This is a genomic window from Micromonospora sp. NPDC047812, assembly GCF_040704175.1.
In the GTDB taxonomy this organism is placed as follows: domain Bacteria; phylum Actinomycetota; class Actinomycetes; order Mycobacteriales; family Micromonosporaceae; genus Micromonospora.
Genome location: NZ_JBEYRY010000017.1, coordinates 1 through 55,572 on the forward strand (window position 1 = coordinate 1; position 55,572 = coordinate 55,572).

Here is a 55,572-nt window from a genome sequence, read left to right on the forward strand (position 1 = left end):
GCATTGGACGAAGGCATCCGCCTCGCCGGCCGCCACGGCGTACGACTGCGCGAAGGCTGGGTGTTCCTCGCCGGCGCCGCCACCGCCGCCGTCCCCCTCAAACCCGGCGCCCACGTCCGCGCCGTCGTCGAACACCTCGGCACCGCCACCCTGCGAGCATCGGCATGACCACAAGCCACGACACGACCGCGAACCACGGCACGACCGGCCAGGGCGGGAGAGCACAGGCGCACGTCGTCGCCGGCAAGGCCGTCCCCCGCGGCGCGTTCCCCCACGTCAAGGTCGCCGGCGGCTTCGTCTTCGTCTCCGGCACCTCCAGCCGACGGCCCGACAACACCTTCGCCGGCGTCGAAGTCGACGAGTTCGGCACCACCAACCTCGACATCCGCACACAGACCCGCGCCGTCATCGACAACATTCAAGATCTGCTGCGCACCGTCGGCGCCGACCTGAGCGACCTCGTCCAGGTCACCACCTACCTCGTCAACATGAACGACTTCGGCGGCTACAACCAGGTCTGGGCCGAATACTTCGACGCCACCGGACCCACCCGCACCACCGTCGCCGTGCACCAGCTACCCCACCCGCACCTGCTCATCGAGATCCAGGCCGTGGCCGTACTGCCCTGACCTGCCGGTGAGCAGGGCTTCCGGTGCCGCTGGCGGGCCTCAGGATGAGCCGAAGCTCCTTGAGGACGATGAGGCCTCGTAGACCGTCTCCAGACCGCGCTCCACGCGGACCAGCGAGGCCAGCCATTCCCGCGTCTCCGGGTCGGTCGAGTAGAGCAACGTGCCGCGCATGCCCCGCGTCATCAGCACCTTGTAGGTGTTGCGGATCAGACGGTCCGCCTCGGCGTCGCTGAGCGTCTTACGGCTGCGGAACGCCGGATCCTTCGACTCGGAGCGCCGGGTGACCAGCCGGCCGTCGCGGGCGACCAGATCCGGGCCGATGATGACCCCCGACCACTCGTACTCGAAGCCCTGAGCGGTGTAGACGCAGCCCACCTGGCCGAATCCGTTGGGGTCGGTGGCCCAGAACGCGCTGCCCGGCGCGTCGCCGACGCTGCGGTCGCTCCTGACGTTCCAGGGCCGGGACCAGTCGCCGACCTGTACGTCAGGAACCAGAGTGTCATCCGGGCGCGGTTCGCTCCACGGCCAGCAGTACCCCGCCGACATCCGTGCCGTCTCGCCGGCCGCCTGCTTCGTGGCGAGAAACGACTCCAATTGCTCCGGTGAGTCGGCGAGCCGCAAGTCGAAGCGGCCGTCGCCCATCCAGACCGCCGGCTCGCCGTCGTCGAGGCCGAGCAGGTCGAGGACCCACTGTTCGTACACCTCGCTGCCGCCGCAACGGAACTGGTCGTGCAGCGACACCACCTCAACCTCCAGGCCGAGTTTCTCGGCGTAGCGGGAGATGACGTCGACGCTGCCGAGCTCGCCGGGCTTGACCACCTGGTGCTCATCGAGCAGGAACACCGGCACCCGCGCGGCGGCGATCAGCTCGTCTATCTGCGGACGGGCCTTTTCCCGCTTGGCCTTCGGCGTGAACCGGTTGACCGAGGTCTCCCGGATCCGGTGCGCCTCGTCGCAGATCAGCACGTCGAACCCGTTGCGTTCCGCCGTCATGAAGCTGTTGAAGTAGGCGAACAGGTTCTTGATGCGCGTGGATCCCTTGCCGGCGTACCGGCGCAGAGTCTGTGTGAACGATCGTGAGCCGGTGGCGTGCATGACCGACCGGTTCTGCCGGGCCAACTCGCCGAGCACCGACAGGGCGATCACGCTCTTGCCGCTGCCCGGCCCGCCCGCGACCACCACGACCGACTTGCGGTCCGCCGACCGGGCCCGCTCCACCGAGTGGAGAACCAGCTCGTACGCCAGGCGCTGTTCGTCCAACAGCGTGAAGTGCGAGCGTTCCTTCAGTTCCTGGGCCGCGTACGACAGGAGGTGCCTGCTGGGCCGGACGGAGCTGGTGAGGAAGCGGTCCGCGGCGGGCGCGCCCGCCGCGGGTGCCAGGTGCGTGCGGAGGTAGTCGAGGAACTGGCCGCGTCGCTGCTTGGTGAAGATCCGGCTCTGCTCGGTGGGACGTCGCGCGAACAGGTCGTTGACGTCTCGGTCGACGGCGTTGTGCAGGTACGCGGCACCACGCACCGGACTGCGCCGGTCGGCGAGGACACCGAGGAAGTCCGTGAGGTACTCGCAGTAGTCTCCGACCTGCACGCCGGGGTGCAGCCGCGGACCCCGGGCATGTTCCACCAGGACGAGCCGGTCAGAGCCCTCGTACGACTCGGCCTGGGACCATTGCTTCAATTCCAGGACCACGTAGGAGTCCTCGGCGGTCCTCGGGTCCACGCCGGCCAGCACCACGTCGACCCGCTTGCTGGTCAGGGGAAGCTGGTACTCGACCAGAACCTCCACCTGCCCCAGCCCGGCATCGGCGAGATCCTGCCCGAGCACCAGGAGGCTGCGGGACCAGGACCGGCGCTCACTCTCGCTCACGTTCTGGCGGAGGTGTTCCGCGATCCGGTCGGCCAGAGTGCCGTTGGCGGCCAGCCGGAGCAGACCGTTGGCGGAGGTACGGAACGCTGACAACACTTGCCCCCGGGCAGCACGAAATGATCGTGCGCATGGGGGGCATGTCCGGCCACAGCCGGAAGCCCGTCGTTACGCGCCTGTATGAGGGGACTGTAGCGAAGAGATCAACTCAGCGCCACGATCAAGGCCGTGCCTTTGCGGCCGAGCCCTTCGCCCGGTCCACCGGATAGCGGACGGCCACCTCGTCGAGCTTGGTCATGGCGGCTTCGACGAGGTCGATGTCGAGCACGTCGGCGAGTCGCGTCAGATAGACCATCACGTCGCCGATCTCGGCCTTGACCCGGGGACCGGCCTCCGGGTCGGACATGACCTCGGCGGCCTGCTCGGGCGTGAGCCACTGGAACTCGGCAAGCAGTTCACCCACCTCGCCGGCTAGCGCCATGGCCAGGTTCTTGGGTGTGTGGAACTGTTGCCAGTCGCGCTCGTCCGCGAACGCGCGTAGGCGTGCCGTCAGGAGATCCATTCGCGCGATCTTCCCACGCGGGTCGTGACCCGTCATGCGCTGTGCCCGCGGGGTTGATCAGGTCTGCCGCGATGGCGACCGTGGAACGGTCAGGCCCCGTACTGCCGGACCTGACCGTTCTGTCTTAGATTGACGACAGCGTCCTCGACGAACGTGAGCGTCCTGCCCTCGGTGCCCCTCGCAGTTGTCGCTGACCGGCGTTCAGTCGTCGCAGCCGACACCGTCGCCGTCACGGTCGAGGTCGTAGATGTCGCTACCCACCACCCGAACCGGTCCATGGACGTAGGCGGGCCCGTTACCGCTGCCACCAGCGCAGTCCACGTCACTGGCGACGGGTACGCACGCTCCGCTGTAGTTCGGATCGCACTGTCGGGTCTGCTTGGTACCGACCCTCACCACCTGCGTGACCGGCGCCCTGGTGATCTCCGACTTGATCAGCTTCTTTGCCGTCTGCGCACCGTCGGTGAAAATGACCTGGTAGGTGAGGGTCTTGACGCCGGCAACGCCCCGGGTGGTCACCTTCCTGGTGCCCTTGAGGAGAGAGGGGTCGCGGACAGTCCTGCTCCGGTAGGCGATCCTCTGCGTCTCGGTGACCGTGCGCGTTTGCACCACCGGCGCTGCGGACTCCGACGGTTCCGGCGACTGGGTGGGCGCGGCCTGCTGGGTGGGCACCTGCTCGGTCACGGTCGGGGAGGCGACATCGGAAGGTTGGACGGTCGGGATGGACTCGGCGGCCGGCTGCTTCTGGCCCTGCGGCTCCGGCGGGGGAGAGACCATCGCCGAGATGACGGCTCCCCCGCAGCACAGGAGCGCCAGCGTGACGGCGCTGATCAGCACGATCTTCAGTGGGCTGCGGCGCTTCGGCGGCGACTGCACGGGCCAGACCTCGGACGCCGTCGGGAACTGGCTGGTCGGGTACGGCGGGGTAGGGCCGCCGCGGCCGGACGGCATGGGTGGAGGAGGCGGGGGCGGGGTCTGCCCGTGCCACGGATCCTGCGAAGGCTGGTGTGTCACGGCTGAAGTGTGCGGAACAGGACCATCGTCCAGCACCGGTCGGGCAGCCACGTTCGGCAGCAGTCTCGCCGATAGCGCGCCATTCAATCGTTTGGCCGGCTGGCGCCGTCAGGCGAAGATCCCCGTCGATCGTCGGTACTCGCAGCGCGCCGGACCGGAGACGCCCGGCCGTCCGGCCCGGGTCGCTGCTCCGGGAAGGCCGAAGCTCCCGACATGTCGGTGGTCGGCTGAAGGACCTGCCGACGACACCGTCTACGCTTGTTCGGTCAGGATGTCGGCTACGTCGTAGTGTTCCCACCACGATGGCCTGTGCTTGCGGAGAATCCCGTTAACCCGCGTCAGGAGCAGCCAGTTCCCGTCGAGCATCAGCGCCGCGTCCTCGCTTCGGCTGGCGAGAACTCGTGCCACGGCCGTCACCATGTTGCGAACCCCCGCCTCTGACGGCTGGTTCTTGCGCATGCGGAAACTGATGTTGACGTACTGGTCGGGCTCCCATTCCCACTGGGATCCGTCGTCGTCCTCCGCGTCGTAGTAGCCGTTGCTGCCCGAGTAGACGGCGACCGCGTATCCGTGCCGCTCGTCGAGGTCGGCGCGGAACAGTCGCGGACGGCCGGCGTCGGTCGGCTGCTCGGTGGCTTCGGGTGCGGCGAGGTTGGCTACCCGCTCGACCGGGACATCGCCCGCCAGCGTCAGCTGATACTCGATGGCCAATGGTTGCCGCCTCCTCGGTTCCGCCGCACGATCTCGATGAGCGTGCCGCTGCGTGTCACCGCCACCAGTTCTTCGAGGCGGGGTATCGGCCAGTCGTCGAACTGCCGCTGCAGGGCGGCGAGGTCTCCGCGCCAGTCGTGGAGGTTCAGCACCACGCGTTGAGTCTGTTGACTGGCCACCTTATCGGAGACTCCTGTCCAGATTCCTCGCACCGCTCTCGAGGGCCTGGGGGAGTAGCAGTCGAACACGAGGCCCTCGATCAGGTAGTCCGGATCCTTGGCTACTTCCCCGGTGTCGCCCGTACGGGATCGGGCCTCGGCGATTTCCTGCTTGGTGGGGTTCTGGTGCACCTGGTATCCCCTGTCGGCGACGATGTCGGCGCACTGGTTCTCGAACTCCAGTGAACGCCGCACGTTGTGGTCCTCCTTCGGGGGGATCCGGGTGCGTGGTCCGGTCGGTGCGCCGCCAAGGGTGCCCGTGGCGGGCCTGGTCCAAGGCTTCAGGTCGTGATCGGCGGCGTCGGCGTCGTCCGCCGAGGAGGCGGTGGGGTCGGGGTCTGCGGTGGTGGGGCTGGTCGGGGTGGGGCCGCCAGCCCCGGTCAGTTTCCCGCCGACCCCAGTTGCCGGGCCTCGGCGATCGCCGTCTCGACCGCCTGCCGGGCGGTGGCGGTGCGTTGTACGACCAGCGTCAGGACCTGCGTGATCTGTTCCAGGGACTGGAGGAGGGGTCCGGGTTGGCCGCCGTGCAGGACGGTGGTGACGAGTTGTCGTGTCTGGCCGACCTGGGCGATGGTGGCGGCGGCGGTGTCGCGGATGCCGTCGACGGCGTGGTGCACGGGTGTCAGGCCGGTGATCGTCTCGTGTGGGCTGGCTTCCTGTGGGACGGCCGCGGTGCTCTTCGTGGCCTCGCCGATCGTGGTCGCGAGGCTGCCCAGGCCGCTGCGGACGGTTGCGATGCCGTCGCGTACGCGGGTGAGGCCCGCCGCCACGGCGGCGAAGCCGGCGCCGGCGGCGCGCAGGGCCACCTCCTGGGCCTGGTTGTCGGCGGCGGATGCCAGTGCCTGCGCCCTGTCGACGCCGGTCGTCAGCGCGCGCAGTTCCCCGGTGATCTTCTCGATGTGTGACACGCGGCCGACTTCCCCCGATCGACGACGGTGCGGTACCCGAAGCTGAAACCTAGCAACACGCGCCCCGGTCAGCCACCGCAAGGAACAGCGATGTGACGCCATGTGTACGGCGCGGGTTACGGCGATCGCCCTGCATAGAGGAGGCCTCGGACCCGGGTCTTGAAATGATGTCGATCCCTCGATGCCGTTGGTAGGGTGCTGCGGTGCCTCCCCCTTCCACCGTCGGCGCGCCACCGGGCGACCGCTCCCTGACCTCCCAATCCACGCCCTCCACCGCCCGACAGGTGCGGCGCGCACGCTTCAGCGAGTCCGGTCTCGCGTGGCTGATGCTGCTGCCCTCGGTGGGGGTCTTCGCCCTGTTCGTGTTCTGGCCGCTCGGGCGGACGCTGTACCTGTCGGTGCACGGCAACGACATCTTCGGCGCCGCGTCGGAGTACGTCGGCGCGGCGCACTACCGGGACATGCTGTCCGGGGAGTTCGGCAAGGTGCTGGCCACGACGGCGCTGTTCACGCTCTTCTCGGTGGTGCCGGCCGTGCTGGGCGCGCTCTTCGTGGTGCTGCTGCTGGAGGCGCGCATCCGCGGCGTACGGGCGCTGCGCACCGCGTTCGCGCTGCCGTTCGCGTTCTCGGTGGCGACCGCGTCGGTCATCTTCGCCGTCATCTACAACCCGGCGATCGGGGTGGCGAACGGCCTGCTCGGCTCCCTCGGCTTCGACCGGGTCAACTGGCTCACCGATCCGTCGATCGCGCTGGCCGCGGTCTGCGCCGCGACGGTGTGGATGAACTTCGGCTACAACATCCTGGTGCTCTCCGCCGGGGTCTCGGCGATCTCGCCCGAGGTGGTCGAGGCGGCGCGGCTGGACGGCGCGACCGGCTGGCGGCTGGCGTCGCGGATCACCGTGCCGCTGCTCTCGCCGCAGCTGTTCTTCCTCGTCGTGGTGTCCACGATCCACGCCCTGCAGAGCTTCGGGCAGATCCACATCCTGACCAAGGGCGGGCCGGACCAGGCCACCACGACGCTGGTCTACTCGATCTACGAGAAGGCGTTCGCCTTCGGCTCCTCCGACTTCGGCGCGGCCAGCGCGCAGGCCGTCGTGCTGCTGGTCATCATGCTCGGCTGCACGGCCGTCCAATTCGGCGTCCTCGAACGGCGGGTCCACTACCGATGAAAAAGCTCAACCTCGGGCGGGTCGCCGTCTACGTCGTGCTCGGCTTCGCGGCGATCCCCGTGCTCTTCCCGGTCTACTACGGCTTCGTCGGCGCGGTGATGGGCCCCGGCGACCTGGCGACCTATCCGCCCGCGCTGGTGCCGAGCGCGCTGCACTGGCAGAACATCACCGACGTGTTCCGCTCGGTGCCGCTCGGCCGCTTCTACGCGAACTCCGCCGTGCAGGCCGGGATCATCACGGTGGCGCAGGTGGTCACCAGCATCTTCGCCGCGTACGCCTTCGCGTTCCTCCGCCTGCCGGCGAAGGCCGCGACGTTCAGCCTGTTCCTCGCCACCCTCATGGTGCCGTGGGAAGCGATCATCATCCCCAACTACCTGGCCATCTCCGACTGGGGCCTGACGCGGGGCGGGCTGACGTACCTCGGCCTGGTGCTGCCCTTCCTCGCCTCGGCCTTCGGCACGTTCCTGCTGCGGCAGGCGTTCCTGCAGTTCCCGACCGAATTGCGCGACGCCGCGGTGATCGACGGGTGCGGCCACTGGCGACTGCTGTGGCGGGTCATCGTGCCGTTGTCCAAGCCCTCCATCGCGGCGGTCGGTGTCTACGTCTTCCTCTCGGCGTGGAACCAGTACTTCTGGCCGCTGATCCTGATCCGCGACACCGAGTTCCAGACGCTGCAGATCGGCATCTCCCAGCTCAACGACGCCGAGGCGGCGCAGCCGGGTCTCGTCCTCGCCGGCGTCGCGTTGTCGCTGCTACCCACGCTGGCCGTCGTGATCTTCGGCCAGCGTTACATCGTCCGCGGGCTGACCGCCGGGGCGCTGCGTTGAACCATCGAGAAGGAGAACCAATGAGAAGACCTCGGCTCCGCCGTACGGCGGCGGCGTTCGTCGCCGTCGTGGCCGCCGCCGCGCTCACGGCCTGCGGCGACTCCGGGTCCGGCACCGACGGCGGCAGCGGCGCGCTCGACGCGCCCGGTGCCGAGGTGCTGGAGAAGGCCACGGACAAGACCACGATCGAGTTCTGGCACGCGATGAAGGGGGCCAACGCCACCGCCGTCGACAAGCTCGTGGCGGACTTCAACGCCCAGAGCGGGGGCAAGGTCGAGGTCAAGGCGGTCTTCCAGGGAAGCTACGACGAGACGATCGCGAAGTACAAGGCGTCGGTGCAGCAGAAGAGCACGCCGGCCCTGGTGCAGATCTACGACATCGGCAGCCGCTTCATGGTCGACTCGAAGCAGGTCGTGCCGATGCACAAGTTCATCGAGAAGGACGGCTTCAACGCCGGCGACATCGAGCCGAACATCGCCAGCTACTACTCGGTCGACGGCAAGCTCTGGTCGATGCCGTTCAACTCCTCGACGCCCCTGCTCTACATCAACAAGGAGGCGTTCGAGCGGGCCGGCCTCGACCCGACGAAGCCGCCGAAGGACCTCACCGAGATCGGTGAGCTGGCGAAGAAGCTGACGGTCAAGGACGCCAGCGGCAAGACCGTCCAGTACGGCTTCAACGCCGCCATCTACGGCTGGCTGGTGGAGCAGCTGCTCGCCACCGACGGCAAGGAGTACTGCGACAAGGGCAACGGGCGCAGCGGCCTGGCCACCAAGGTGCAGTTCGACCAGGAGACGGCCGTGCGGGTTGCGCAGTGGTGGACGGACCTGGTGAAGGGCGGCTACGCGACGAACACCGGCCGCAAGACCGACGACGCCCAGGCCGCGTTCAAGTCGGGCACGGTCGCCATGCACCTGGAGTCCACCAGCGTGCTGCGCGGCTACGTCGACGCCGCGAAGGGCAAGTTCACCGTGCTCACCGCCCCGTACCCGAAGGTGAGCGCCTCCTCCACGGGCGGACCGATCATCGGTGGCGCCTCGCTGTGGATCAACGGCGTCGGCCACAGCGACAAGGAGAAGCGGGCCGCCTGGGAGTTCGTGAAGTTCGCCTCCGGCCCGGTCGAGCAGGCCAAGTGGCACACCAGCACCGGGTACGTGCCGATCAACGCCAAGGCGCTCGACGAGCAGATCGACAAGGACTGGATGGCGAAGTTCCCCCAGTTCCGCACCGCCGTCGACCAGCTGCACGCGCTGCCGCCGTCGGTCGCGTCGGCCGGCTGCCTGCTGGGCGTGATGCCGCAGGCCCGTAAGGCGTCCGAGGACGGCCTCGAGGCGGCGATCGTCGGCAGCAAGCCCGCCGAGCAGGCCATGAAGGACGCGGCGGCGAGCGTGCAGGGCGCCATCGACAGCTACAACAAGTCGGTCAGCTGACCACCGCACCGGGTTGATCGTCGAGAAGGGCCGGTTCCGCCCGGAACCGGCCCTTCTCCGCTGCCGCCCGCCGGACGCCGTCGGACCCGGCCGGAGGACCTCCGCGCGAGCGGGCCGGTCGCCGGCGCATCCCGTACGGCGTGGAGTGCGGGCGGTTCCTAGGGTGGGCCTTGTCCACCGATCGAGGGAGAAACCGTTGTCGCCGTCGCACCGCCCACCCCGTCGGAGCCTGGCAGGGGCAGCCCTGGGGTTGATCATCGGGCTCACCGCCTGCACCGGGCCCCGGACGGAGCCGCCGGAGCGGCCGGCGCCGCGGGTCGAGGTGACCCAGGAGAGCCTGCGCGGTGGCGACACCGGAGCGGAGCGGGAGGGCCCGGAGCCGATCTGGTCAGTGACGGCCGACCGGCTCGACCAGCCGTTGACGCAGCTCGGCCAGGTCGTCGTCGTGCCGGACGGACGGGAACTGCGGGCGGTGGACCGCGCCACGGGGCAGGACCGCTGGCGGCACCCGTTCCCGGTGAGCTACCAGTACACGGTCGCCGGCGATCTGATCGTCCTCAGCGCCAGCGACGGAGGGCCGCTGGAGGTGCTCGACGCGGCCACTGGCGCCACCCGCTGGCGGGCCGAGGACACCCAGGACGTCGTCGTCCAGCAACAGGTCGTGTACGACCGGGAGTGCGTCGGCACCGGACGGTCGGCGAAGTGCGTCGTCGTCGCCCGGGACGTCCGCGACGGTCGCCAATTGTGGAAACTGCCCGCCGACCGGTTCGCCCGGGTGAGCGACGAGGCGCTCGGCGTCCGCGCGCCGTACGCCGCGCCGACCCAGCGGTACGTGGCGGCGCGGCTGAACGGGCGTACCTACACGACCGTCGCACCCACCACCGGCAGGGTCGGCGCCGGACGCCTGCCGAGCCGGGCCTGGTACGGCTTCGTCGCCGACGGCCTGCTGGTGACCACCGACAACGATCCGCCCCGGGGCGACCGGCGGTGCACGGTCAGCATCGCCACCGTCGCCGCGGCCACCGGTGCCAGAGGCTGGTCCGGCGAGGTCTTCAGCGGGCGCCGCGAGGACGGGGAGTGTGCCAAGCGACTGGCGCACGACCACAGCGGGCTGACCCTGATCGGGTCCGGCACCCGGCTCGTCGCGGTCACCGCCGCCGGCCGGCCCCAAATGGTCGACCTGCGGACCGGCAGGAAGCAGTGGGAGGGCGTCACCTCCGGCGTGCCGGTTGACGGGGACGACCGCTCCGTGCTGGTGCGGCGCACCGCCGACGAGGGCGAGCTGGCCCTGCTCGACGCGGCCACCGGCGCGACACGGTGGAGTGCGCCGGATCCGGGTTTGTCCGGCACCTCGGCGAGCTGGCGGTCGAGCGTGACCGGACGCCTCGTGGCGGTCAGCGGCGCGGCAGGTGGTCGGCCGGTCGTGCTCGTCCACGACGCGTCGACCGGTCGCCAGCTCGGCCGGTATCCCGGTTGGCTCGCCGGAGCCGGGGACGACTGGGTCGCGGTCAGCCACTCCGGGGGACCGGACGGGATCGCCCTGGACCTGTACGCCTTCTGAACCGGCCCGCCGGAGCGTCGCGGGCCGACGGCCGTGTCCACCGCCGGCCCGCGCGCACGGCCGGACCGCCGCGGGCCCGGCCTCAGCCGGCGAACGGTGGCAGCGCCGCGAAGCCGGGGTGCACCTGGACCTGCTGTGCGAGCTGGGCCATCACCTGGCGTACCCGGGTCAGCGGGTGCTGCGGGAACCGGGCGTCGTACGCCGGATCGTCGGCGACGTGCGACGGCAGGCCGCCCTCGCCCTCGGACCCGTACGGGTGGGGCCTGAAGTAGTTCGCGGGGCCGACCTGGCCCATGACCATCGCCTCCCGCTGGCCGAACGCCGCGCTCTCGGCGGCCTGCACCCGCAGCACGGCGCTGCACGCGGCCTTCGGCACGATGTAGCTGCCCAGGAACGCCTGGCCGTGGGGCTGGTTGGGCAGCTTGACCTTGATGAGCTGGCGAAGCGCGGGCTGGCCGCCGACCGGCATGACGTCGGCCTCGACCAGCGCACCGCCCTGGGCGGCGGCCATCTTCGCCATCCCCCTGCGCAGCGTGGGCGGGTCCGTCAGTGGGGCGGGTAGGTCGGGAACCAGGTTGAAGAAGGACGCCTGGATCACGATCCGCTCGTCGTTGGCCCAGCTGTCGGCGGCCACCTGCTGGAAGCCGGGGAGGAGGAAGTGCGCGAAGGGGTGCATGGGCTCCGATCGTGCCAGATGCCGTGGCGCGTGGTCCCCGGCCTGTCCTGGCCGGGGACCACGGCGGAACGCGTACTACTTGGCGGCGGCCGACGGCCGCGGCTTGACGCGGAACGAACCCAGGATGATGTGACGCATCCGTACACCTCCTCTCAGCTGGTGGTGGTCAGAGACCGGGCGTGGTCGAGGGCGTCCGTCAGTTCGTCCTCGTCCACGACCAGCCGTTCTGTCAGCAGGCAGGTGCCGACCGGCGTCGTCACCAGGCTGCTGCCGGCCCTGCGGTGGACGTCCACCCGCGAGCCGGCGCCGGGCCGCTCGTCGAGCGGAAATCCGAAGCTCAGCCTGTGTACGCCCGCCCGGCCCGGGCGGCGCATGTCCTTCTCCCGGCGCGCCAGCGGCCGCAGCGCCTCGGCGGTGCGGCGCCACCGCTCGGACACGCTCACCCACTCGTCCGTGCGGACGATGAGCTGACGCAGCTCGGGCGCGAGCGCCAGGCGCGCGGCGTGCTCGCAGACCACCTCGGTCAGGCCGTCGCCCAGCCGTCGCTCCAGCGCCTCGGCGAGCACCAGCAGATCCAGCAGGTCCTTGATCCGGTACTTGCGCTGGAACCGCTCCTCGGCCACGGCGAAGAGCCCGCACAGGTCGTCCTGTTCCACCGGCGCGACCCGCACCGGGACCCCTCGAAGGTCGCCGGCGAAGGTGAAGGTGGTGACGTCGGCGCCCATCGGCTTGTCCAGGTGCGCCTCGGCCGCGGGCCACTTCATCGCCACGCCGACGTGCACCTCGTCGGGGCCTTCCAGGATGCTGACCGCCTGGGGTACGGCCCCCGAGCGGTCGACCAGGTCCCGTACGCAGGACCAGAGGACATCCTGGTTCGGGGCGTACAGGTCGACGTCTCCCGACTGCCGCAGCAGACCACCCGGATAGCGCCGGGCGATGCACGGGCCCTTGAGGACCGTCGCTCCGTACCGGCCGGCCAACTCGGCACCGGTCGCGTGGAGTGTCTCGACGCGCCGCTCCCAGCGGCGCAGGTACGCGCCCTCCGCCTCGTTGAGTTCGAGACCCCGGGCCACGGCGGACGAGAGCCAGGTGGCCAGAATTCCCTTGCGGTTGGCCATGTCGGCGACCCGCCAGGTCGGCAGATCCGGCGGTGCTCCGAGCAGGCGGTCCACGACGTCAAGCTCGACCATGGGATTCAGCAGCCTCACCGCGAGAACGGATCGATCTGCCGCAGGGTCCCGTCGACGGCCATATTTTCTCGATATCCGGAGGCCGGGCCGTGCCTGAGAGGGCTCCTGAGGGCCGGCCGTACCGCAGCCCGCCGTCGACCAGGCCTGCGACGCAGCGGTCGCCCGCACCGGCACGGACGCGCAACGCGTCCGCCCGGTACGGGCGCCCGGTAAACGAGCGGGCCGGCGCGACGCGCCACGGCGAGTCCTCGCCGTGGCGCGCGCCTCCGTCAGCGCAGGCGGGCCTCGATGGCCTCGATGATGCGCGGGCGCAGTTCCGCCGCGCGGATGACGGCGTCGACGGAGCCGACCTCGACCGCGCGCTGGATGTTGTGCACCCGGTCGAACTCGGCGGCCACCTCGCCCAGCTTCTCCACGCGTACCGTCGAGCGCAGCTCGTCGAGCTCCGCCGTCAAGGTCGCGCGATCGGTGCCGGAGGCCGCCGCGACACGGGCCTCCAGCTCCCGCACGCGCAGGTCGGCCGCGGTACGGGCGTTGACGTCGCCGGAGAACACCACCGCGGCGGCGGGGGCGCCGCCGAGCACCGAGGCGAACGAGCCTTCCAGCGCGAGCACGGTCATGTTCGGGTTCAGTGCCTTCGAGAACACCACGAACGCGCCCCCGTGGTACCGCGAGATCACGCAGAACACGATGGGCCCGCGGAAGTTCACGATCGCGCGGCCGATCTCGGCGCCGTACTCCAGTTGGAGATTGCGCATCGACTCGGGCGAGCCGTCGAAGCCCGACAGGTTCGCCAGCACCACCAGCGGCCGGTTGCCGCTGGCCGCGTTGATCGCCCGCGCGGCCTTCTTCGACGACCGCGGGAACAACGTGCCCGCGGTGTAGGTGTCCGGGCCGTCGGTGGGCGGAAAACCGCGTCGCGGCACCGACCGTGACTCGATGCCGATCAGGCACACCGGCATGCCACCCAGGTGTACGTCCTGCACCGCCACGGTCTCCGCGTCGGCCATGCCCGCCCACCGTTCCAGCACCGGGTGGTCCTGGTCGGAGAGCGCCCGCATCACGGTCCGGATGTCGAACGGCTTCTTGCGGTCCGGGTTGGCCTCGGCGGAGAAGATCTCGCCGACGGTGGTGAAGTCGCTGCCCGCCACGACGTGGGGGAAGCCGGAGATGTCGCGGTCGACGGGGTCGGTCGTCCGCGCCCGCCGCGGCCCCTGCTCGCCGGGTGCGACGTACGTGTGCTCGTAGTGCGCCATCAGCACGTCCCTCGCGGCGGCCAGGTTCGGCGCCCAGTACTGCGCCTGCCCGTTCGGGCCCATCACCCGGTCGTAGCCGCCGATGCCGAAGTTGTCCTCGGCCGAGACGCCGCCGGAGAAGTCGAGCGACTGCTTGCCGGTGAGCACCATCGCCGAGTCGGGCGTCATCACCAGGATGCCCTTGGTGTGCATCAGCATCGTCGCCTCGGCGTTCCAGTACGGCTGCGCGCCGACGGTGATGCCCGCGACCACGATGTTGATCTCGCCGCCGTCCTGGGTGAACTCGACGATCCGCTTGAGCGCCGCGGCCACCCAGTCCATGTTCTCCGTGCCGGACTGCATGGAGATCCGGGCGCCCGCGGACAGCGCGTACCACTCCAGCGGCACCTGCATCCGCTCGGCCAGGTCCAGCGCGGCGATCACGCGGCGGCACTCCGGCTCCGACAGCGCGCCGAGCGCCTTCGTCGGGTCGCCGAGCAGCACGACCCGGGTGACGCCCTGCGGGTGCCGCCGGGTCGGCGTGGTCACCACGCCCGCCACGATCGCGGCGCTGTTGCGCCCCTTCGGCCGCTCGACCGGCACCAGCGCGTGGTTCTCGTCGAGGTCGTGCTCGACGAACGTGCCGAGCAGGCCGGTCAGCTCGTACGGGTAGACCGCGTTGCGGCTGCTCGCGCGCAGCACCTTCTGCCGGTAGTCGTCGAGCGGCTCGACCGGCTCGTCCGACGGCTCGCCGACGGTCAGCGCGGTGCCGCCGGTGGCGTCGAACGAGACGCGTACGGAGATCTTGGTCAGCTCGCCGGTCCTGCGGTCGCGCTGCCGGGCGATGAACAGGATCTCCTCCAGCCCGGCGCCCGCGGTCGTGGGCAGCACCCGCCGGGCGATCATCTCCAGCTCCGCGCGGGTGAGGTCGCTCGGCGGCCAGACGTAGACCACGATCCGGTTGGTGCTGAAGCGCTTCCTCGACGGCCGCCGCGACTGGGCGCGGCGGATCGAGTCGAGACAGGTGGCGAGCACGTCCTCGGCCGTCGGCAGCGCCACCAGCCTGCCGTCGTGCTCGCGCAGCTCGGTCAGGTCGCGCACCTGCGCGAACGCGACGAGGCGGTCGTCCGACGGGTTCTCCCGCGCCACGCACTGGAAGAGGTAGACCTCCTCGTCCGACGACGGCAGCCGGGTGAGGTCGAACTTGCTCAGCCGCTCCATCTGCATCCGCTGCGCGATGTACGGGTGCAGGCCGCGGATCAGCCGCTCCTCGATCATCCCGAGGGTCGACGGACGGAACGTGAAGTGGTGGTGCATCACCGCGCCGCTGCGGCCCGCGACGGTGGTGGTGAGCCTGCGGACCTGGTTCGGCAGCGGGTGCGCGCTGACGACCTCGTGCAGCGCGGCCGCCATCGCGTCGAAGTCCGCCGGCTGGTTCTCCCAGGCCAGGTAGATGTCGACGTCGATCGCGTCGTGGCCGCCGGCCAGCTCCGCGAGGCCACGCAGCGCGCTGCCCAGCGCGTCGAAGCCCACGGCGGCGGAGACCACGCACGAGCCCGTCCGCTCGGCGACGACGAACGTGCAGCCCTCGACCTCGCTGGTGCGTACGCCGGTGAGGTCCTTGTTGCCGTAGTACCGCCGGGTCAGCACCTCCAGCATGACCGCGTTGTCGAGGTCGTCGCGGACGAGCCGCTGGCCGAGCAGCCGCACCAGCGGCTCGGTGGAGCGCACCATCTCGGCGATGCGCTCGGCACGGTCCGACGCGTCCGGGTGCGCGTCCAGGTGGCGCAGGTGCCGGCGTACGTCGGCGTAGACGCGGGCGCGGTTGCGGCGCAGCAGCGGCTGGGCGAACCAGGCGAACACCACGCCGCGCGCGAGGTCGCAGACCACGGGGAAGCGGACCTGGGTCGCTGCCACCAGCCGCTCCAGCGCGAGACCGGCGGGCTCGCGCAGCGACTCGTCCGGCGGCGGCTCCCGCAGCCAGGCGCGCAGCAGCGTCGCGACGACCGTGGCGTCGGCGGAGGCGCGTTGCAGGGCGAGGAAGATCCGGAACACGGCGGCTTCGAGCGCGGGGGAGCGCTCCAGCTCGGTGACGCCGTAGTGCGCGAGCGCCTTGGCGAGCTTGGCCTGGAAGGCCTCCGGCAGCCCGGCCCGGTCGACGTCGAGGTACTGCAGGTAGGTGTGGAAGTACTCGCGTGCGCTCGGCACGTGGCCGGTGCCGCCGCCGTCCTCGCCCGTCGGCCGGTTGCGGCTGAGCTCGGTGAGGTCGGCGAACACGTCGATGAGGCCGAGTTCCTCGGCCAGCGGGCGGTGGCCGTCCTCGGTGGCCGCCCGGCGCGCGGCGAGGTAGTCGTCGAGCAGCCGGCGCTCGTCGTGTGGGTCGACGTCGAAGCCGAGCAACAGGCTGCGCAGGTCCTCCTGACCGCGGGTGGCGCGCTCCCGCGCCGGGATGCTCGCGGGCGCGGCGGGCAGGTCCAGCTCGACGGACTCGGTCGCCGCGGCCTCCCCGGCCTCGGCGTCGTCGGCGAGCGGCTCCAGCCGCAGCAGCGGCGCGCCGGTCTCCACCTGGGTGCCGACGGACACGACGCATTCCTTCAGCCGCGCCTTGAACGGCGCCCGCAGCACCGTCTCCATCTTCATGCTCTCCAGCACCAGCACCGGCGCGCCCGCCTCGACCTCGGCGCCGACCTTCAACGGCGTGGCGACGACCAGCGCGGGCATGGGCGAACGCAGGACACCGCCCTCGTCGCGGGTGACCCGGTGCGCCACCCCGTCCACCTCGACCAGGTGGATCGGCCCGTGCGTGCCGATGAGCAGGCGGTACCGGGTGCCGTTGACGACGATCTGCCCGGTGTGCCGGTCGAAGCGCTCCAGCTCGACGTCGGCGGTGCGCACGGCGCCACCCGCTTCGACGCCGACGCGGAACCGGTGCGCGCCGACCCGCGCGACGCGCACGCGGTAGCCGACGCCGCGCAGCTTGAGGTCCAGCGGCCGGCCGCTCTCGTGCTGCACCTGCGGGCGTCCGCCGAACGCCGTCGACAGCAGCCGCTGCCGCTCGACGCGTTCCTCCTCCTCGTACGCCTCGATGGCGGCTGCCGCGAGCGCGACGGCGGAGTGCCGGTGCGAGACGAGCCTGCCCTCGCCCCGGACGCGGTCGATCCAGCCGGTGTCCGCGCTGGCGTCGATCACCTCGGGCTGGTCGAGCAGGTCCAGCACGAAGCTCTTGTTCGTCGCGCCGCCCTCGATGATCACCGTGGTCTGCGCCATCGCCCGGCGCAGCCTGCCGAGCGCCTCGTCGCGGTCGCGGCCGTACGCGATGATCTTCGCGATCATGGAGTCGAAGTCGGCGGGGATGGTGTCGCCCTCGCTGACGCCGGTGTCCACGCGGATGCCGGGCCCGGCCGGCAGGTCCAGCCGCGCGATGCGGCCGGGGGAGGGCGCGAAGTCGCGGTCGGGGTCCTCGGCGTTCAGCCGGGCCTCGATGGCGTGCCCGCGCTCGGCCGGCGGCTCGCCCTCGAGCCGCCCGCCCGAGGCCACGTGCAGCTGTGCCCGGACCAGGTCGAACCCGGTGGTGGACTCGGTGATCGGGTGCTCGACCTGCAGGCGGGTGTTGACCTCCAGGAACGCGAACAGCCGGTCGCCGGGGTGGTAGAGGAACTCGACGGTCGCCGCGCCGCGGTAGCCGACCGCGACGGCGAGCCGTTCGGCCGACGCCTTGAGTTCGGCCGTCTGCTCGGGCCCGAGCACCGGCGACGCCGACTCCTCGATGACCTTCTGGTTGCGCCGCTGCACGGAGCAGTCGCGGACCCCGAGCGCCCACGCGGTGCCCTGGCCGTCGGCGATCACCTGGACCTCGACGTGCCGGGCGCCGGTGACCAGGCGTTCCAGGAACACGACGCCGCTGCCGAACGCCCGCGCGGCCTCCTGGCTGGTGCGCTCGTAGGCGTCGGCCAGCTCGGCCTCGTTGGTGATCACGCGGATGCCGCGTCCGCCGCCACCGGCGGTCGCCTTGAGCATCAGCGGGTAGCCGATCTCGGCCGCCGCGGCCAGGGCGGCGTCCAGGGTCTCGACCGCGCCGCGGCTCCACGGCGCGACCGGCACGCCGACCTCCTCGGCGATCAGCTTCGCGCCGATCTTGTCGCCGAGCTTGCGCATGGCGTCCGGGCTCGGTCCGACGAAGGTGACGCCGACCCTCTCGCACAGCTCCGCGAACGCCGGGTCCTCGGCGACGAAGCCCCAGCCGACCCACGCGGCGTCGGCCCCGGTCTCCACCAGCGCGCGCTCCAGCACCTTCAGGTCGAGGTACGGGCGCGCGGACGCGGGACCGAGGTCGTAGGACAGGTCCGCCTCGCGGACGAAGGTGGCCGTACGGTCGACGTCGGTGTGCAGGGCGACGGTCTCGATCCGTGTCCCGGTCTCCGCGGCGATGTCCCGTACGGCGTGGATGAGCCGCATGGCGGCCTCACCACGGTTGACGATGGCGACACGACTGAACACCGACCGAGCCCTCCTTTTTGACCAATGATGCGGCGCGCCGCAACGCGGCGGCACCTTCGGCAGTGTCCACCCTTCCGCCTGTGGATCAAAAGGTCAGGGGTGCGAATGCGTTCGGCGTACGCGCGGGATTACGGCCTTGACCAGCCGAAACGCCGTCCGCAACCGTGATCGTTTCCCGGCATGTGTTGCGGTCGTCCACTTCGTGGGAGAGTGGTGCGCCCGGGGTGCACATATGTTACTGACGGGTTCGTGTCGACAGGTGTCGCGACGGGGGCCTCAGCGGGGACCGGTGCCGCCGTCGAGGTCGCCGACGAGCGAACCCGGAACACGCATGCGCCACGCGTCGGTGACGAGTTCCGTCAGACGGTCGACATCCACCTTCGCCAGCCGCAGCATGACCAGGGGCAGCCCCTCGTACGCGGGCGTGGTGAAGAAGACCTCGGGCTCGCCGAGGAGCAACGCCTGCTTCTCCGCCTCGTCGCCGACGTACAGCACCGCGACGTCGGTCCGGATCAGACGCGACGTGCCGGGTCGGCGCTCGGGATAGGACCAGACGAACCCCTTGTCGGCGACCCGGAAGTCGAAGCCCTCGCTGTCGATCTCGACCACGTGGGGCAGCGCCAGCGCCACGTGACGGACGTCGTCGGCGTCAGCCATCGGGGTTGCTCCGCAACATCGTCTCCCGCACCCGCGCAGACTAGCCGCTGCACGGCGCGTGACCGCCGCGGCATCGAGCCGGGCGGTGGGGCGGGCCGCCGCAGACCGCGAACGGCACGCCACCGACAAGGCGCGAAGCCCACAAGACCACGTGCTGGCGCGACGATGACCGTGGGCCGGGCGGTAGCCCCCCGGTCGCACGAGTGGACCTCCCTCTCCAGACACCTGGGGCGCGCGGGGTCCGGTTGCGGCGAGTCCTCCGCCGCGGATGAGAGCATGGTGCTGGCGCGCGGGCCCGACCGGCGGGAACCGGCTGCGCGCAGCGGCTCCGGTCGCCGTCCGACCGCCACCGCCCGACTGTGAACTCCGTTACCTCCCCGCCGAGCGGGAATGAGATCACCGGATCCGGATTTGGAGCCAGATGTGACTCCTGCACTCTTCCCAGCCCGGCTGCGTACCGACCGGTCGGAGGCGAGCCGATGACGGCCGCCGTCGACGCCCCGCGGGGGCCGGCAGCCCCGCTGACGCCCGGTGACCTGATGAGCCCCCGGCAGCGCCTGCGGCTCGTCCTCGTCCTCGGGTCGCTGATCGCGGTGGGTCCGCTGACCATCGACATGTACCTGCCCGCCCTTCCCGCGATCGTCGACGACTTCCGGACCACGTCGGCGGCGGTCCAGCTGACCCTCACCGGCACGCTGGCGGGCCTCGCCCTCGGCCAGTTGCTGATCGGCCCGCTGTCCGACGCCGTCGGCCGGCGCGCGCCGCTGATCGCGGGCATCGCGCTGCACGTCGTGGCGTCGCTGCTCTGCGTCGTCGCGCCGACCATCGCGATTCTCGGCGCGTTGCGGGTGGTGCAGGGCCTCGGTGTCGCCGCGGCCTCGGTGGTCGCGATGGCCGTGGTCCGTGACCTGTTCGACGGCGCGGCCTTCGCGAAGCTGCTCTCCCGGCTGCTGCTGGTCATGGGGGCGGCGCCGATCCTCGCGCCGACCCTCGGCGGCGGGCTGCTGCGCTGGACGGACTGGCGCGGCGTGTTCGTGGCGCTGGCCGCCTTCGGTGTGCTGCTCGTGGTGGTCGCCGCGCTCGGGCTCCGCGAGACGCTGCCCGCCGAACGGCGCCGGCGCGGCGGGGTGGTCGCGACGGTGGGCGTGTACGGCTCGCTGCTGCGCGACCGTACGTTCGTGGGCCTGGTCCTGGTCGCCGGACTGGCCATGGCGGCGTTGTTCGCGTACGTCGCCGGGTCGTCGTTCGTCTTCCAGGAGCAGTACGGCCTGGACGAGCAGCAGTTCGGGTTCGCCTTCGGAGCGGGCGCGGTCGGCCTGATCGCGGCGACCCAGTTCAACGTGCGGCTGCTGCGCCGCCACTCGCCGCAGCGGATCCTCGTCGTCGCCCTGGCCGCGGGGAGCGTGGCCGGGCTGGCACTGCTGGCCTTCGCCGTGACCGGGCTCGGCGGGCTGCCGAGCCTGCTGGTGTCGTTGTGGGTGGTGCTCGCGGCGGCGGGCCTCGCGATGCCCAACGCGCCGGCCCTGGCCCTGTCCCGTCACGGGGAGGCGGCCGGCACGGCCTCCGCCCTGCTCGGCGCCGTGCAGTTCGGCGTCGGTGCGCTGGCCGCGCCCCTGGTGGGCGTCCTGGGCACCGGCGCGGTGGCCATGTCCGTCGTCGTCGCGGGCGGCATGCTGGCGGCGACGGTGGTCCTGCTCGTCGTCGTACGGCCGTCCCGGCTCGCCGACCTCGAACCGGACGCGGTGGTCCTGGCCGCGCACTGAGCGGGCACACCGGTGCGCCGCCCCGTTCGGGGTCGACCCGCACGCGCGGCTCCGCGTCGGCCGGGCATCCCGGCACGGCGAGCGTGGCGATCGGAGGCGGGGAAAGCAGTTGTCGGGCGCAACGGCGGCGGCCTAGCCTGCTGGTTGTGCATGCCCCCTGCCGGCGAATGCGCCGGGTGCGCCGGTGAGCAGCCGCCTTCGTGAGATCGCCCGACAGACGGTGGCCATCGCCGAGTCGGGTCGGTACCGCAACGGCGCCGGCGACGAGGTCGTCATCGGTGCGCAGGTGCGCGCCGCGGTCGCCGGCACCCGTCACCACCTTCCCGACGAGACGCTCACGGTCGGCGACACGCGGGTGGGGGCCGGCGCCGTCGAGGTGACGTACGAGTCGACGTTGCAGGCGGCCCGCCGGCTCGGTCCGGACGCGGCGTGTCTGGTGTTCGCGTCGGCCAAGAATCCGGGCGGCGGGTTCCTCGGCGGGGCCAAGGCGCAGGAGGAGAGCATCGCACGATCCTCCGCGCTCTATCCGTGCCTGCTCGCCGCGCCCGACTTCTACGCCTTCCACCGCGGCCAACGCGACCTGCGGTACAGCGACCGCGTCGTCTACTCGCCGCGCGTGCCGGTGTTCCGCGACGACAAGGGCGGGCTGCTCGACCTGCCGTACACGACGTCGTTCCTCACCGCCGCGGCGCCGAACCTCGGCGCGATCGTCCGCAACCAGCCCGCGGACGCCCCCGACGTGCCGGCGGTGCTGGCCCGGCGTGCGCGGCGGGTGCTCGAGGTGGCCGCCGCGCACGGACATCGGACGATCGTGCTGGGCGCGTGGGGGTGCGGGGTGTTCCGCAACGACCCCGCCACGGTGGCGGGCGCCTTCGCCGACGCGCTGCGGATCATCGACCGGTTCGACCGGGTGGTGTTCGCCATCCGCGACAACCTCTCGGGTACCCCCGTGTACGGCGCGTTCGCGGCACGCTTCAGGAGCACCGCGCCGGCGCCGGCGGGCGACGCCCGCCGCGGGTGAGCGGTCCGGCCCGGCGTCGCGCCGAGGCCGACCCGGCGGTGGCCGCGCGGCCGCCACCGCCGCGCAGCCGCCACCGTCGCGCGGTAGCCGCCGTCGTGGTCAGCGCGGCTGCTCGGCGAGGTCCCGGATGCCCCGCAACGTGCCGGTCATGGCGTCGCGCAGGGCGTCCAGCCGGCGTGCGATGACCTGCTCCTCGTTCTCCGGGGCCCGGTCGATGACCAGGCTGAGCCCGGTGCGGGCGGGGCCGATCCGCACGGAGTGGGACAGCCGGCACCCGCCGTCCTCGGCGGTGAGGCGGTACTGCCAGGTGGCACCCGGTCGCCCGGGGTCGGTGGGGCCGCCGCCGAAGCGGTTGTCCGGGTCGAGCACGACCCAGCCGAAGACCCGCGGCGCGTCGAAGCGCACGACGTGCGAGATGGTGCGCCACTCGCCCAGCGCCGGATGGTGGTTGTGCCCCTCGAACCGGGCGCCGAGCGTCGGCCCCCGGCTGCCGTCCAACCAGCGCACCCGGCGCAGTTCCGGGCTGAACCGCGGGGGCAGCTCGATGTCCGTGACCAGCTCCCACACCCGGTCGGGATCGGCTGCCACGTGCAGGTCGCACTCGACCGTCGGGCCGTCGACATAGCGCACGGCATCCTCCTTCGTGTCCTTCACTGTCTTCCGGTCCGCGCACCGCACCCACCGTCGTCGGACGGGCGACCGTCGCACCGGACAAGGATGGCCCGTCAGGGGCCGACCGCGCAGCCCCGCACGCTCACGTGTCTCGATGCCGACGATCGGCGCGCACATCGCGACGGCCGGCGGTCGACCCGCCGAGCGCCGGCGCCGCACGCCGCCCCGCCGGCTGCCGCGATCCGGCGTCGGGGTCATGGCGGCGGCGTGAACGGGTATGCCGCCGCATGGGAACCGAGGTCGTCGTGGTCGGTGCCGGCTTCTCCGGGCTGGCCGCCGCGCTCGCGCTCGCCCGCGCCGGCGTGCGGACGCGGGTGCTCGAGGCGCGGGACCGGGTGGGCGGGCGGGTGCTCACCCGGTGGCTGGCCGACGGCACCCAGCTCGATCTCGGGGCCCAGTGGGTCGGACCCACCCAGGACCGGGTCAACGGGCTGCTCGCGCGGTACGGGATCGCCACCTTCCCGTCCGCCGCGTACGGCGCGTCGGGCGTGCTGTTCCCCGACGGCCGGCACGCCGGGGCGCCCGAGGCCGCCGCGAAGGTCCTCGACCTGCTCGACGCGTACGCCGAGCGGGTCGACCCGGCCGCGCCGTGGGCCGGGGCCGAGGCCGCCGAGTGGGACCGTACGACGCTGGCCGGCTGGCTGCGCACGGCCGCGCCGGACCCGGCCACCGCCCGGTACCTCGGGCGGCTGCTCGCGGGCGGGCTGCTGGCCGCCGGCCCGGACGAGATCTCCGTGCTCCAACTGGCGTTCTACCTGCGCTCCGGCGGCGGCAGCCGGGCGTTGCTCGCCATGGCCGGCGGGGCGCAGCAGGACCGGATCGTCGGCGGACCGCCGGTGCTGGCCGAGGCGCTGGCCGCCGCCCTCGGCCCGGACGCGGTACGGCTGTCCGCGCCCGTGCGGGCCATCGCGCAGGACCGCGCCGGCGTGGTCGTGCACACCGACACCGGCCGCGTCGAGGCGGACGCGGTGGTGGTCGCCGTGCCGCCGACGCTGGCCGGGCGCATCCGGTACGACCCGCCGCTGCCGCCCCTGCGCGACGCGCTCACCCAGCGGATGCCGATGGGCTCGGCGATCAAGGTCCACGCGATCTACCCGGAGCCGTTCTGGCGCGCCGACGGCCGCTCCGGCGTCGCGTTCTGCCTCGCCGGGCCGGTCACCGAGACGGTGGACAACAGCACCCCGGCCTCCCCGCGCGGGGTGCTCACCGCGTTCAGCTACGGCCCGGAGGCGAACGCGCTGCGACGGATGCCGCCGCAGGACCGCAGGGCGAGCCTGCTCGACGCCCTCGCCGCCGTCGCCGGACCGGCCGCCCGGCGGCCCGAGGAGTTCGTCGAGTACGACTGGTCGGCCGACGAGTGGACGCGCGGTTGCTTCTGCGGGGCGCCGACCCCCGGCTCCTGGTGCGGCTACGGGCCGGAGCTGCGCCGGCCGGTGGGGCGGGTGCACTGGGCCGGCACGGAGACCGCCACCCGATGGGCGGGCTACCTGGACGGGGCGATCGAGGCCGGCGAGCGGGCGGCGGCGGAGATCCTGGCGCAGACGGGCGGTTGACGCGGCGGGGCCGGCTGCTCGGCGGCTCAGCCGCTCGGCGGTGACGGTCGCCGTTTGCGCCGACCGGACGCCGGGCGAGGAGGTGCCCGGCCGGTGCCGTGTCGACCGGTAAGCTCCAACCTCGGCGTACGTGTGTCGACCGGTGTTCGTCGGGACGAGGGGTCACCTCACCGCCCCCGGTGAGCTGAGCAGGGTGGAGTGGTTGTGACGGCCGACTGGCAGGCGGGCGGTTCCGGCGCCGCCGGGTCAGGACTGGCGCTGGCGGCCATCCAGGGTCGGCAGAGCCTGCGCGAGGAGGTGGCGCACGCGCTGCGCGCCGCGATCGTGGCGGGCCAGATCAGGCCCGGCACCATCTATTCGGCGCCCACCCTGGCGACGCAGTTCGGGGTCTCCCCGACGCCCGTGCGCGAGGCGATCCTCGATCTGGCCAAGGAGGGCCTGATCACGATCGTCAAGAACAAGGGCTTCCGGATCCGTTCCCTGTCGGAGCGGGAACTCGACGAGATCACGCAGATCCGGGAACTGCTGGAGATCCCGGTGGTGGCCGATCAGGTGGGCCGGCTATCGGCGGAGCAGTTGCGCGAGCTCCGAGGGCTCGCGGAGGCCATCGTCAGGGCCGCGAGCCGGGGCGACGTCGTGGCGTACATCGAGGCGGACAGCGAGTTCCACCTGACCCTGCTGCGCGCGGGCGGCAACCTGCGGCTGGTGGAGACGGTGGCCGACCTGCGTAACCGCACCCGCCTGTACGGGCTCGACGCGCTGGTCAGGGACGGCCGGCTGGTCGACTCGGCGGACGAGCACGTCCAGCTCATGGAGCTGTTCGCGGCGGGGGACCGGGACGGGGTCGTGGACCTGATGCGCAGCCACCTGCGGCACGTGCGCGGGATCTGGGCCGACCGACCCGAGCGTTAGCCGGGCGCGTCACCGCGGGCCGGCGTCTGCCGGTCCGCTGCCGGCACGTCACCGCGCCGACGACGGCCGCCGCTGCCGGAAGAGGAACACCGTTCGCACCTGGTGACGTCCCCGGCAGCCGTGCTACGGTGCCATGTAACATTTTACTGGAGGTGGCGTGGAACAGATTCCGTGGCGGGGCGTCCTGGCGGCCACCGCCCTGCCGTTCGACCCCCGTGACCTGAGTGTCGACCTCGGCGCCTACGCGGCGCACGTCGGGTGGCTCGCCGAGAACGGTTGCCGCGGGGTCGTCCCGAACGGCTCGCTGGGGGAGTACCAGGTCCTCAGCGCCGGGGAACGCGAGGCCGTCGTGCGGACCGCGGTGCAGGCGGCCCCGGCCGGCTTCTCGGTGGTCCCCGGCGTGTCGGCGTACGGCGCGGACGAGGCGCGACGCTGGGCGGACCAGGCGGCCGAGGCGGGCTGCCAGGCGGTGATGCTGCTGCCGCCCACCGCCTACCGCGCCGACGACGCGGCCGTGCTGGCCCACTACCGGGAGGTGGCCAAGGCAGGCCTGCCTATCGTCGCCTACAACAATCCGCTCGACACCCGCGTCGACCTCACGCCGGCACTGCTGCGGCGGCTCTTCGACGAGGGCCTCGTGGTCGCGGTCAAGGAGTTCAGCGGCGACGTCCGCCGCGCGTACGAGATCGCCGAACTCGCTCCCGGCCTCGACCTGCTGGCCGGCGCCGACGACGTCGCCCTCGAACTGCTGATGGCCGGCGCGGTCGGCTGGATCGGCGGCTACCAGAACGCCATCCCGGACAGTTGCGCCCGTCTCTACCAGGCCGCCGTCGCCGGGGACCTGGCGACCGCCGTGCCGCTGTACCGGACGCTGCACCCGCTGCTGCGCTGGGACTCCCGGTCGGAGTTCGTCCAGGCGATCAAGCTCTCCATGGACGTGGCCGGCCGGCCGGGCGGACCCACCCGCCAGCCGCGCCAGCCCCTGCCGCCTGCGGTCGTCACCGAGATCCGGGAGACCACCGAGCGGCTGCTGGCGGCGGGTCACCGCTGATGCGCACCAACCGCGTCATCCACGTGGTCGACTCGCACACGGAGGGAATGCCCACCCGGGTGGTCACCGGCGGAGTCCCGGTGATCCCCGGCGCCACCATGGCGCAGCGCCGGGAACACCTGATGGCCCATCTCGATCACCTGCGCACCTTCCTGATGTACGAGCCCCGGGGCCACTCGGCCATGTCCGGGGCGATCCTGCAACCCCCGACCCGGCCGGACGCCGACTTCGGCGTGATCTACATCGAGGTGTCCGGCTGCCTGCCCATGTGCGGCCACGGCACCATCGGCGTGGCCACCGTGCTGGTCGAGACCGGGATGGTCGAGGTCACCGAGCCGGTGACCACCGTACGACTGGACACGCCCGCCGGACTGGTGGTGGCGTCGGTCGCGGTGGCCGCCGGCCGCGCCACCGCCGTCACGATCCGCAACGTCCCGTCCTTCGCCGCCGCGCTGGACGCCGTGGTGGACGTTCCCGGCCTGGGACGGGTCCGCTACGACCTGGCCTACGGCGGGAACTTCTACGCGGTGGTGGACCTCGCGGAGTTGGGGCTCGGCCTCGACCGCGTCCACAGACAGCCGCTGCTGGAGGCCGGACTGGCCATCATGGCGGCGGTCGACGCCACCGACCGGCCGGTGCATCCGGAGCAGCCGGAGATCTCCGGCTGCCGCCACGTGTACCTGGCCGACGAGGGCTCGGACGCCCGCCACTCCCGGCACGCCATGGTGATCCACCCGGGCTGGTTCGACCGGTCGCCCTGCGGCACCGGCACGTCGGCGCGGATGGCGCAGCTGCACGCCCGGGGCCTGCTCCCGTTCGACCGGGACTTCGTCAACGAGTCCCTGCTCGGCACCCGGTTCGTCGGGCGACTGGTCGGCACCACCACCGTCGCGGGTCGCCCGGCGGTGGTGCCGACCGTCACCGGGCGGGCCTGGCTGACCGGCACCGCCCAGTACTTCCTCGACCCTGACGACCCCTTCCCGGCGGGATTCCTGTGGTGAGTGAGCTGATTCGGAGTCGTTCTCCGCAGTGCCCGAGCGACGTGGTCGTCCAGCGGGCCGCGGCGACCCAGGAGGAGGTCCGGGCGCTGGCCGCGCGGGCGCGTACCGCACAGGCCGGGTGGTGCCGGGAAGGGCCGGCCGGCCGCGCCTCGGCCCTGCGCGCGGCGGCAGACCGGCTGCGCGACCGGGCCGACGCGGTCGCCGACCTCATCGTCCGCGAGGTCGGCAAGCCGGTGAGCGAGGCCCGCGCCGAGGTGGACCGCGGCGCGGCCATCCTGGACTACTACGCGCAGGCCTGCTATGCCGCGACCGGTGACGTGCTGGCACCCTCGCTCCCGGCGCACCAGCCCGGCCTGCTGTTCACCGAACGCCGCCCGCGCGGCGTCGCCGGGCTGGTCACGCCGTGGAACTTCCCGCTGGCCATCCCGCTGTGGAAGGCCGCACCGGCGCTCGCCACCGGCAACGCCGTGCTGCTCAAGCCCTCCCCGGACGCGCTCGCCTGCGGCGAGGCCGTCGAGGGGCTGTTCGAAGGGCTGCTGCCGGACGGGCTGCTGCACGTCGTACCGGGCGGGACGGAGACCGGGCGGGCGGTCGTCGAGGCGAGCGACGTCGTCTCGTTCACCGGTTCCGCGGCCGTCGGCGCTCAGGTCGCGGTCGCTGCCGCCCGCGCCGGACTGCCGGTGCAGGCGGAGATGGGCGGCCAGAACGCGGCCCTGGTGCTGCCCGACGCGGACCTCGGGCAGACCGCCGCGCTGCTGGCCAACGCCGCGATGGGGTACGCCGGACAGAAGTGCACCGCGACCCGGCGGATCGTGGTGGTGGGCGACGCGCGGGAGTTCACCGAGGCGCTGGTGGCCGCGGTGGCGTCGTTGCGGTTCGGCGATCCGGCCGAGGCGACCGTGGTCGCCGGCCCGGTGATCGACGCGGCGGCGCGCAGCCGGGTCCTCGACGCCGCCGAGGCCGCGCGGGCGAGCGGGGCGCGGCTGCTCACCGGCGGCACGGGCGGCCCGACCACCGCCGACGACGGCTACTACGTCGCGCCGGTGCTGATCGGCGGGCTCGACCCGGCACACCCCGTGGCCCGGGAGGAGACCTTCGGGCCGCTGGCCACGATCCTGGCCGTGCCGGACCTGGCCAGCGCCGTCGACCTGGTCAACGACGTGCGGTACGGGCTCGTCACCTCCGTGCACGGCCGGGACGTCGGAGCGCTGCTCGACGCCGCCCGGCGGGTCGACACCGGCCTGATCCGGGTCAACGCGCCGACGACCGGAGTGGACTTCCACGCGCCCTTCGGCGGCGAGAAGGCCTCCAGCTACGGCCCGCGCGAACAGGGCACCGCCGCCCTGCACTTCTACACGTCGGTTCGCACCGTCACCTTCGCGGCGCCGCCGCGACCCAACTGACCCACCCACCATCCCCCTCAAGGAGCCGCTGTGACCCGCGCCGACCTGCGTACCGGCAGCCACGACCTGCCGGTCAGCCCCGCGCTCGAGGAGTTCATGCTGTCCGGTTGGGCGGACACCGAGCAGTACGACCTGCCGGTCGACGAGGTCGCCGGCTGGGCCGCGACCCGGCGCGCGCGACTGCACGACCTGTTCGCCGGCCAGCGCCTGGTGGTCCCGGCCGGAGGCTACAAACAGCGCTCCAACGACCAGAACTTCCGCTTCCGGCCCCACTCGGCCTACACCTGGCTGACCGGCGACCAGTCCTCCGACGGCGTGCTGGTGATCGAACCCGACGGGGACACCACGCTGTTCCTGCGCCCACGCTCGGGGCGCAAGGACGGCGAGTTCTTCCGGGACCGGGTCTACGGCGAGCTGTGGGCCGGCCGGCGCCCCACGCTGGGGGAGAGCAGCCGGCGGCTCGCCCTGCCGACCCGCCACGTCGCCGAGCTGGCGCCGGCGCTGGCCGGGGCGCACACGCCGACCCGGGTGCTGCGCGGCGTCGACCGGAGCGTCGACGCGCTGTTCGGCGGCGGGGCCACCGCCGGCGACGCCGAGTTCGCCACGGTGCTGGACGAACTCCGCCTGCTCAAGGATCCCTGGGAGATCGCCCAGTTGGAGCAGGCGGTGGCCACCACGACCCGGGGCTTCGAAGACGTGGTGCGAGCGCTGCCGATGGCGATGCGTACGTCCGAGCGGTATCTGGAGGGGGTGTTCTGGCAGCGCGCCCGGCTGGAGGGCAACGACGTCGGCTACCAGTCCATCGTGGCCGCCGGCGCGCACGCGGCGACCCTGCACTGGAACGACAACGACGGGCCGGTCCGCGACGGTGACCTGTTGCTGCTCGACGCCGGGGCGGAGACCCGGTCGCTGTACACCGCCGACATCACCCGGGTGCTGCCGGTCTCCGGCCGGTTCAACCCCTTGCAGCGCGACCTGTACGAGCTGTGCCGGCGGGCCAACGACGCCGCGCTGGAGTGCCTGCGGCCGGGCGCGCGGTTCCGGGCGTTCCACGAGGCGGCGATGACCGTGCTGGTGCACGGGCTGGCGGATCTCGGGGTGCTGCCCTGCCCGCCGGAGCAGTCGTTGGCGGAGGACTGCGGCCTGCACCGCCGGTGGACCCTCTGCGGCTCGGGCCACATGCTCGGCCTGGACGTGCACGACTGCGCCGCCGCCCGGTCCGACACCTACCTGGACGGCAGGCTCGCGGCCGGTCACGTGCTGACCGTGGAACCGGGACTGTACTTCCAGCCGGACGACGAACTCATCCCCGCCGAGCTGCGCGGGCTGGGCATGCGCATCGAGGAGGACGTGCTGATCACCGACGACGGGTACCGCATGCTCTCCGACGACCTGCCCCGCCGCGCGGACGACGTCGAGGCGTGGATGCACCGCGTCGCTTCATGACCACCGCCAGCCCGGACGTCGTCGTCATCGGAGCGGGCATGGTCGGCGTCGCCTGCGCCTACTACGCCGCCCGCGCCGGTCTGACCGTCACCGTGATCGACCGGGGCGGGGTGGCCGCCGGCACCACCGGCGCGGGCGAGGGCAATATCCTCGTCTCCGACAAGCCGCCCGGGCCGGAGCTGGCGCTGGCCCGGCACTCCGTCGCCCTGTGGCGGGAACTCGGGGAGACCCTGGGCGCGGAACGGATCGAGCTGGAGCACAAGGGCGGCCTGGTGGTGGCCGCCTCGCCGGCCGAACACGCCGCGCTGCGGGCGTTCGCCGCGAGCCAGCGCGGGGTCGGGGTCGAGGCGTACGAGGTTGCCGCCGACGCGTTGCCCGACCACGAGCCGCACCTGGCCCGGGGCCTCGCCGGCGGCGTGCACTATCCGCAGGACGCGCAGGTGCAGCCGATGCTGGCCGCCGCCCACCTGCTGCGCGCCGCCCGGGTGCGGGTGCTGACCGGGACCACCGTCGTCGGTGTGCACCGCGACGGCGCGGGAGCGGTCCGGGGCGTGGCGACCGACCGGGGAACGCTGCACACCACGACGGTGGTCAACGCCGCCGGTGTCTGGGCCGGCGAGGTCGCCGCCCTGGCCGGCGTCCGGCTGCCGATCCTGCCCCGGCGCGGCTTCATCCTCGTCACCGAGGCGCTGCCGCCACTGGTCCGGCACAAGGTGTACGCGGCCGGCTACGTCGCCAACGTCGGCCGCAGCACCGGCGACCTGGAGGTGTCGCCGGTGGTGGAGGGCACCAGGGCGGGCACGATCCTGGTCGGCTCCACCCGGGAACGGGTGGGATTCGATCCGACCTTCCCGCTGCCGGCGCTGCGCCGGCTGGCGGCGGGAGCGGTCCGGCTCTTCCCGGTCCTCGGCCGGGTGTCGGCGATCCGCGCCTACCGGGGGTTCCGGCCCTACAGCCCCGACCACCTGCCGATGATCGGCGCCGATCCCCGGGTGCCGGGCCTCTACCACGCCGCCGGGCACGAGGGGGCCGGGATCGGTCTCGCCCCGGCCACCGGGCACGCCGTCGCGGCGCTGCTGACCGGGCGCCGCCCGGACGTGGACCTACGACCATTCGCCCCGGAGCGCCATGATGTTCACCTTTGACGGCCGTCCCGTCCCCACCGACGGGCGACGGACGATCGCCGCCGCGTTGATCGCCGCCGGCGTCCGCTCGTGGCGTCGGACCCGGGTCGGTGACCGACCCCGGGGGATCTTCTGCGGGATCGGGATCTGCTTCGACTGTCTGGTCCGCGTCAACGGGGTGTCGTCGCAGCGCGCCTGCCTGGTCGTCGCCCGCCCGGGGGACGTGGTCGAGACCCACGACGACGGGCCGCGGCCGTGACCGCGTACGACGTGGTGGTGATCGGCGCCGGACCGGCCGGGCTGGCAGCGGCGGCCTCGGCGGCGCGGGCCGGCTGTCGGGTGGCGGTGCTGGACGCCGGGCCACGGCCGGGCGGGCAGTTCTGGCGGCACCGGCCCGACGCGGACGGCAGCGGCCACCCCGACTGGTCGACGTTCGCCCGGCTGCGCGAGCAACTCGGCCGGGTCGACCACCGCGCCGACGCCGCCGTCTGGTTCGTCGAGTCCCGCCGGGCCACGGCGGGCTGCGCCGATCCGGAGTTCACCGTGCAGACCCGATCGGGGGCGGTGCACGGGCGCCGGCTGGTCGTCGCCACCGGCGCCCACGACCGGGTCGTGCCGTTCCCGGGCTGGGACCTGCCCGGGGTGGTGACCGCCGGCGGCGCCCAGGCCCTGCTCAAGGGCCAGGGGGTGACCTTCGCGCGGCGGATCGTGGTGGCGGGGACGGGACCGTTCCTGCTGCCGGTCGCGACCGGCCTCGCCGAGGCGGGCGGCACCGTCGTCGGCGTCTACGAGGCGAACGACCCGGCGGGGTACGCCCGTCACCTCCGCGCGGTCGCCGGCGCGGCCGGCAAGCTCGCCGAGGCCGGCCGGTACGGCTGGCGGATGCTCCGGCACACGGTGCCCTACCACCGCCGGACGGCGGTGGTGGCCGCGCACGGCACCGACCACGTGACCGGGGTGACCGTCGCCCCGGTCGGTCCCGGTGGCACCGTGTCGGTCGGCACCGGCACCGAGGTGGAGTGCGACGGCCTCGCGGTGGGCTTCGGATTCACCCCGCAGGTGGAGTTGGCCGTGGCCCTGGGCTGCGCGACCCGGCTGGACTCCGACGGCAGCCTGGTGCTGGCCGTCGACGCGGCCCAGACGACCTCGGTGCCGGGGGTGTACGCCGCCGGTGAGGTCACCGGCGTCGGCGGCGCCGCCCTGGCGCTGCTGGAGGGACAGCTGGCCGGGGGCGCCGCCGCGCGCTCTCTCGGCCGTCCGCCGCCCTGGTCGGCCCGCCGGCACGACCGCCTGCTGCGTGCCCGGCGTCGGCTGCGCCGGTTCGCGGCGGCGCTGCACGCGGTCCATCCCGTGCCGGCCGGCTGGCCGGACTGGTGCGCCGACGACACGCTCGTCTGCCGGTGCGAGGAGGTGCCCGTCGGAGCGGTCCGGCGGGCGGTGCGGGAGCTGTCCGCCACCGACGCCCGTGGCGCGAAGCTGCTGACCCGGGCCGGGATGGGCTGGTGCCAGGGGCGGGTCTGCGGCTACGCCACCGCCTGCCTGGCGGCGCGGGAGGCGGGCCGGACGGCCGGCGCGGCCGACCTGGCCGGGTACGCGTCCCGTCCGCTGGCGCAGCCGGTCACGCTCGGCGAACTCGCCGCCGAGGAGTGAGAGTCACGCGGCGTCGCCGGTCACGTGGTGACCGGCGACGCTTCCTCGGAGCCGGGCCGGGCCCGGCCGGTCGCGCGACCTGCGGGTGTGGCCGCCGCGCTAGCGCTGGCGGCCACACCCGCCCGGCGTGGCGCGGGTCCTCAGTACTCCGACCGCACGGCGACCCCGCTGAACGCCTGCTTGGCGTGCAGGCTCACGTAGTGGTAGCCGGGGGCCGGGTTGTTGATCGTGATCGTCTCACCGTTGCCGCTGGTGACCGACCGCTGGGTGTACGAGCTCGTGGTGGCCCAGCCGCTGGGGCTGTAGTACAGGTCCGCGTCGCCGGTGCCGCCGGACGAGGTGATCGTCAGGCTGGCGGTGCCGGCCGGCACCTGGAGGTAGAGGTAGTGCAGGTTCCCGGCGGTGGCCTGGAGGTTGCTCCGCTGACAGTTGCGGCCCAGCGTCCGGACGTCGCCGCCGGTGCACTCGGGCAGCGCGGCCGGTTCGCCGGTGACGGTGACGCTCCGGGAGGTCCTGGCGGTGGCGCCCTTGTCGTCGGTGACGGTGAGCGTGACCGTGTACGTGCCGGCGGCGCGGTAGGTCTTCGTGGGGTTGGTCGCCGTCGAGGTGGTGCCGTCGCCGAAGGTCCAGGACCGGGCGGCGATGCTGCCGTCGCCGTCGGTGGACTGGTCGGTGAAGGTGGCGCTCAGGCCGGTGGTGCTGGACGTGAACGCCGCGACCGGGGCCTGGTTCGCGGGCGGGTTGGTGGCGCCGCCGCAGTTGCCGGCCGAGCAGGCGTCCAGCCAGGCGTACCAGTCGGCGTCGTAGCGGCTGCCGATGGTGCCGGTCAACAGCGTGCGGGCGGCGTTCCAGTTGCCCGTACGGTAGTGCCCGAGCAGCGTGGTGACGTCGCCGCGGTGCGACTGGAGCATGTACCGCACCGCCAGATAGCCCCACCGGTAGACGCGGTTGGTGTCGTGGCTGTACGTGGTGTCGAAGAGCGTACGCAGTGGGTAGGTCTTCTTCCCGGCCTCGGTGATGGCGGCGCCGTAGGTCAGCTCCCGGTACGAGTACGACACGTACTCGGCGAAGCCCTCGATCCACCAGATGGTGGGGGTGGCGATGTTGTCGGTGAAGTCGCCGTACATGTTGAAGCGACCGTCAAGGTAGTGGGTGTACTCGTGGTTGAGGTTCCAGATCTCGAAGGTGGGGCGCAGCCACTCCGCCTCGTAGGCGATGAAGCGCGGCTGGTTGCCGGCGGCCGCCGGGTCGCCTTCGAGGTACATGCCGCCGTTGTTCGTGTCGATGCCGAACATCGGCCCGCCGTACGTCTGGTAGTCGGCGCTGGAGTCGTAGACCACCACCTCGATGGTCGTGTTGCGGTCGTCGGCGACCGGTCCCGTGTCCGCCGCGACGGAGTGGAAGTAGGCGTCCTGGTTGCGCATGCTCGCGCACGCCCAGTCGAGCTGGGCGGAGGTCATCTGCTGGGCGCGGACGCGGATGGTGCTGCCGCAGGTGAAGGTGACCGGCAGGATCGCCGCCGCCAGCCGCGCCTGGAGGTCGCAGGTGTCGTAGTAGGCGCAGTTCGCCTTGTCGTAGTAGTCGGTCATCTCCGCGACGCCGACCCACAGGGTGGCGGTGGAGCCGGTCATCGCGCTCAGGCCGAGCAGGCCCCGGGCCAGCGGCCGCACCTTCGAGCGCAGGGCGGTGTGCTGGAGGAAGCGGCCCAGTTCGCGGCCGGCGTTGGCGACCAGGTATCCCCGGTCGGTGCCGAGCAGGGCCCGTTTGCCGGTGGCGAAGGCGTACAGCGTGTCCAGCACGCTCGGATCGGCGGTGACGGCGCTGACGAACTCGGGCACCTGGTGGCCCCGGAACAGCACGGTGTAAACGTTGTTGACGGCGGTGAGCATCCACCACGACGAGTCGTACGAGCTGTCGTAGCCGGTCAGCAGCCGCTTCACCACGTACAGGTAGCGGGCGTTCTCCTCCGCGCTGTCGATGAGCGTGACCGCCTCGGCCAGCACCTCGCCGTTGACGTCGTTGACGTCGCCGGAGCGGCTGTTGGCGAAGAACGTGTCCAGCCCGGCGCGGATGGCGGTGCGCAGGCCGGGGCCGTACGGGCCCACGGTGGAGGGGTGGTTCCACTGCACGTAGTACCCGGCCCGCAGGTACAGCACGAGTTGGGCGGTACCCGTGCCGTTGGTGCCGTCGTAGGAGGCGGCGTTGTCCCGCAGCCCGTACGCCACGCTGGTCATCTGCGCCTCGCGGAAGGCCTGGGAGGCGTCGCTTCCGGAGAGGCTGAACAGGGTCTTCACGCAGTCGGTGGTGGACGCCCTGATCTGCTGCACCAGGGCGCTGCCGGTCCGGCTCGTGAAGTCGCCGACCGCGCAGGGCGCGGCAGCCGCCCCGCGCGTCGACGGGGCGTTGCGCCGCACCCCGCCGTCGGGCCGGTCGTAGTCGCGGCGCAGCTCCTCACGGGACGAGGGAAGCGGGGCCCGCTCGCTCAGCGGCAGCGGCGCCCGCCGGACGTGGGCGTCACCGGCGCCGGAGCCGAGGCCGGCGTCGCTCGGGGCGGCGCCGGTCGGCCTGGGCGGTGGCGCCGGAGGAGGCCATCGGGGTCAGCCCGAGCGCCAGCGCCAGTGCGAGCGGGACGGCGGGCCAGCCGCGTCGGTTTCGTGTTCTCGTGGTTCTCACGGGTCGCCTCCTGGCGTTCGTGGTCCGGCCCGCTGGCCGGCAGGTGGTGGGGGGTGTGGAGTGGCTGCGGCGTCGATTCCCGTCGATCGGGTGGGGGTCCGCGCGGTAGGTGGCCAGTACAATGGCACACATCACACATCGTGTAAAGAAATCGTTGACGATCGATACGCGTGATGATCCGACTACGCTGCGTTGCCGTTGACAGCCGCTCGACCGGTCGCCTACGGTCGGCGGGCAACCCACAATTACATAGACGCCGTTCGAACCCGCGCGGGAGAGACCCCGACCGTCCGTCGGGGCGCCGAAGGAGCAAACTCCCAAGAAACTCTCAGGCCCCGTTACCGCTCGGGTGAGGCGAACTCTGGAAAGCAGACGATCAGTCGTCTCACCCACGGTGCAAGCCGCCGACCGGCGGTGAAGCTCTCAGGTCGATGACAGAGCGGGAGGCAACCGACCGTACGACGCGACCGCGTCGGGACGAGGGAGGCCTCCGTGCATCAAGGTCCGACGACCCTGCTCCACCCACCCCTGCACGCCGTGCACGTCGAACTCGGCGCCCGGTTCACCGGCTTCGCCGGCTGGTCGATGCCGCTGCGCTACGGCAGCGAGACCGCCGAGCACCGCGCCGTACGCGAACGTGCCGGCCTCTTCGACCTCAGCCACATGGGGCAGCTCGAGGTGTCCGGGCCGCACGCCGCGGCGGCGCTGGACCACGCTCTGGTCGGGCACCTGTCGGCGGTGCCGGTCGGCGGCGCCCGGTACACCATGCTCTGCGACGAGACCGGCGGCGTGCTCGACGACCTGGTCGCCTACCGGCTCGCCGCCGACCGGTACCTGCTGGTGACCAACGCCGTCAACACCCGCACCGCGCTGGCCGCGTTGCACCTACGCTGCGCCGGACATGCGGCGACCGTCGCCGACCACACCGCCGAGCGGGCCATCATCGCCGTGCAGGGCCCACGTGCCGCCGACACGGTGCGGGCCGTGGTCGGCGCGGAGCCGACCCGACTCCGCTACTACACCGCCACCGCCGTGGACGTCGATGGACGGCCGGCGATCGTCGCCCGTACCGGATACACCGGCGAGGACGGGTTCGAGTTCTTCCTCCGGGCCCCGGACGCGGAGGACGTCTGGCGCGCGCTGCTCGCCGCCGGCGCCGGGCACGGGCTGACGCCGGCCGGGCTCGCCTGCCGGGACACGCTGCGCATCGAGGCCGGGATGCCGCTGTACGGGTGCGAGCTGCACCGGGGCGTCACCCCCTTCGAGGCGGGCCTGGGACGGGTGGTGTCCTTCACCAAGCCGGGCGACTTCGTCGGCCGGGCCGCGTTGGCCGAACGCCGGGACGCCGGGGCCGCCACCGTCCTCGTGGGACTGACCGGAACTGGGCGACGCGTGCCGAGGACCGGCCATCCGGTGGTCACGCTGGCAGACGGCGTACCGGCGCGACGCGTCGGCGTGGTCACCAGCGGCGCGCTGTCACCGGTGCTCGACCGGCCCGTCGCGATGGCTCACGTCCACGCCGACGCGATCGAGGCCCGGTCCCGGCTGGGCGTCGTCGTCCGAGGAGACACCGAGCCGGTGCGGACCAGCCCGCTGCCGTTCTACCGCCGTCCGCGCTGACGCGAACCGACCCATCCCCCCAGGAGTGACGACCATGGACGTACCCGCGCGTCTGCGCTACAGCCGCAACCACGAATGGATCGACGACACGGCCGAACCGGCGGCCGTGGGCATCACCGCGTTCGCCGCCGCCGCCCTCGGCGACGTCATCTACGCCGAACTGCCCGAGCTGGGCACCCACCTGAGCGTGGGCGAGGTCTGCGGCGAGGTGGAGTCCACCAAGTCGGTGGCCGAGCTGTACATGCCGGTGAGCGGCGAGATCGTCGCCACCAACGAGGCGGTCGTCGCCGACCCGGGCCTGATCGGCACGGACCCGTACGGGGCGGGCTGGCTGGTGCGCGTGCGGCTGACCGACGCGCCGGCGCTGATGACGGCCGACGAGTACCGCGCCTACCTGGCCGCCGCCGACGGGGCGGGTGCGGCATGAGCCTGCTCGACCGTGAACTGGTCGACGTCGACCCGGAGATCGCCGAGGCGCTCGCCGCCGAGCTGCATCGGCAGCGGCGGACCCTCGGCATGATCGCCTCGGAGAACCACGCGCCCCGGGCGGTCCTGCAGGCGCAGGGCTCGGTCCTCACCAACAAGTACGCCGAGGGCTACCCCGGCCGGCGGTACTACGGCGGCTGCGAGCACGTCGACACCGTGGAGCGCCTGGCGACCGAGCGGGCGAGAGGGCTCTTCGGTGCCGCGTACGCCAACGTGCAACCGCACTCCGGCAGCCAGGCCAACGCCGCGGTGATGGCGGCCCTGCTCGACCCCGGGGACACCATCCTGGGCCTCGACCTCGCCCACGGCGGCCACCTGACCCACGGGACGCGGATCAACTTCTCGGGCCGGCTGTACCGGGCGGTGGGCTACCGGGTGGACGCCGAGAGCTTCCTCGTCGACATGGACGCCGTCGAGCGGCTGGCGCACGAGCACCGGCCGAAGATGCTGGTGGCGGGCTGGTCGGCGTACCCGAGGACCCTGGACTTCGCCCGGTTCCGCCGCATCGCCGACGCCGTCGGCGCGTACCTGCTGGTCGACATGGCGCACTTCGCCGGGCTGGTCGCCGCCGGGCTGCACCCCAACCCGGTGCCGCACGCCCACGTGGTCACCCTGACCACCCACAAGACGCTCGGTGGCCCGCGTGGCGGCGCCATCCTCAGCGCGGACACCGACCTGGCCCGGCGCCTCGACTCGGCGGTCTTCCCCGGCCAGCAGGGCGGCCCGCTGGAACACACCATCGCAGGCAAGGCGGTGGCGTTCCGGATCGCCGCCGGCGAGGAGTTCCGCGACCAGCAACGACGCGCCCTGCGCGGAGCGCGGATCGTCGCCGGACGCCTGGGCGCCGCCGACGCGCACGACGCCGGCATCCGGGTGGTCGGCGGCGGCACCGACGTGCACCTGGTGCTAGTCGACCTGCGCGCGGCGAAGCTGGACGGCCTCCAGGCGGAGCGGCTGCTCCAGAGCATCGACGTCACCGTCAACCGCAACGCCGTACCGTTCGACCCCCGTCCGCCGATGGTGACCTCGGGACTGCGGATCGGCACGCCGGGGCTGGCCACCCGGGGCTTCGCCGACGCCGACTTCGCCGAGGTCGCCGACATCGTCGCCACCGCGTTGACGACGGCCGAGGGCGGCGAGGAACTGCGGGCGCGGGTCCGCCGCCTCGCCGACCGGCATCCGCTCTACGCGGGCCCCACGGTCCGCCCGTGAACCATCCGCCGGGGCGCGGGCGTTCACCGCGCTCCCGGCGGCACCAACCCCGCCCGCCGTCGTCCGGCGACGGCATCGGGACTCGGCTCTCCGGAAAGGCGTTCCATGCCGAACAAGCTCCTGCTCCTGGCCGCGGGGAACGACCGCATGCGCGCACTGGTCTCGCGATCGTCCCTGACCCGGGGAATCGTCCACCGGTTCGTCGCGGGCGAGGAGGATCGTGAGGTGGTCGGGGTGGCTCGCCGGCTCGCCGGGGTGGGCCTCCAGGTCACGATCGACCACCTCGGCGAGGGGACGACGGCGCTCGCGCAGGCCGAGGCCACCCGCGACACGTACCTCGCGCTGCTGTGGTCGCTGCACGCCGCTGACCTGGCCACCGCCGCCGAGGTCTCGCTGAAGGTCTCGGCGCTCGGTGGGTCGTTACCGGGCGACGGGTACGGGCACGCCCTGCGGCTGACCCGCGACGTCTGTGCCGCCGCCGCGGCCGTCGGCTCAGGCGTCACGATCGACATGGAGGACCACACCACCGTCGACGCGACCCTCTCCCTGCTCGGCGACCTGCGTGCGGAGTTCCCCTGGGTCGGCGTCGCCCTCCAGGCGTGCCTGCGGCGCACGGCGGACGACTGTCGGCGGCTCGCCCACCCGGGCAGCCGGGTCCGCCTGGTGAAGGGCGCCTACGCCGAACCCGCCTCGGTGGCGTTCGTGAAGAAGCGCCAGGTCGACGACGAGTTCCGGCGGTGCCTTCGCATCCTGATGGAGGGGCAGGGGTATCCGATGATCGCCACCCACGACCCGAAGCTCATCGAGCACACCCTGCACCTGGCGCGGCAGGGCGGGCGGAGCGTCGAGGACTTCGAGTTCCAGATGCTGTACGGCATCCGCGAGAACGAGCAGTTGCGACTGGCCTCGGGCGGGAACCGGATGCGGGTCTACCTGCCGTACGGCCGCGACTGGTACGCGTACTTCATGCGGCGACTCGCCGAGAAGCCGGCGAACCTGCTGCTGCTGGCCCGCTCGTTCACGCCCGGTTCCGCCAATTGAGCCACCGCCGCCGGGTGCGGCCGACGCGACAGGAAGTACGGTCATGATCAGTGTTTTCGATCTGTTCAGTGTCGGTATCGGGCCGTCCAGCTCGCACACGGTGGGGCCGATGCGGGCCGCTCGGATGTTCGTGGCGGGGTTGAAGGCCGACGGGTTGCTGGCCGGCACCGTCCGGGTGCGGGCGGAACTGTTCGGCTCGCTCGGCGCGACCGGGCACGGCCACGGCAGCGACCGGGCGGTGCTGCTCGGGCTGGCCGGGGAGGCCCCGGAGACGGTCGACACCGACGCGGTGGACGGGCGGGTCGCCCGGATCCGTGCCGAGGGGCGGCTGGGCCTGCTCGACGCGCACGAGATCGACTTCGATGCGGACCGCGATGTGGTGCTGCACCGGCGCCGGTCGTTGCCGTACCACCCGAACGGGATGACCTTCGTGGCGTACGACGACCGGGGCGCGGAGCTGCGGGCCCGGACGTACTACTCCGTCGGCGGCGGGTTCGTGGTCGACGAGGCGGCGGCCGGGGCGGACCGGATCAGGTCCGACGCCACGCGGGTGCGGTATCCGTTTCTGACCGGTGCGCAGTTGCTCGGTGTGACCGCGTCGACGGGGCTGTCGATCAGTGGGGTGATGCTCGCCAACGAGCTGTCCTGGCGTGGTGAGGGCGAGGTGCGCGCCGGTCTGCTGGAGATCTGGCGGGTGATGCGCGAGTGCGTCGAGCGGGGCTGTTCGCGTGACGGGGTGCTGCCGGGTGGGTTGAGGGTCCGCCGTCGCGCCGCCGAGTTGCGTCGCAGTCTGGAGACGGAGTCCGACCCGGCGGATGCGTTGCGGGCGATGGACTGGGTGACCCTCTTCGCCCTGGCCGTCAACGAGGAGAACGCCGCCGGCGGCCGGGTCGTCACCGCGCCCACCAACGGGGCGGCCGGCATCATCCCGGCGGTGCTGCACTACTACACCCGTTTCGTGCCGGGCGCCTGCGAGGAGGGAGTGGTGCGGTTCCTGCTGGCGGCGGGTGCGATCGGCGTGTTGTTCAAGGAGAACGCGTCGATCTCGGGCGCGGAGGTGGGCTGCCAGGGTGAGGTGGGCTCGGCCTGTTCGATGGCCGCCGCCGGGTTGGCCGAGGCGTTGGGCGGCACCCCCGAGCAGGTGGAGAACGCCGCCGAGATCGGCATGGAGCACAACCTCGGGCTGACCTGCGACCCGGTTGGTGGTCTGGTGCAGATCCCCTGCATCGAGCGCAACGCGGTGGCTAGCATCAAGGCGATCACGGCCGCCCGGCTGGCGCTGCGCGGCGACGGGGTGCACCACGTCTCGCTGGACAAGGTCATCAAGACCATGCGCGAGACCGGCGCGGACATGAAGGTGAAATACAAGGAGACGGCACGCGGCGGGCTCGCGGTCAACGTCATCGAGTGCTGAACCGCTGCGGCGCGCGTGGCCGGGCCGGTGACGTCGGCACCCGCCGCGTCCCGGCTCGGGGCCACGCCTGCGCGTCTCCCGCTCGGGGCCGACCCCTGTGCGACGATCGTCGGGCGTCGCGCCGACCGGTCCGTCCCGCCGGTCCGCCCACGCACCGGTCTCTGGCAGGCAGGCGGGAAGGCCCCCGCGTACCCCTTGGAGAGCACGATGTCCATGTCCCCGGCCCGGGTCCTCGCCGCCCTGAACGCGGTGCGGCCGCCCGACCAGGCGTCCCCGGTCATCGGCAGGGCCGTCGTGGCCGGCGGCAGCGTCGCCGGGTTGCTGGCGGCCCGCGTGTTGTCCGACTACGCCGAGAGCGTCGTCGTCGTCGACCGCGACGATCCACACGCGACCGGCGGCCGGCCGGGCGTGCCACAGGGGACGCAGCTGCACGCGCTGCTGCCCGGCGGCTTCCTCCAGCTCGAGCAGCTGTTCCCCGGCTTCCGGGAGCAGGCCGTGGCCCGGGGGGCGGTCGAGGCGCCGCCGGCGGCCAGGCGGAGCTACCTCGACGGACGCCTGAAGGTCGTCGTGCCCGACGACGCCGACAGCCTGGCGGGCACCCGGCCCCTGCTGGAGGATCTGATCCGCCAGCGGGTGCTGCGGTTGCCCAACGTCAAGACGATCACCGCCCGCGCCACGGGCCTCGTGTTCGACGGCGCCGCCGTCACCGGGGTCCGCTGCGAGGCCGGCGGGGCGGCGGGCGTCGAGTCGGGTGAGCTGGTGGTGGACGCCATGGGGCGATCGAGCAGGGTCTCCGAGTGGTTGGAGCAGGCCGGCGGGGAGCGGCCCGCCCTGCGGCGGATGACCGTCAACCTCAACTACGCGACCGCCCTGTTCCGCCGCCGGGAGGCGGACCCGGCGGCCACGGTGGTCATGGCACTGCACACTCCGGGGATGTCCTCGGACGTGGCCGGCGCCGCGTTCTTCGCCGTCGAGGACGGCCGCTGGATGGCCATGATGGCCGGCTACGGCGACAACCGTCCGGGGCGTACCGCGGACGACTTCGTCCGCCGGCTGCGCGAGCAGTTCCCGCCGGAGTTCGGCGAGGTCGCCGGGAACGAACTGCTCGGCGACGTCCGGACCTACCGCCACGCCGACAGCCGGCGGCGGGACTTCCACGCGCTGAAGCGGCTCCCGGCCGGGCTCGTCAGCGTCGGCGACGCGGTCGCGTCGTTCAACCCGGTGTACGGGCAGGGGATGACGGCGGCGGCCCTGCACGCGGCCTGCCTGTCGACGTACCTGCGGTCGGGCCCGGATCTGGGCTCGCCCGCGCGCCGCTTCTTCGCCCTGCAGAAGGTCGTGGTCGACGTCGCCTGGTCGATGTCGACCTCCGCCGACCTGGCGCTGCCGCACGTCGACGGGCCCTACCCGCGCGGCTACCGGCTCTCCAGCTGGGTCAGCAGGCGGATCGTCACGGCGACCGTCACCGACGTGCCGACCGCACGGCGCTTCAACGAGGTCGTGTCGATGCGTGCCCACCCGAGTTCGCTGGCCATACCCGGCGTGATCCTGGGCGCGCTGCGCGCCAACCGCCGCGCCCGCTGACGGGCCGCCGACGCCACCCGGCGCGGCGACCGCAGCACACGGTCCATGCGAACGACACGGGCAGGAACGCATTTCGGGCCGGTCGACCGAGAGGCCTCCGACTGGGGACGATCAATAGGTAAGGGAGGAGACAAATCCCCGGCGCGGGTTGACAGTCGCCCTCCCGCCGCTAACGTCGAGCCAGTTCGACTCGACCATCGGGGGAGGGCGCAGAATGGTGCCGTTGGCCGCCGGGCAGAGGCGCAACGTCGCTTTGTTCGTCGTGGTCTCCCTGGTTTCCGGATTCGGCGGCACGGCAATGTCCCTGGTCGCCGGGATCTGGGTGATGGCCCTGACCAATTCCGCCAGCCTCGCCGCGATGGCGGGCTTCTGCGTCTTCTTCCCGACCCTCTTCGGGCCGTTGCTGGGCGCACTCGTCGACCGGTTACCCCGCCGGCCGCTGCTGGTCTGGACGAATCTGGTGGTGGCCGCCTCGCTCCTGCTGCTGCTGGCCGTGCGGTCGGCGGATCAGGTCTGGCTGTTGTACGTCGTCATGCTCGGGTACGGGATCAGTTACGTGTTGCTCGACGCCGCTGAGGCCGCGTGGCTGCCGGCGGCGCTTCCCGGTGACGCGCTGGGCCGGGTGAACGGCCTCCGCATGAGCGCGCAGGAGGGGGCCAAGCTCCTGGCGCCGTTGCTCGGCGCGGGTCTCTTCACGCTGCTGGGCGGGGCGGGGGTCGCGGCGCTTGCGGCCGTCATGCTGATCATCGCCGCCGCGCTCTACCGCCTCGTCCGGGCACCGGAGTCGCGGCCACCGGTGCGGCGACGGCGGATCGTGGACGAGACCTGGGAGGGCATCCGGTTCCTGCTGGGCGATGCCCGCCTGCGGGCGATCGTGCTCGTCGGCGCGCTCGTGGTGACGATGTCCGGACTCACGACGGCCGCCACGTTCGCCGTGGTCGACGAGGGCCTGGGACTGTCGGTGGCGTTCATGGGCGTGCTGTCCTCCGCGCAGGGCGCCGGTGCTCTGGCCGGGGGCCTGCTCACCGGACGACTGATGGCCAGCCGGGGGGAGGCACTGGTCGGGACGTTGGGCGCGGTCCTGTTCGCAGCCGGAACCGCGGCGCGCCTGCTGCCCTGGACGCCCGGCGTCGTGGCCAGCAGCGTCGTCGTCGGTGTGGGTCTGCCCTGGGCGGTGGTCGCGGCGATGACGGCGGTGCAACGACGGACGCCGCAGGACCTGCTGGGGCGGGTCGCCGGCACCGCCAGCACCGTCCTGTTCGGCCCGATGGCGATAGGCATCCCACTGGGCGCCTGGCTCGTCGCCGTCGCGGACTACCGCCTGACCCTCGTCGCCGTGGCGATCCTGACCGTCATCGGTGGCCTGCTGCTGACGGGCCGTGCGTCCGTCACCAGGGCCGACGGTGAAGGCGCGGTGGCAGGCGGAGGCGCGACGCCGGACCGGGCGGGCACGCCGGAGAGCGGGGTGGCGGTCGAGGGCGGCTCCCCCGCGCGGCGGGGGAGCGCCGAGGCCGGCGTTCGCGTGTCGGACGGCGACGCGCACGGCCCGGTGGAGGCCCGTGAGGTCGGCTGACCGCCCGGGGCGAGGGGGCGCCGCCGTCCTCGGTCCCGCCCGGACACCCACGTTCCTCGCCGACCACCCGCGTCGCCGGCCCTGCCCTTGATCGTCCTGCCAGGTACTTCGCCGGGTCGCCCCCGGCCCGTGTACCGGGCCGCACCGGCCGTCCGCTGACTGTGCCCGGTCGGGACGTTGCCTTGCCGGACGCGTCGCCCGGACAGCCGGTGTCGCAGCTCGGCCCCGGTGGTGATGCGGCCTGCGCGCCCGCCCGTACCGAACCGCCCTCCATCGTGGATGCCCGGCCCGCGGTCGGCGCCCGCGCCGTCGATGCCCGCGCCGTCGGATCCCGTCCCGACCGACCCTCGGGCGGCGTGACCGTGTCCCGCCGGCGGGACACGGCGGGCGTTTCCCGAAGCGCCGGAAACGGTACGGGCGATCCGGCGACCGGCCGACGAAGGTGAGCTGACAGGCCGGCCGAACAGAATCATCGGGACGCCGTACGGCAGCCGATGTCGAGACCCTGACGGAATTGCTCGCGGGTCTCACGTACGGCCCGATTCGAGAGGGCCTGATCTTGACAAGTCCGACGCGGCCCGGAGTTCCGTATCCCACGCTGGGCAGCATTCTCGGTGACGAGGAAGTAAGGGCCGTCGCCGACGTGCTGTTGTCGCGCGAGCGGTTGTCGCAGGGCTCCTGGAGGCGCAGGTTCGAGGAGGCGTTCAGGGCCTACACGGGTGCCGCGCACGCCCTCACGGTGACCAGTGGAACCGTCGCTCTCCGGCTGGCGATCCAACTTCTTGATCTGCGGGCGGGCGACGAGGTCGTGGTGACGCCGCAGACCTACCAGGCGACGGCGCAGCCGCTTCTCGACTATCCGGCGACGGTGCGCTTCTGCGACATCGATCCGAACTCGCTGAACGTGGACGTGAACAGGCTCGCGGAGCTGGTGAACCAGCGCACGAAGGCGGTGATCATCGTCCACTACGGCGGCCTGCCGGCCGACATGGCCGCCATCCGGGAACTGTCGCAGCGCCACGACTTCGTCATCATCGAGGACTGCGCCCACGCACTCGGTGCCGAGTACCTCGGCGAACGGCCGGGCGTGCTCGGAGACATCGGTTGCTTCAGCTTCCATTCGACGAAGAACATCACCACCCTCGGCGAGGGCGGCATGCTGACGCTGAACCGCGACGACTGGGCCGAGCGCATCACCCGGCTGCGCAACAACGAGTGCGACGCGGTGTACCGGCCGGCCGCACCGGACCTGCCGAAGGTGCCCCGAGCCATGTTCGACGGGCTGGCCCACAGCAGCGAGTGCGTCGGCGTACGCGCCGCGGGGACCAACGCGACCCTGAGCGAACCGGCCGCCGCCGTCGGATTGGTGCAACTTCGGAAGTTGGCCGCGCTCACCGAGGCGAGGCGACGCGTCGCGGCCCAGCTCGACGAGGCTCTCGCCGCCCATCCGGGTGTACGCCTCCAGCTGGCACCCGACGGCGTTCGACACTCGTACCACCTGTACACGATGTTCGTCCGGCCGGAGCAGGGGATCGTGCGGGACCGGGTCGTCGAGCGCCTGGTGCAGCTCGGGGTGGACGTGTGGCTGCGGTACTTCCCGGTGCACCTGCTACCCGAGTGGCGTAACCGGGGCAGCGGGCTCGGCGACTGCCCGGTCGCCGAGCGGTGCTGGTTCGAGGAGCAGATCAACCTGCCGTGCCATCCGGCCTTCGGCGATGTCGACGTGAAGACGATGGTCGCCGCGCTCGGCGACGCGCTGGACTACGGAACCCGTTCCTAGTGACGGTTGAGGGGAGCATCTGATGGCGAACGCGGACAGGACCTTCGACGTCGCCGTGATCGGCGGTGGTGCCGTCGGGCTCGCCGCGGCGTGGCAGGCGAGCGCCGCGGGGTTGTCCGTGGTGCTCTTCGAGCGGGGACCGCTCTTCCACGACAACGGAAGCTCCGGCGGTGCCGAACGGCAGTGGCGTGTTCAGTACAGCGAGGAACCGTTGGCCCGCCTGGTGCTCGCGTCCGTTCCGACGTGGGACCGACTGGAACGGGCCATCGACCGTCCGCTCATCCATCGCACCGGCAGCCTGTGGTTCGGCGACATCGACCAGGACAGCAACGAGGGGCAGATCCGGGCGGCGGCGGACGTACTGGAGCGACTGTCGCTCGGCTACGAGTGGCTCGGTGCCCGCGACATCGAGAAGCGGTACGGGTTCGCCGACCTGCCGGAGCACTACCAGGGTTTCTACCAGCCCGACGGCGGCGTGATCGACGTGCGGGGCACGCTCTGGGCGCTGTACACGCTGGCGGTGGCCAGCGGGGCCGAGATCCGACCCCAGGTCACCGTCCTGGGCCTGGAGCCCACCGCCGCCGACGTGGAGGTGGCCACCGCCGACGGCAGCGTCCGCGCCCGCGCCGTGGTCGTCGCCGCCGGTGCGGGCACCACAGCGTTGCTGGAGGCGCTGGGTCTCCGGCTCGGAATGCGGACCTTCGAGATGCCGTCGGCCTACTTCCGGTTGCGGGACCCGTCGGTCGGCTATCCGACGTGGTTCGCCTTCGAACCGACGACCGAGGCCGACGACGCGCTCTACTACGGGTTCGGTCGCAATCCGTGGGGTCGCCGGGACGTGGTCCGGGTCGCGCCCGACTCGGAGGCGCACCCCCTTGCGGACGCCGCCCAGGCCACCGGCGTGCCCCGGGACGACGACCTGCGCAGGCTCTCCGCGTGGGTGGCCCGGCACCTGCCGAACCTCGAGCCGACGCCCCTGCAGGCGTCGACATGCCTGGTCACCCTGCCCGAGGAGCATCATCAGGCGTTCCGCGTGGGCCGGGTTCCGGGCGCCGAACGAGTCGTCTACTGCACCTCGGGCTGGATCTTCAAGTTCGTCCCGATGCTGGGCCAGGTCTGTGTCGACCTGGCGCTGCGCGGCGCGGTGGCCCGTGACGTAGCCGACCTCCTGCCGGGCTCATGACGCTCTCCACGCGAGACCGCGAGCCGGAGCCCGTACCGCCGCTGGCGGGCCCCTCCTCCTCCGCGACCACGGCGTACCTCGCCGCCGGCGGCATCGCCGCGGCGTTCGCCCGGGTCGTCGCGTCCACCCCGGACGCGACGGCGGTGGTCAGTGCCGGCCGCAGGTTCTCCTACCGCGAGATCGACCGCCGGGCCGACCTGCTGGCCGACGGGCTGCCCGATCACGTCGGGGTGGAATCGGTGGTGGGCGTGTGCCTGCGCCCCGGCGTGGACCTGGTCGCGGCCGTCCTGGCCGTGGCCAGGCGTGGCGCCGCCTTCCTGCTGATGGACCCGGCCCACCCCCGGGCGCGCCTGGCCCACCTGGTGCGGGCGGCCGGCGCGCGCTGCGTGTTCGTACCCCGAGGGCTGTCCGACGCGCCCATCGGTGACTCGGTGCCGATCGTCGCCGCTCACGACCCGTCGGCACCCGACCTGCCGACACGGTCGCCGCAGCGGGGCCGGCCGGACAACCTCGGGTACGTCGTCTTCACGTCGGGATCGACGGGAGCGCCGAAACCGGTCGGGGTCGACCAGGGCGCCCTGCTGAACCTCATCCGGTGGACGGCAGGGGAGTACCGGATGCGCCCGGACGACCGGCTGCTACCCACCCACGCGCCCGGGTTCGACGCGTCCGTGCGGGAGCTGCTGCTGCCGCTGCTGACCGGGGCGAGTCTCGTGCTCGGCGACGGCGACGAGCGATTCGAGCCGGCAAGGCTGCTGGACGTCGTCTCGGCCGAGGGCGTCACCCTGCTCGACGTCGTGCCGACCCTGCTGAGTCGGCTGCTGGACGAGCCGCAGGCGGGCACCCGGCTGGCCCCGGTACGCCTGATGACCTGCGGCGGTGAGGAACTGCCGGCGTCCACGGCACGGCGCCTGCGCACCGTCGCACCGTGGATCCGGCTGTACAACCAGTACGGCCCGAGCGAGGCCACCGTGGCGGCCACGTCCTGGTCGTGCGCCGACCAGGACGACGACGAGAGGTTGCCGATCGGCACCGCGATCGCCGGGGTGCGGGCGTACGTGCTGGACCAGGACCTGCGACCTGTCGCCCGGGGCGTACCGGGCGAACTGGTCCTCGGCGGTCGGGGCGTGGCGCGCGGCTACCTCGGTGCTGCCGACTGGACCGCGGAGCGGTTCCTGCCGGACCCCTTCCACGGCGCGGCCGGGACGCGGATGTACCGCACCGGTGACCTGGTCCGGGTCCGTGACGACGGCAACCTGGTCTTCCTGGGCCGGCTCGACGACCAGGTGTCGGTGGGCGGCCACCGGATCGAGCCCGGCGAGGTGGCCGCGACGCTGCGCCGCTTCCCGGCGGTCACCGACGCCGCCGTGGTACCCGTCCACGACGGTCCCGGCGCACCGTGCCTGGCCGCCTACGTGGTGCCTGCCGGCGACGGGGTGGACGAGAGCGCGTTGCGTGGCTTCCTGGCCGAGCGGTTGCCGTCGTTCATGATGCCCCGTCACCTGGCGATGGTGGACCGACTGCCCGTGACCGACACCGGCAAGATCGACCGTGATCGGCTGCCCGCCCCGGTCCCGCCGTCGGGCACGCGACGCCCCGGCACCGATACCGAGCGGGCGATCGCCGAGGTGGTCGGGGCCGTTCTGGAACTGTCCACCGTCGGCGCCGACGACGACGTGTTCGCCCTCGGGGCCGACTCGCTGGACGCCACCCGGATCGCCATCCAGGCCGGCACCGTGCTCGGCGTGCACCTGGACGTGCACGACGTCTTCACCCACCGCAGCGTGGCCGCCCTGGCGGAGGCCGCGGCGAGTGCGCCACCCGCCCGGGATCTGCCGGGCGACGAGGCGGACGCGGCGCCGGACGAACTCTCCCTGGCCCAGCGGCGGCTGTGGTTCCTCGACCAGCTGAACCCCGGCAACATCGCCTACAACGTCGGCGTGGGCTACCACGTCAGCGGGGAGCTGGACGTCACCGCCCTCACCGAGGCGCTGCGCGCGGTCGCCGTGCGGCACGAGTGCCTGCGCGGCACGATCGTCGCCCAGGACGGCCGCCCGCAGGTCCGGCTGCTGCCGCCGGAACAGGTCGTCGACCAGCTCACGGTCCGGCCCGTCGGCTCGCCGGGGGAGGCCGAGTCGGTCGCCCGCGCCGAGGCGGCCGAACCGTTCGACCTCGCGGCCGGACCGCTGATGCGGGCCACCGTGCTGCGGATCGGCCCGACCGAACACATGCTGCTGGTGGTCGTGCACCACCTGGTCTTCGACGGCTGGTCGCTGGGCCCGTTCGAACGGCACCTGTCCGCCGCCTACCGTGACGCCCTGCTCGGGCGGCCCCACTCGCCCGCTGCGGGCCGGCAGTACCGGCACTTCGTGGCGTGGCAGCGGCGGCACCTGTCGGAGGAACGCATCAGCGAGGTCGTCGGCTACTGGTCCCGCAGCCTGTCGGGGCTCGATCTCGTCCTGGAGATGCCGGCAGACCGCGCCCACCCGGCGATGCCCTCGTACCGGGCCGCGGCCGTCCCGGTAGGCCTTCCGGCGTCCGTCGCGGCGGACCTGCGCCGGCTGGCCGGCCAACGGCGGGCGACGCTGTTCATGGTGACCTTCGCCGTCTACCAGCTGCTCATCGGTCGCTACACCGGGCGGGACGCGTTCGTCGTCGGCTGCCCGTCGGTCGGCCGGAGCGGGTCGGACTTCGAAGAGGTGGTCGGCTTCTTCGTGAATACGCTGCCGATGCGGGCCGACCTGTCCGGCGACCCCTCGTTCGCCGGTCTCGTGGAGCGGGTGCGGGAAACCGCGACGAGTGCCTACGCCCACCAGGACCTGCCGTTCGAGCGCCTGGCCGAGCATCTCGCGCCGGCCCGCGACCTGAACCGGAACCCGGTGGTGCAGATCTGGTTCGACCTGTTCACCGCGCCGGACTCGTTGGACCTGCCCGGCGCGACCACTCGCTGGCATCCGCCGGCCACCGTCGCGACCAGGTTCGACCTGGAGTTGCACCTGTCCGAGAGCCCGTCGGGGGCGCTCAGCGGAGAACTGGTCTACGCCACCGACCTGTACGAGCGCGAGACCGTCGAGCAGTACGCGCGACACTTCGAAAGCCTCGCCCGACTGGTCGCGGCGCGGCCGGACGTCCCGCTGTCCGAGATCGACATGCTCCGCGACGAGGAGCGCGACCGGATCCTGCGGCGCTGGACCGACACGGCCGCGCCGTACCGGGCCGACCGGACGGTACCGACGCTCTTCGAGGAGCAGGTCGCCCGTACGCCCGACGACGTGGCGCTGGTCTCCGACGGCGTCCGGTTGTCGTTCGCCGAGTTGAACCGCCGCGCGAACCGACTGGCTCATCACCTGCGCGGGCGCGGCGTCCGGCGCGGCCAGGTCGTCGGGTTGTTCCTGCCGCCGGGACCGGACGCCGTCGTCAGCCTGCTGGCGGTCGTCAAGGCGGGCGCCGGGTACCTGCCCGTCGACGTGGACAGCCCGGCCGAGCGGGTCGCCTTCATGCTCGCCGACGCCGGCGCGAAGGTCGTGCTCACCCTCACCGCCCTGGTACCCGACCTGCCGCCCTCCGACCTCGACGACGTGGTGCGCGTGGACGCCGACTCGGCCGCCATCGCCGGTTGTGCCGCCACCGACCCGACCCGGACCACCGGTCCGGACGACCTGCTGTACGTCATCTACACCTCCGGCTCCACGGGGCGTCCCAAGGGGGTGGTGATGACGCACCGGCCCCTGCTCAACCTGCTCGACTGGCAGCTACGCCGGGCCGAGGCGGCCGGACCGACACTGCAGTTCTCCGCCCTGCACTTCGACATCTCGTTCCAGGAGATGTTCTCGAGCTGGCTCTGCGGCCGCCAGGTCGTCCTGCTCGACCGGGACCAGCGGCGCGACCCGGAGCAGCTTCTCTCGGTGATGACAGCGAACGGCGTGCGGCGGCTGTTCTGCACCCCACTGGTGCTGGAACAGATCGCGCAGGCGGCTGCCGGCGGTACTGACCTGCCACCGCTCGTACAGATCGCGACCGCCGGTGAACAACTGCACCTGACCGCCGAGGTGCGCGACCTGCTGCGCCGCCTGCCCGGCGTCGTCCTCGACAACCAGTACGGGCCGACGGAGGCGCACGTCGTCACCGCCGAGATGCTCTCGGGCGACCCGCAGGACTGGCCGGTGTTCCCACTGGTCGGTAGCGCGATCGCGAACACCCGCATCTACCTGCTCGACGAGCGGATGCGGCCGGTGCCGCCACGGGCCGCGGGTGAGGTGTACGTCGGCGGCACCTGCCTCGCCCGTGGCTACATCGGTCGTCCGGACCTCACCGCGGACCGGTTCGTGCCGGATCCGTTCGACGTCGAACCGGGAGCGCGCCTCTACCGCACCGGTGATCTCGCCCGCTGGACCCTCGACGGCCGGATCGAGTTCCTCGGCCGGACCGACCACCAGGTCAAGGTACGCGGATACCGCATCGAGCCGGGCGAGATCGAGGTGAGCCTCACCGGCCATCCGGACGTCGCGGAGGCCGCGGTGCTGGCGGTGGGACACGGGGCGAGCCGGAGCCTGGTGGCCTACCTGGTGCCCCGCCGGGACGGCACACCCGACCCGGGGGAGCTGCGCGGGTTCCTGCTCGCGCGGCTGCCGGCCTACATGATCCCCTCGGCGTTCGTCACCGTGCCGGCGCTGCCGCTGACCGCCGCCGGCAAGCTCGACCGCGTCGGACTGGCCGCGCTCGACGACCACCGGGGCGACGCCGAGCGGGATTCGGCGACCCTGCAACCACACGAACGGATCATCGCGGACATCTGGGCGGGACATCTGTCCGGGCGGGTCGGCCTCGACGAGGACTTCTTCGGTCTGGGCGGTCACTCGCTGATGGCCACCAGCGTGGTCCACGAGATCCGGACCGCCTTCGACATCGCACTGCCGCTACGGGCGATCTTCGAGAACCGGACGGTCCGCGAGTTGGCCGCGACGGTGGCGGCGGCCGTGGTGGCACAGATCGAGGCCATGACAGACGACGACGTCGCCGCCGCCGTTCACGACGCCACGCCGCACGGCGTGGGGAACGTGCCGGCGGGACATGGGAGGGAGCCGGGAGATGCGGGTAATTGACGGTGCGACGGTGCGATCCATGCTGTCGCCTCAGGACCTGGTGCAAGCGATGGGCGAGGCGCTGGCGGATTTCAGCACCGGTCGCGTCGCGCAACACCCACGGGTGACCGTGGAGTCGACGACCAGCCCGGGACGGGTACTCATCATGCCGTCGGCCAGCGCCGACGCGGGGATGGGCCTGAAGGTGCTGTCCATGTTCGACCGCAGCGCCGAACGCGGTCTCCCGCACGTGCAGGGCGTGCTGATCCTCCTGGATTCGACCTACGGGGAGCCGCTCGCGGTCATCGACGGAGTCGCGTTGACCGAGATCCGGACGGCCGCGGTGACCGCCCGCGCCACCGCGCTGCTGGCCCGGCCCGACGCGTCGCGGCTGGCCGTCATCGGTGCCGGCGTGCAGGGCCGGGCGCATCTGGTCGCCCTCGCCGACCTGCGGGACTGGTCACGGATCACCGTGTCCAGCCGGACCGTCGCACGCGCCGAGCAACTCGTCGGTTGGGCACGGCGACAGGGTCTGCCGGCGGAGCTGAGCGACGATCCGGACGCGGCCGTCAAGGACGCCGACGTGATCTGTACGACGACCTCCTCGGCCGGCCCGGTCGTCGCGGACAGCAGCATCGCCCCCGAGGGCGTGCACATCAACGGCGTGGGGGCGTTCGGGGCGACCTGTCGGGAACTGCCGACCGCCCTGGTGCGCCGCGCCGAGGTCTACGTGGACAGCCGCGACGCGGCCCTGCGTGAGGCCGGCGACGTGCTGGTGCCGATCGCCGAGGGCGCTCTCGACGCCAGCCACATCCAGGCCGAACTCGGCGAGGTGATCGCGGGCCGGCACCCGGGCCGTACCGATCCCCGCGCCACCACCCTGTTCAAGTCGCTCGGTCTGGCCGTGGAGGATCTCGTGGCCGCCCGCCTCGTGTACGAGCGGGCGGTCGAACGCGACGCCGGTGTCGTGGTGGGTGCGAGTTGACCGCCGCGATGCGCGACCCGGCGTCGAACGGCCAGCCCGGCGACCGGGACCGGCGGGAGGAGCGGGCGTTCCGGCCCGTCGGCCGGGTCACGGGCGACCGTCCGCAGCTGTTCTGCCTCCCGTACGCCGGCGGGTCGGCCAACGGCTACGACAGTTGGCTGCCGCTGCTTTCCCGCGCGCTGGACGTCTGGGCCGCCGAGCTTCCCGGCCGGGGCACCCGGTTCCACCTGCCTGCCGCCCGGGACGTCGGCGAACTCACCGGTCAGCTCGTCGACGAGATCGAGCCCCTGCTGACCGACCAGGTCGTGCTGTTCGGACACAGCATGGGCGCGGTCCTCGCGCTGGAGCTGGCCCTCCGCCTACAGGCCCGCGGGGCACCGCTGTCGTGCCTGGTCGTCTCGGGCCAACCCGCCCCGGGGTGGCCGCGTGAGAACCGTCTGCACCTGCTCGACGACGCGCAGCTGACCGTGGCGATGAAGGCGATGGGCGGCACGCCGCCCGAGGTGTTCGACTCCGCCGAACTGCTGGAGCTGATGCTGCCGATTCTGCGCGCGGACCTGCGCATGGTCGAGAACCACCGCTTCACGCCGGGGGCGGTCGTCCGGTGCCCCCTCGTCGCGTACGGCTCGGTCGACGATCCGGACGCGACCGGGCCCGCGATCGCGGGCTGGGCGGACCTCACCGAAGGCACGTTCGAGTCACGCATGTTCCCCGGGGACCACTTCTACTTCCAGCAGCACCCCCAGGCGGTCGCCGTCGATCTCACCCGGCGCCTGCTACGTCACCTGTCCACCCCCGATGGGGCGATCTCGGGAGGATCCCAGTGAGTCAGACCGACCAGGCGTCGACGACCCGGTACCGGGTCGTGGTCAACCACGAGGAGCAGTACTCCATCTGGCCGCAGGAGCGGGAGAACCCGCTCGGCTGGGACGACGCGGGGTTCGCCGGCACCAAGGAGGACTGTCTGGCCCACATCCGCGAGGTCTGGACCGACATCACGCCGCTGAGCGTACGCAAGGCGCTGGGCAGCGACGAGACGACCTGAGGACGGACATGGCACTGGTCAGGTACGACCGGGAGATCGACGAGGTGACCGAGAAGTTCCTGGCGGACGCCCGGCGTTCGACGTGGGATCCCAAGGCCACCGCTCGGGCTGCCCTGGAGAAGATCCGCCCCACCGACCCGCTGCTGGAGCTGACCTGGAACCTGGCCAGCGGGAGCGTCTACGCCGAACAGCTGGGCTTGGAGGCGGCGAGCGTCATCGTGACCGAGAGTCCGGACGCCACCGCCAAGCTGATCGGTGCCACCGCCGTGGCCGACGAGGGACGACACAGCGCCGTCTTCGCCTACTACGCCGAGCAGATCGGTGGCGCGGTGGCCCCTCCGCCCGAACCCATCGACGCGCTGTCGCGCGGCCTGATGGCCATGGCGGATCCTGCCGACCGGGCGTTGGCGCACATGCTCCTCGAGGGCTTCGCCGCCGACGAGTTCCTGTGGTTCGTCCGCGGTCTGCGCTCGACCGGGCTCGCCGACGTCTACCGGCTCGTGCGCCGGGACGAGTCGCGACACGTCGGCCTCGGGATGAACTACCTGACGCGTGGGGTGGGCGCGCGACTGCTGTGCGCGACGTCCGCGGAGAATCTGTTGCGCAGCGAGGAGTTTGTCGTGCGTTACAGCGATCTCAACTCGATCGAGACCCTGGTCCGCCAGCTCAACGCGGGCGTGCGCCCCGGGCGCGTCGCGAGTTGGATGCGCCGCCGCCACCAGAAGCGAATGTCGATTATTTTCGCCGCCCGCCCGGATGGGCCGGAACTACAGGCGTACCGCCGCGACCATCCGGTGTGGGCCGTCCAGTGACGGCGGAGACCTCGGGAGATTCCATGATCCGTAGTGCAGGTGACCTGTCCACCGACCGCGCCGAACTGCTGCGACGCCGACTCAACGGGACGGCGGGCGCGACGGACGCGGACGAACGGGGCATCCGGCTGGAGCCGGTGGCGCGGGGTGAGCGGTGGGTGCCGTCGTTCGGGCAGCGGCGGTTGTGGTTCATGGACCAGTTGCAGCCCGGGATCCTCGCCTACAACATGCCGGACGTCGCCTACCGCATTCGTGGTCGGTTGGCGGTGGGGGTGTTGGCGCGGGCGTTGGATGTGGTGGTGCAGCGGCATGAGGTGTTGCGGTGTTGTTTTGAGGTGGTGGA

General features: G+C 72.5%; 43 protein-coding genes, 1 pseudogene and 1 riboswitch. Of the genes and pseudogenes, 32 read left to right on the forward strand and 12 right to left on the reverse strand.

Annotated features, from left to right (window positions below; translation table 11 throughout):
- Nucleotides 1-168: pseudogene (locus tag AB0883_RS29800) on the forward strand (4-oxalocrotonate decarboxylase); the annotation flags it as partial.
- Nucleotides 165-629 (forward strand): RidA family protein, encoded by a 465-nt coding sequence (locus tag AB0883_RS29805; protein WP_366644605.1) that lies wholly within the window; start codon nt 165-167, stop codon nt 627-629. The pseudogene AB0883_RS29800 and the gene AB0883_RS29805, both read left to right, overlap by 4 nt.
- 39 nt (nt 630-668) lie before the next feature.
- On the opposite strand, the gene AB0883_RS29810 is transcribed toward AB0883_RS29805, so the two are convergent.
- The 6 genes from AB0883_RS29810 to AB0883_RS29835 form a co-directional block, all read right to left on the reverse strand.
- Nucleotides 669-2,585, reverse strand: coding sequence for a DUF2075 domain-containing protein (locus AB0883_RS29810; protein ID WP_366644606.1), 1,917 nt, complete (start codon nt 2,583-2,585; stop codon nt 669-671).
- A 124-nt stretch (nt 2,586-2,709) separates the two neighbouring features.
- Nucleotides 2,710-3,051 (reverse strand): nucleotide pyrophosphohydrolase, encoded by a 342-nt coding sequence (locus AB0883_RS29815; protein WP_366644607.1) that lies wholly within the window; start codon nt 3,049-3,051, stop codon nt 2,710-2,712.
- Between the two features lie 201 nt (nt 3,052-3,252).
- Complete coding sequence (locus tag AB0883_RS29820) at nt 3,253-3,927, reverse strand: G5 domain-containing protein (protein WP_366644608.1); 675 nt, start codon at nt 3,925-3,927, stop codon at nt 3,253-3,255.
- A 390-nt stretch (nt 3,928-4,317) separates the two neighbouring features.
- Entirely contained in the window at nt 4,318-4,776 is a 459-nt protein-coding gene (locus AB0883_RS29825) for a SitI3 family protein (RefSeq protein WP_366644609.1), read from the reverse strand.
- The gene (locus AB0883_RS29830; protein ID WP_366644610.1) at nt 4,755-5,189 is read right to left on the reverse strand and encodes a hypothetical protein; all 435 of its coding nucleotides are present in this window, start codon (nt 5,187-5,189) and stop codon (nt 4,755-4,757) included. Before AB0883_RS29830 ends, AB0883_RS29825 begins: the two co-directional genes overlap by 22 nt.
- A gap of 185 nt (nt 5,190-5,374) precedes the next feature.
- Nucleotides 5,375-5,902, reverse strand: coding sequence for a DUF6244 family protein (locus AB0883_RS29835; RefSeq protein ID WP_366644611.1), 528 nt, complete (start codon nt 5,900-5,902; stop codon nt 5,375-5,377).
- Between the two features lie 284 nt (nt 5,903-6,186).
- Between AB0883_RS29835 and AB0883_RS29840 the strand changes: the two genes are divergently transcribed.
- From AB0883_RS29840 to AB0883_RS29855, 4 genes are all read left to right on the forward strand, one after another.
- A complete protein-coding gene (locus AB0883_RS29840; RefSeq protein WP_366644612.1) occupies nt 6,187-7,071 on the forward strand; it encodes a sugar ABC transporter permease in 885 nt (294 codons plus the stop codon).
- Nucleotides 7,068-7,898, forward strand: coding sequence for a carbohydrate ABC transporter permease (locus AB0883_RS29845; RefSeq protein ID WP_366644613.1), 831 nt, complete (start codon nt 7,068-7,070; stop codon nt 7,896-7,898). The genes AB0883_RS29840 and AB0883_RS29845 overlap by 4 nt, the downstream gene beginning before the upstream one ends.
- Nucleotides 7,899-7,918: 20 nt before the next feature.
- Nucleotides 7,919-9,328 carry an ABC transporter substrate-binding protein gene (locus AB0883_RS29850; RefSeq protein WP_366644614.1) on the forward strand — a complete coding sequence of 470 codons (1,410 nt, stop codon included), beginning with the start codon at nt 7,919-7,921 and terminating at the stop codon, nt 9,326-9,328.
- A gap of 250 nt (nt 9,329-9,578) precedes the next feature.
- Complete coding sequence (locus AB0883_RS29855; RefSeq protein ID WP_366644615.1) at nt 9,579-10,889, forward strand: PQQ-binding-like beta-propeller repeat protein; 1,311 nt, start codon at nt 9,579-9,581, stop codon at nt 10,887-10,889.
- 82 nt (nt 10,890-10,971) lie between these two features.
- On the opposite strand, the gene AB0883_RS29860 is transcribed toward AB0883_RS29855, so the two are convergent.
- The 4 genes from AB0883_RS29860 to AB0883_RS29875 all read right to left on the reverse strand — a co-directional run bounded on the left by AB0883_RS29860 (nt 10,972) and on the right by AB0883_RS29875 (nt 19,144).
- Complete coding sequence (locus tag AB0883_RS29860; RefSeq protein ID WP_366644616.1) at nt 10,972-11,565, reverse strand: hypothetical protein; 594 nt, start codon at nt 11,563-11,565, stop codon at nt 10,972-10,974.
- A 152-nt stretch (nt 11,566-11,717) separates the two neighbouring features.
- On the reverse strand, nt 11,718-12,755 hold the full coding sequence (locus AB0883_RS29865) for a hypothetical protein (RefSeq protein WP_366644617.1): 1,038 nt from the start codon (nt 12,753-12,755) through the stop codon (nt 11,718-11,720).
- Nucleotides 12,756-13,024: 269 nt separating this feature from the next.
- On the reverse strand, nt 13,025-18,487 hold the full coding sequence (locus AB0883_RS29870; RefSeq protein ID WP_366644618.1) for a carboxyl transferase domain-containing protein: 5,463 nt from the start codon (nt 18,485-18,487) through the stop codon (nt 13,025-13,027).
- Between the two features lie 276 nt (nt 18,488-18,763).
- Nucleotides 18,764-19,144 (reverse strand): MmcQ/YjbR family DNA-binding protein, encoded by a 381-nt coding sequence (locus AB0883_RS29875; protein ID WP_366644619.1) that lies wholly within the window; start codon nt 19,142-19,144, stop codon nt 18,764-18,766.
- A gap of 539 nt (nt 19,145-19,683) precedes the next feature.
- Between AB0883_RS29875 and AB0883_RS29880 the strand changes: the two genes are divergently transcribed.
- Both AB0883_RS29880 and AB0883_RS29885 read left to right on the forward strand, forming a co-directional pair.
- Nucleotides 19,684-20,907 (forward strand): multidrug effflux MFS transporter, encoded by a 1,224-nt coding sequence (locus AB0883_RS29880; RefSeq protein WP_366644647.1) that lies wholly within the window; start codon nt 19,684-19,686, stop codon nt 20,905-20,907.
- 184 nt (nt 20,908-21,091) lie between these two features.
- On the forward strand, nt 21,092-21,928 hold the full coding sequence (locus AB0883_RS29885; protein ID WP_366644620.1) for a TIGR02452 family protein: 837 nt from the start codon (nt 21,092-21,094) through the stop codon (nt 21,926-21,928).
- Between the two features lie 99 nt (nt 21,929-22,027).
- On the opposite strand, the gene AB0883_RS29890 is transcribed toward AB0883_RS29885, so the two are convergent.
- A complete protein-coding gene (locus AB0883_RS29890) occupies nt 22,028-22,558 on the reverse strand; it encodes an SRPBCC family protein (RefSeq protein WP_366644621.1) in 531 nt (176 codons plus the stop codon).
- Between the two features lie 269 nt (nt 22,559-22,827).
- Between AB0883_RS29890 and AB0883_RS29895 the strand changes: the two genes are divergently transcribed.
- From AB0883_RS29895 to AB0883_RS29935, 9 genes are all read left to right on the forward strand, one after another.
- Complete coding sequence (locus tag AB0883_RS29895) at nt 22,828-24,153, forward strand: FAD-dependent oxidoreductase (protein WP_366644622.1); 1,326 nt, start codon at nt 22,828-22,830, stop codon at nt 24,151-24,153.
- Between the two features lie 204 nt (nt 24,154-24,357).
- The gene (locus AB0883_RS29900; protein ID WP_366644623.1) at nt 24,358-25,065 is read left to right on the forward strand and encodes a GntR family transcriptional regulator; all 708 of its coding nucleotides are present in this window, start codon (nt 24,358-24,360) and stop codon (nt 25,063-25,065) included.
- Between the two features lie 157 nt (nt 25,066-25,222).
- Nucleotides 25,223-26,116 carry a dihydrodipicolinate synthase family protein gene (locus AB0883_RS29905; protein WP_366644624.1) on the forward strand — a complete coding sequence of 298 codons (894 nt, stop codon included), beginning with the start codon at nt 25,223-25,225 and terminating at the stop codon, nt 26,114-26,116.
- The gene (locus AB0883_RS29910; RefSeq protein WP_366644625.1) at nt 26,116-27,117 is read left to right on the forward strand and encodes a proline racemase family protein; all 1,002 of its coding nucleotides are present in this window, start codon (nt 26,116-26,118) and stop codon (nt 27,115-27,117) included. The genes AB0883_RS29905 and AB0883_RS29910 overlap by 1 nt, the downstream gene beginning before the upstream one ends.
- Entirely contained in the window at nt 27,114-28,520 is a 1,407-nt protein-coding gene (locus tag AB0883_RS29915; protein ID WP_366644626.1) for an aldehyde dehydrogenase family protein, read from the forward strand. The genes AB0883_RS29910 and AB0883_RS29915 overlap by 4 nt, the downstream gene beginning before the upstream one ends.
- A 30-nt stretch (nt 28,521-28,550) precedes the next feature.
- Nucleotides 28,551-29,966, forward strand: a complete 1,416-nt coding sequence (locus tag AB0883_RS29920) for an aminopeptidase P family protein (RefSeq protein WP_366644627.1) — start codon at nt 28,551-28,553, stop codon at nt 29,964-29,966.
- Nucleotides 29,963-31,111, forward strand: a complete 1,149-nt coding sequence (locus tag AB0883_RS29925) for an FAD-binding oxidoreductase (RefSeq protein WP_366644628.1) — start codon at nt 29,963-29,965, stop codon at nt 31,109-31,111. Before AB0883_RS29920 ends, AB0883_RS29925 begins: the two co-directional genes overlap by 4 nt.
- The gene (locus AB0883_RS29930; protein ID WP_366644629.1) at nt 31,098-31,349 is read left to right on the forward strand and encodes a (2Fe-2S)-binding protein; all 252 of its coding nucleotides are present in this window, start codon (nt 31,098-31,100) and stop codon (nt 31,347-31,349) included. The genes AB0883_RS29925 and AB0883_RS29930 overlap by 14 nt, the downstream gene beginning before the upstream one ends.
- Nucleotides 31,346-32,740: an FAD/NAD(P)-binding oxidoreductase gene (locus AB0883_RS29935; protein WP_366644630.1), complete on the forward strand. Its 1,395-nt coding sequence runs from the start codon at nt 31,346-31,348 to the stop codon at nt 32,738-32,740. The genes AB0883_RS29930 and AB0883_RS29935 overlap by 4 nt, the downstream gene beginning before the upstream one ends.
- A 140-nt stretch (nt 32,741-32,880) precedes the next feature.
- Here AB0883_RS29935 and AB0883_RS29940 read toward each other — a convergent pair whose 3' ends face one another.
- On the reverse strand, nt 32,881-35,067 hold the full coding sequence (locus tag AB0883_RS29940; RefSeq protein ID WP_366644631.1) for a collagenase: 2,187 nt from the start codon (nt 35,065-35,067) through the stop codon (nt 32,881-32,883).
- A 607-nt stretch (nt 35,068-35,674) separates the two neighbouring features.
- Nucleotides 35,675-35,767, forward strand: a riboswitch (glycine riboswitch).
- A 138-nt stretch (nt 35,768-35,905) separates the two neighbouring features.
- On the opposite strand from AB0883_RS29940, the gene gcvT reads away from it, so the two are divergent.
- The 15 genes from gcvT to AB0883_RS30015 form a co-directional block, all read left to right on the forward strand.
- Nucleotides 35,906-37,033, forward strand: a complete 1,128-nt coding sequence (gene gcvT, locus AB0883_RS29945; RefSeq protein WP_366644632.1) for a glycine cleavage system aminomethyltransferase GcvT — start codon at nt 35,906-35,908, stop codon at nt 37,031-37,033.
- Between the two features lie 34 nt (nt 37,034-37,067).
- The gene (gene gcvH, locus AB0883_RS29950) at nt 37,068-37,460 is read left to right on the forward strand and encodes a glycine cleavage system protein GcvH (protein WP_366644633.1); all 393 of its coding nucleotides are present in this window, start codon (nt 37,068-37,070) and stop codon (nt 37,458-37,460) included.
- The gene (gene glyA / locus AB0883_RS29955; RefSeq protein WP_366644634.1) at nt 37,457-38,731 is read left to right on the forward strand and encodes a serine hydroxymethyltransferase; all 1,275 of its coding nucleotides are present in this window, start codon (nt 37,457-37,459) and stop codon (nt 38,729-38,731) included. Before gcvH ends, glyA begins: the two co-directional genes overlap by 4 nt.
- A 105-nt stretch (nt 38,732-38,836) precedes the next feature.
- On the forward strand, nt 38,837-39,772 hold the full coding sequence (locus AB0883_RS29960; RefSeq protein ID WP_366644635.1) for a proline dehydrogenase family protein: 936 nt from the start codon (nt 38,837-38,839) through the stop codon (nt 39,770-39,772).
- 43 nt (nt 39,773-39,815) lie between these two features.
- Entirely contained in the window at nt 39,816-41,186 is a 1,371-nt protein-coding gene (locus AB0883_RS29965) for an L-serine ammonia-lyase (protein WP_366644636.1), read from the forward strand.
- Nucleotides 41,187-41,393: 207 nt separating this feature from the next.
- The gene (locus tag AB0883_RS29970; protein WP_366644637.1) at nt 41,394-42,770 is read left to right on the forward strand and encodes an FAD-dependent monooxygenase; all 1,377 of its coding nucleotides are present in this window, start codon (nt 41,394-41,396) and stop codon (nt 42,768-42,770) included.
- A gap of 214 nt (nt 42,771-42,984) precedes the next feature.
- The gene (locus AB0883_RS29975; RefSeq protein WP_366644638.1) at nt 42,985-44,343 is read left to right on the forward strand and encodes an MFS transporter; all 1,359 of its coding nucleotides are present in this window, start codon (nt 42,985-42,987) and stop codon (nt 44,341-44,343) included.
- Nucleotides 44,344-44,902: 559 nt separating this feature from the next.
- Complete coding sequence (locus tag AB0883_RS29980) at nt 44,903-46,123, forward strand: DegT/DnrJ/EryC1/StrS family aminotransferase (RefSeq protein WP_366644639.1); 1,221 nt, start codon at nt 44,903-44,905, stop codon at nt 46,121-46,123.
- Between the two features lie 22 nt (nt 46,124-46,145).
- Nucleotides 46,146-47,306, forward strand: coding sequence for an FAD-dependent oxidoreductase (locus AB0883_RS29985; protein ID WP_366644640.1), 1,161 nt, complete (start codon nt 46,146-46,148; stop codon nt 47,304-47,306).
- Entirely contained in the window at nt 47,303-52,408 is a 5,106-nt protein-coding gene (locus AB0883_RS29990) for an amino acid adenylation domain-containing protein (protein WP_366644641.1), read from the forward strand. The genes AB0883_RS29985 and AB0883_RS29990 overlap by 4 nt, the downstream gene beginning before the upstream one ends.
- A gap of 19 nt (nt 52,409-52,427) precedes the next feature.
- A complete protein-coding gene (locus tag AB0883_RS29995; protein ID WP_366644642.1) occupies nt 52,428-53,372 on the forward strand; it encodes an ornithine cyclodeaminase family protein in 945 nt (314 codons plus the stop codon).
- Complete coding sequence (locus AB0883_RS30000) at nt 53,369-54,199, forward strand: alpha/beta fold hydrolase (protein ID WP_366644643.1); 831 nt, start codon at nt 53,369-53,371, stop codon at nt 54,197-54,199. Before AB0883_RS29995 ends, AB0883_RS30000 begins: the two co-directional genes overlap by 4 nt.
- Complete coding sequence (locus AB0883_RS30005; protein WP_366644644.1) at nt 54,196-54,417, forward strand: MbtH family protein; 222 nt, start codon at nt 54,196-54,198, stop codon at nt 54,415-54,417. The genes AB0883_RS30000 and AB0883_RS30005 overlap by 4 nt, the downstream gene beginning before the upstream one ends.
- Nucleotides 54,418-54,425: 8 nt before the next feature.
- Entirely contained in the window at nt 54,426-55,229 is an 804-nt protein-coding gene (locus AB0883_RS30010) for a ferritin-like domain-containing protein (RefSeq protein WP_366644645.1), read from the forward strand.
- A gap of 23 nt (nt 55,230-55,252) precedes the next feature.
- A partial coding sequence (locus tag AB0883_RS30015) for a condensation domain-containing protein (protein WP_366644646.1) occupies nt 55,253-55,572 on the forward strand: 320 nt, incomplete at its 3' end.

Coding starts and splice junctions, on each gene's coding strand:
- AB0883_RS29805 (WP_366644605.1), top strand. CDS start 165: ATGACCACAAGCCACGACACGACCGCGAACCACGGCACGACCGGCCAG.
- AB0883_RS29815 (WP_366644607.1), bottom strand. CDS start 3,051: ATGGATCTCCTGACGGCACGCCTACGCGCGTTCGCGGACGAGCGCGAC.
- AB0883_RS29845 (WP_366644613.1), top strand. CDS start 7,068: ATGAAAAAGCTCAACCTCGGGCGGGTCGCCGTCTACGTCGTGCTCGGC.
- AB0883_RS29850 (WP_366644614.1), top strand. CDS start 7,919: ATGAGAAGACCTCGGCTCCGCCGTACGGCGGCGGCGTTCGTCGCCGTC.
- AB0883_RS29860 (WP_366644616.1), bottom strand. CDS start 11,565: ATGCACCCCTTCGCGCACTTCCTCCTCCCCGGCTTCCAGCAGGTGGCC.
- AB0883_RS29865 (WP_366644617.1), bottom strand. CDS start 12,755: ATGGTCGAGCTTGACGTCGTGGACCGCCTGCTCGGAGCACCGCCGGAT.
- AB0883_RS29875 (WP_366644619.1), bottom strand. CDS start 19,144: ATGGCTGACGCCGACGACGTCCGTCACGTGGCGCTGGCGCTGCCCCAC.
- AB0883_RS29880 (WP_366644647.1), top strand. CDS start 19,684: ATGAGCCCCCGGCAGCGCCTGCGGCTCGTCCTCGTCCTCGGGTCGCTG.
- AB0883_RS29895 (WP_366644622.1), top strand. CDS start 22,828: ATGGGAACCGAGGTCGTCGTGGTCGGTGCCGGCTTCTCCGGGCTGGCC.
- AB0883_RS29910 (WP_366644625.1), top strand. CDS start 26,116: ATGCGCACCAACCGCGTCATCCACGTGGTCGACTCGCACACGGAGGGA.
- AB0883_RS29925 (WP_366644628.1), top strand. CDS start 29,963: ATGACCACCGCCAGCCCGGACGTCGTCGTCATCGGAGCGGGCATGGTC.
- AB0883_RS29930 (WP_366644629.1), top strand. CDS start 31,098: ATGTTCACCTTTGACGGCCGTCCCGTCCCCACCGACGGGCGACGGACG.
- gcvH (WP_366644633.1), top strand. CDS start 37,068: ATGGACGTACCCGCGCGTCTGCGCTACAGCCGCAACCACGAATGGATC.
- glyA (WP_366644634.1), top strand. CDS start 37,457: ATGAGCCTGCTCGACCGTGAACTGGTCGACGTCGACCCGGAGATCGCC.
- AB0883_RS29960 (WP_366644635.1), top strand. CDS start 38,837: ATGCCGAACAAGCTCCTGCTCCTGGCCGCGGGGAACGACCGCATGCGC.
- AB0883_RS29965 (WP_366644636.1), top strand. CDS start 39,816: ATGATCAGTGTTTTCGATCTGTTCAGTGTCGGTATCGGGCCGTCCAGC.
- AB0883_RS29970 (WP_366644637.1), top strand. CDS start 41,394: ATGTCCATGTCCCCGGCCCGGGTCCTCGCCGCCCTGAACGCGGTGCGG.
- AB0883_RS29975 (WP_366644638.1), top strand. CDS start 42,985: ATGGTGCCGTTGGCCGCCGGGCAGAGGCGCAACGTCGCTTTGTTCGTC.
- AB0883_RS29985 (WP_366644640.1), top strand. CDS start 46,146: ATGGCGAACGCGGACAGGACCTTCGACGTCGCCGTGATCGGCGGTGGT.
- AB0883_RS29990 (WP_366644641.1), top strand. CDS start 47,303: ATGACGCTCTCCACGCGAGACCGCGAGCCGGAGCCCGTACCGCCGCTG.
- AB0883_RS29995 (WP_366644642.1), top strand. CDS start 52,428: ATGCTGTCGCCTCAGGACCTGGTGCAAGCGATGGGCGAGGCGCTGGCG.
- AB0883_RS30010 (WP_366644645.1), top strand. CDS start 54,426: ATGGCACTGGTCAGGTACGACCGGGAGATCGACGAGGTGACCGAGAAG.